The sequence below is a fragment of the Candidatus Kaistella beijingensis genome, from assembly GCF_020084865.1.
GTDB classification, from domain to species: domain Bacteria; phylum Bacteroidota; class Bacteroidia; order Flavobacteriales; family Weeksellaceae; genus Kaistella; species Kaistella beijingensis.
This window is the reverse complement of record NZ_CP071953.1, coordinates 57,672-115,342: the sequence shown is the minus strand read 5'-3', so window position 1 is coordinate 115,342 and position 57,671 is coordinate 57,672. Positions and strand designations below refer to the sequence as shown.

Sequence of the window (57,671 nt, the reverse complement as noted above, 5' to 3'; positions counted from 1 at the left end):
TAAAGAACTGATGAAAAAAAGAAGGATAAGTTTAAATTTCATGGTTTTAAAAATTTTTGCAATTTACAAATAAACGTCCCTTTTAAAGGGACGCTTATCAAACATTAACATTTAAAATATACAAACTACTATGGTAAAAGAACTTTGTCTATGGCATGAATAACACCGTTGCTGCACTGCACATCTGTAGCGATTACATTCGAGACTCTGTTATTGGCATCGGTAATTTTTACACCGCCCGTGGTGGTAATGTTGAAAGTACCACCCTGGAATGTAGTAACATTCATATTATTGGTAATATCAGTTGATAATACATTTGCACCGGCAACAACGTGATATTTTAGGACATTTTCTAAAGTTGATGTAGGCACTGCACCAAGATTAGGAAGGTTTAACTCTGTCAGCAGCGAAGTAAACGCTGCATTTGTAGGAGCAAAAACAGTAAATGGTGAGTTGGTGGTCCCACTTAATATAGCCACAAAATTAGGCATGTCACTTCTGGTAAGTGCGGTGACAAGAGAAGAAAAATTAGGGTTTGCTAATGCGTGAGTAACAACTGTTGGCAGACCAATTACTTTATCAACTTTGTGAATTACTCCATTGCTAGCATTAATGTCAGTTTTGGTAACGGTAGAAATTCCGTTGATTTTAACACCAGATGTTGTGTCAATGTACATACTTAAATTCTTTGCAGAAGAGGCATTACCTTTCGCTAAAGTAGAAACATAGCCTGTGGTTACCTGCGCTACCATTACTTTTGATGCGAGTACATGGTTTAAAAGAATTTCTTTTAGTGCTGCGGTAGGAACATCATTCAGGCTTGCAAAACCGTTATCGGTAAGAAATTGTGTAAAAGCTGCATTTGATGGTGCAAATACGGTAAAATTACCCGACGCACTTAAAGTAGAGGCTAATCCAGCTTTATCAATTGCGGCTTTCAGATTAGAAAGATCCGAGTCTGCTGAGGCAAGTTCATAAATACTTTTTGGTGTTTGCATATCGTCTCTGGTTTCTTCACAGGAAGTTAACAGTAGACCGAAGAAAAACAAAAGTGCTGAGAGCTTAAATAAATTTTTCATAATAATATATTTTTTGTTGTAGTAATAATTAGACAATTATAATACCAATTAATTAAAATTAGTATAGAAATATACTATTAAGTTTATTGATAAAATTTCAACAAAAAAACACCTCAAAATTGAGGTGCAAAGATTACTTAAGAAATTACTAAAGAAGTTTATCGTCAACTAGATTCGGCAACGTCACTTTCAAATTCGGCTCCACTTCCATCGCTCTTTTTATGGCGAAAATGGCACCTTCGTTTCTTGCCCAACTTCTGCGGGAAATTCCGTTGTTGACATCCCAGAACAGCATCGATTTTAATCTTCTGTCGGCATCGTCACTTCCGTCGAGGAGCATTCCGAAACCACCATTGATTACTTCTCCCCAACCAACGCCGCCACCATTGTGAATGGATACCCAGGTTGCGCCACGGAAACTGTCGCCAATCACATTGTGAATCGCCATATCAGCTGTAAATCTAGAGCCGTCATAAATATTGGAAGTTTCTCTATACGGCGAATCTGTTCCTGAAACATCGTGATGGTCGCGACCTAAAACAACCGGACCAATTTCACCGTTTTTAATGGCTTTATTAAAGGCTTCTGCGATTTTCATTCTACCTTCCGCATCGGCATATAAAATTCTTGCCTGTGAACCCACAACCAGATTGTTTTCCTGTGCACCTTTAATCCACTGAATATTGTCTTTCATTTGCTGCTGAATTTCCTCGGGAGAATTTTTAATTATTTCCTCTAAAACATTGCAGGCAATTTCGTCCGTTTTTTGTAAATCTTCCGATTTTCCGCTCGCACAGACCCAACGGAAAGGCCCGAAACCATAATCGAAACACATCGGTCCCATAATATCCTGAACATAAGAAGGATATCTAAACTCTCTTCCCAAAGTTGGATTTTCTGCCATTACATCGGCTCCGGCTCTTGATGCTTCCAGTAAGAAAGCATTTCCGTAATCGAAGAAATAGGTACCTTTTGCTGTGTGTTTATTGATGGCGGAAGCGTGTCTTCTCAGCGTTTCCTGAACTTTTTCTTTGAATAATTCAGGGTTTTCTGCCATCATTTTATTGGATTCCTCAAAGGTTTGTCCGACCGGATAATAACCGCCTGCCCAAGGATTGTGAAGCGAAGTTTGGTCTGAACCGATATCGATTCTTAAATTTTCTGCATCAAATTTTTCCCATATATCAACGACGTTGCCAAGGTAAGCTAAAGAAACCGCCTCCTCATTTTCCTGAGCTTTTCTCACTCTTTCTACCAAGTCATCCAGATTTTCGTGGATTTCGTTCACCCATTTCTGGTCGTGACGAATTTTAGTAATCTTTGGATTCACTTCTGCAATCACGGTAACGCAACCTGCAATATTTCCTGCTTTTGGCTGCGCTCCGGACATTCCTCCCAAACCGGAAGTCACGAATAATCCGCCTTTTGGCTCCTTATTTATTTTTCTGAAAGCATTCAAAACGGTAATCGTCGTTCCGTGAACAATTCCCTGCGGACCAATGTACATATAAGATCCAGCCGTCATTTGTCCGTACTGCGTCACGCCCAAAGCATTGAATTTTTCCCAATCATCCGGTTTAGAATAATTCGGAATCATCATTCCATTAGTCACAACCACTCTCGGTGCATCTTTGTGCGAAGGAAACAATCCCATCGGATGCCCGGAATACATTACCAAAGTTTGTTCGTCCGTCATTTCCGACAAATATTGCATTGTCAAAAGATATTGCGCCCAGTTGCTGAAAACGGCTCCGTTTCCACCGTAAGTTATCAATTCGTGGGGATGTTGTGCCACTGCATAATCCAAATTATTTTGAATCATCAGCATAATCGCCTTGGCTTGTTCAGATTTTCCCGGATATTCTGCAATGTCTCTCGCTTTCATCTCGTAATCCGGACGGAAACGGTACATGTAAATTCTTCCGAACTTCTCCAGTTCTTCCTTAAATTCCGGTAATAATTCCGCATGAAACTTTGGTTCGAAATAACGTAAAGCGTTTTTCAGAGCGAGTTTCTTCTCTTCATCCGTTAAGATTTCCTTACGTTTCGGCGCGTGATTGATGGCTGGGTTGTATGGTTTTGGCTGAGGTAATTCGTTGGGAATTCCCTGTTGAATTTGTTGTTGGAAAGTCATGCTTAAATTGAGATTTCTTATTTGAGATTTGAAATTTTGTGGTTTTAAAGATATTCAAATTAGAAAATCTATGCAAATATTAAAAGATATGGAATTTAACATTTATTGAGAATATTAGATTGCGTAAAATTATTGCTATCAGTTAAAATTTTAAAAACCCAATCTCCGAATCTTAATTCTCTTTAGCTTAATTTTCGAATTTTGTTCAGAACTATTCAATTTTAAAAGTGAACTTAAAGTCGAGAAACTAAGAAATGCCTTCTATGCTTGTTGGGTTATGTCGAAAATTATGGTTAATTGTATTTTATTTCCAGATGTTGCGTATCTATTAGCCAAAGGGAAAAATCCACTGCACATTTTTTCATCAAAAAAAACCTTACTTAAAAAGTAAGGCTGTTATTATTCAATCAGGTCTTCATTTGCTTCCTCGTGGTCATCTTCATTATCACTCAAACTGTAATATTCATTTTCTTCGTCGGGAATTTGGCTTGTAATCTGTTCAAAGTTGTCGTCATCTTCCGAACCAGGGATATCCAATCCATAAGGCATTTCGTCAACTACATTATTCGGGTTGGTAATAGGATTCCCATCCCCGTCCATCGGGATAGCTTCTTCTTTGTTAAAAATATCTTCTTTTGGATTATAATCCAATTCTTCTAAATTCTTTTCTAATTCTTTGTCTTTATCTTCTGTACTCATAATAGTGGATTTTAAAATTAATTTGTTAAGTCAAAAATGATTCCAATTCCAACTTATTTTTTAAACTTTCGTATTTGCACAAGTATGCAATTTTTCGAAATTCAAAAACGCAACGATATTTTTTGCATCTAATTTGGCCATTCCATTTCTTGCTTCGCTTTTTGAGGAGCCAATGTGTGGAATCACACCAATATTCGGAAGTAGTTGCAAAGAATTTGTAGCATCCATCGGCTCTTGACCATTAACGACTAAACCTTCGCCCCAGATTTTTCCTGATTTCAGAGCTTCATGCAAATCTTTCTCGTTATGAATACTGCATTTTTCTTCATTTTAAAATCTGCGTCAATTGGCATTAAGAAATCATTAAATTTTTCACAAAAACAGCTATATTTACCGGCAAAAAGGGTGAATCGTGTGCAACTCACGAACTGTCGCGCAACCGTAATTTAGAAATAAGAAGTCGGATCCCCAAAAACTTTCGCGATTTGAAGTAGAAAAAATTTCTATTCATTTCAAATATGAATTTTTAACCCCAGAGAAATGAATTACGAATCAAAAATTAAAGATTCCGAAACCCATGTTTTCAAAGTAGTTTTTCCGAACATTACCAATCATCACAACACCATGTTTGGTGGAACGGTGATGGAAATGATGGACGAAGTTGCGTTTATGACCGCCGCAAGATTTGCAAGAAAGTCCTTTGTGACGGTAAGTTGCGACCGAAGTGATTTTAAAAAACCAATTCCTGCAGATACGCTGGTTGAACTTATCGGTAAGGTAAAATATGTCGGCAACTCAAGTTTGAAAGTGAATGTAGAAGTTTTCGTTGAGGAAATGTATAAAGAAAAGAGAGAGAAAGCGGTTTCAGGCGATTTCACGCTGGTTGCTTTGGATGAAAATAAAAAACCGGTCAAGATTTTTAACAATTAAATACTGAATCAATTTGAAATAAAAATTCCACCTCAAAAGTGGATTTTTTTTGTTTCTGAAAATCTAAAAATCATTATCAAGATTTTGATTTTTATTGTTTTCCCAAGCGTCGTCATACGCTTTTTTCTGATTCTCCCAAGCTTTTGGCGGAACTGCATTTTCGGCATTTTCCGGCAGTCTGTCTCTGTTTTCAGGTGCTGATTTAGATTGGTTGTCTTCAGCAGATTCTAAAATTTCGGGAGCAACTTTTTTAGAATTTTCTTCGTTGTTATTTTCATTGTTTGGATTCATTGCGATCGATTTAAATATTGTCAATCGAGTTCAAATATTATTCCATAAAAAATAATCATATTGAGATTTTTCATTATTTTCAAACTCATCAATTATTTTTCATCAATATCAAAAACTTAAAGAAATATGGAGATAATTTCAACATTTTAATGCTAAATAAAACTCCTAACATGGTCACAATTTCTTAAAATTATTATTAAATTTGCCCTCATCGATATTATGGAAAAGAACACGAAAAAAGCTCCGGAACAGCCGGCTGTACAAAATAAAACCCTCTCTAAACCACGCATTTTTTTTGGAATTCTGTTTGTCTTGATTTCTGTAGTCATGACTTTTTCTTTCATTTCTTACTTAATGAACTGGAAAGCAGACCAAAGTCAAGCCGGAACAATGCTCGACAAAACCGTAAAATCTTCCAATATTTTTGGGAAAATCGGTGATTGGCTTGGAAATTTTTTCATCTTCGAAAGTTTAGGAATTGCGGCATTTATTGTAGCGTTTTTGTTCTTCGTTTTTGGAATGATGATCCTGAAAAAGAATTATTTCAAACCTTGGAAAACAATTGGTCATTCCCTGTTCTTTATTTGTTGGCTTCCGATTTTGATGGGTGCTATTACCAAAGGAGAAGGCGTTTTAAGTGGTGTTTACGGTTTTCAAATTATGGATTTTCTGAATTCTGTGATTGGAACGGTTGGACTTTGGATGGTTCTTTTGGTGAGTATCGCGCTGTATTTTATTCTTGAATTTAACTTAAATCCGAATAACGTAAAATCAAAATTGAATGAGCTCAACGAAAACACTTTAGGTCGCGTAAAATCAATGATGCCGAGTTCTTCTGAAAATTTTGAAGCCGATGAAGAGCTTGAAGAATTGGCAAACGACGGCAACGAAATTCCTAAAACCCAACCTTTAAATGTTGCTGCACAGACTTTAAACACGATTCCAAAAGATTTGCCGAAAGTCGAAATCTCCAACGATTTTGAAACCATAAAAACTCCGAATCAAACTTCTTTTGAAGATGATTTGCCGAATATTAAGGTTTCCGAATCTACAGGAAGTTCTGTTAGTTTAAGTCCAACTTCTTCTGCTGTTGTTGAAATTCCAACTCAAAAAGACGACATCAATTTCAAAGTGGAAGTCGCAAAAACAGTTGATATTTTGGATGATGCCGACCAAAAATCTCAAGAATTGGTTCAAAAACACGGACTTTATGATCATAAACTTGATTTGGCGAATTTTCAAATGCCGACAATCGATTTATTGAGAGATTACGGAAACGAAGAAATCTCCATCAACAAAGACGAACTCGAAGAAAATAAAAATAAAATCGTTGGATTACTGAAAAACTTCAACGTAGGAATTGCAGAAATCAAAGCGACGATTGGACCGACTGTAACTTTATACGAAATTGTTCCCGAAGCGGGAATTCGTGTTGCTTCGATTAAAAAATTGCAGGATGATATTGCCTTAAATCTTTCCGCTTTAGGAATCAGAATTATTGCACCGATGCCCGGAAAAGGTACGATTGGAATTGAAGTTCCAAGAAAAAATCCCTCCATGGTTTCGATGAGAAGTGTGATTGCTTCCCAAAAATTCCAAAATACGGATATGGATTTGCCGGTGGTTTTCGGGAAGACCATTTCCAATGAAATCTTTATGGCAGATTTGTCCAAAATGCCTCATTTATTGATGGCGGGTGCAACCGGACAAGGAAAATCGGTGGGTATTAATGCGATTTTAACTTCCCTACTCTACAAGAAACATCCGAGCGAATTGAAGTTTGTGATGGTGGATCCGAAAAAAGTGGAACTTTCTCTTTACTCAAAAATTGAAAGACACTATCTCGCCAAACTTCCCGATGGAGACGACGCAATCATCACCGACACTCACAAAGTAATCAACACGTTGAATTCACTTTGTGTCGAAATGGATACGCGTTACGATTTGTTGAAAAACGCTTTCTGTAAAAACTTAAAAGAATACAACAAGAAATTTTCCGAAAGAAAACTTAATCCTGAAAATGGTCATCGCTATTTACCCTACATCGTTTTGGTCGTGGACGAATTTGCGGATTTAATTATGACCGCAGGAAAAGAAGTAGAACTTCCTATTGCAAGATTGGCTCAATTAGCAAGAGCAGTTGGAATTCACTTAATCGTTGCGACTCAACGTCCTTCTGTGAATGTAATTACAGGTATGATTAAGGCGAATTTCCCGGCAAGAGCAGCGTTCCGTGTGATTTCGAGTGTAGATTCAAGAACGATTTTAGATTCTCCGGGAGCTGATCAGCTGATTGGAAAAGGTGATATGCTATACTTTAACGGAAATGAAATTTTAAGACTGCAATGCGCATTTGTGGATACTCCCGAAGTTGAAAAAATTGCAGAATTCATCGGTGAACAGAAAGGTTATGCAAGTGCATTCATGCTACCTGAATATTCAAGCGAGGAAACTACATCTTCTGCGGGAACTTTTGATCCAAACGAAAAAGACGCTCTATTTGAAGATGCAGCTAGAATTATTGTTTCCACTCAGCAAGGCTCCACTTCAATGCTTCAAAGACAGTTAAAATTAGGTTACAACAGAGCCGGAAGAATCATGGACCAGTTGGAAGGTAGTGGAATTGTAGGCGGCTTCAATGGGGCAAAAGCAAGGGAAGTGCTAATCAGTGATTTAAATTCTTTGGAACAGTTTTTGGAAGAATTGCGCAAATAAATTTAAACTTTAAACAACGGTTTAACTTTATGGCAAATTTTTAATCCAAAAAATAAAAAAGAATGAAATCGCCAAGATTAGTTTATACCCAAAATTATTGTGGAAAAAGGCGATTGAATATGACCCTTAAAAACAATAAATTCTACCTATGAAAAATATATTGAAGAAAGTTACTCTTGGAATCTTCGCCTTAGGAACGGCTGCAAGTTTTTCTGCGCAGAAAGTTGACGCTAAAGCAAAGTCGATTTTAGATGCGGTTTCTAGCAACTACAAAGCAAAAAACAACGTTTACTTTAAATTTGTTTACGGAACAGGAAACGGAAAGAACGTAACTAAAACAGAACCGGGAATTTTTTATTCAGCAAAAAACAAATACAAGCTGAAAATTATGGGAACAGAGCAGATTTTCGACGGAAGCAAAATTTATAACATTTCGGCTGAAGACCAAGAAGTTACCGTTGCAAAACCAACAGGAAACGAGCAAATGTTTTCCCCTTTAAATTATATCGAAGAATATAAAAAAGGCTACAACGTAAAATATGTTGGAAAAGTTCGTGTAAATGGTGTCAATACTGATTATATCAAACTTTCACCTACAAAAAACAACGGCATCAAGGAAGTAAATCTTTTTGTAAATACGGCGAAAAATCAATTGGTAAAATTGGAGCAGTTTTCAACGGATAATTCTGTATCAGTAATCGCAATCAGTGATTATCGGGAAAATCAAAATTTGAGTAACTCCATGTTTAGTTTTGACAAAGCGCAGTATAAAAATTATATTGTAACGGAATTATAAAATTTAATAATAAAATAGAAAAGTCACAGAGAGAAATCTTTTGTGACTTTTTTGTTAAATTTGACCCATGATAAAAAAACTCGACGGCTACGTCATCAAGACTTTTTTCGGTCCGTTTCTTTTTATTTTCAGCGTGCTGTTTTTCATTTTCGTGGTAAACATCATTTGGATTCGATTGGCGCAGTTCACCGGGAAAGGTTTGAGTTATTGGGAAATTTTGAAACTGCTTTCCTATCTCTCCGCGATTGTCGTACAGTTGGTTCTTCCGCTCACGGTTTTACTTGCAGCAATTATGACTTTCGGAGATTTTGGGGAACGGTATGAACTCGCCGCGATGAAAGCCGCCGGAATTTCTTTAACCAGGATTATGATGCCGCTTTTTGTGGTAACTGTTGGTTTTTCCGTTTTTCTATTTTTCTTTTCGAATAACGTCATACCCGATTTCCAGCGGAAGGCAAAAAATATGCTCTATAATATTGCAGCCACAAAACCCGCACTGAATTTTACACCTGGGCAATTTATTCAGCAAATTCCGGGTTACAGCGTGAAGTTTGATAAAATTTCTGGGGAAAACGGCGAGAATTTGGAAGGTGTTTTCATTCACAAAATGGCCAATTCTTTTGAAAGCCAACAATCCATCGTTGCAGAAAAGGGGAAATTTGTTCCAGCAACAAACCGAAATTATTTGAAGTTGGTTCTTTTCAACGGACATATTTTTGAGGACAATTTAAGCGAAGCGGACTACAACCAAAGACTTAGACAGCCAGATCAGGCAATCAAATTCGACACACTGGTTTCGCATTTTAACATTTCAGAAATCATCAATAAAGCTATTGAAGCTGAAAAAATCACCGATGATTATTCCTTTCAAAACTTTATTGAACTGAACACAACCATTGAACAAGCCAAAAAAGAGAACAGCAATATTATCGGAAACATGAATTCGGAACTCATCAACCAAACCAATACCTATGTAACCTATGTTGATAATACAAAACCGAAAAGTCCTGTTGTTGCTCCCCCAAAGTTCGGTAATCAAAAACAGGAGAAAAAGCAAGAAATGCTTTACTCCGCTTATAATAAAATTGATGGTCTAAAAGAGGCTGCACTTGGAAAAGACGAGCAGCTGAAAGGTTTACACGCTTATTATTCCCGAGTAATAATTTACCAGCAAAGAATTTTTGCCTATTCGGTAACCTGCTTGATTTTCTTTTTAATCGGCGCTAGTTTGGGCTCTATCATCAGAAAAGGCGGTTTAGGATTACCAGTTGTGATTGCTATTGTGGTTTTTATTATTTTCTATGTTCTAAATCTTTCCGTAGAAAATTTAGCTTGGGCAGGAAATATGGACCCTTATCTTGCAGCGTGGTTGCCGAATATGGTATTGTTTCCATTTGGCGCGTGGTTGACTTACAAAGCGTTGACCGATTCGCAGTTATTCGATATTGAAAAATACAAAGCCCTGTTCAAACCGATTTTACAGAGGTTTTCTAAAAATAAAGAACACGCAAGATATCGTTAATCGAAAATCTACAAAATGAAAAAAGTCTGCTGAAAATTTTTCGGCAGACTTTTTTAATTATTTTCCTGAATTTTACTTCAAATATTTTGTAATAGATTCGCTTGTTGGTTTTGTGGTACTGATAAAAGTTTCGATTAATTTACCGTTTTCGTCCAAAAGAAACTTGGTAAAATTCCAAAGAATGGTGGTGTTTTTCACGCCGTTTAAATCCTTTTCTGTTAAATATTTAAAAATTGGTGCAGTATCGTCACCTTTCACAGAAACTTTTGCAGCCATCGGAAAAGTGACGCCATAATTTTTTTGACAGAACGCCCCAATTTCAGCATTGCTTCCAGGTTCTTGCCCACCAAAATTGTTTGCGGGAAAACCTACAACCACTAATTTGTCTTTGTAATCCTTAGAAAGGGTTTCCAAATCAGCATATTGCGGCGTAAACCCACATTCTGAAGCGGTGTTCACGATGAGAATTTTTTTGCCCTTAAAATCTGCAAAGTTAATTTCCTTACCGTCGAGACTTTCAACCTTATAATCGTAAATTGTTTTCATTTGTTGGGTTTTATCTTGTGAGATTTCCTTTTTCTGTTGCGTGCAACTTTGTAGAAAAGCGCCGACTGACAAAAGCATGATGAATATTTTTTTCATTCTTAAAATTTTTAAAACTTAAATGTATTAGCCGGAAAAACTTTGTTGGTTTCAATTTTATTGATGATCATCACGTAATCGCTGTCTCTTTTTGGCGAAGATGACTCAATTCGATACGGCATTAAAAGTGAGCCAACCTGCTTATAATCAGCGTAAACCAAAGTTTCGTCTTTCTTGATTTCCTTCAAAAGCATATAAGTTTTGGTATCGAAATAATAAAGCGTTTTGTTGACATTTTTAGTCAGTTCCACTTTATGACAGTAAATTTCGCCAATTTTCTCTTTTCCTAAATATTTTGCCTCAAAACCTTTGCTTTCCCAATCTATGAAGTCGTTATCAAAACTTTCCGCCACATAATTTGGGTATTCCTGCACTTTGTTTGTCGCATAATTCATCGCGTAACCTTTTTTCCCGTCGAAACCTTCAATTGCGGTTTCTTTTTTATTGATGGTAATCACGGTTTTGGTTAAATTTGGTCGTTGTTGGAAAATTTTTATGGGATATTCGTCGTTCACTCCCAAAGTTACTTTCCCATATAAAACAACGGAATTCAAAAGTTTCCAATTCGTTAAACCGCCCGATAATTCTATGTTTTTGTCGATAATTTCTTTTGCAGTTTGAGCGTTGATGATTACACTAAAAATAACCGCAAACGCTAAAAATAATTTCTTCATTAAATCTTTTCTGTTTAATCGTCAAATATATACTTTTTGAAATAAATTGGATATCACTTCGCTCATTTTACGGAATTTCGTGACTCTAAAAAATCGAATCAAGAGTTCTTTAAAATCGCTCTTGCTTTCTCCAAATCGTCGGGAACATCGATTCCTACACCAACAAAATCGGTTTCAATCATTTTGATTTTCATGCCGTATTCCAAATAACGGATGCATTCAATTTTTTCTGCAATTTCTAATGGTTTTTGTGGAAGTTGTGCAAATTTCAGCAAAGCGTTCTTTCTAAAAGCATAAACGCCGATATGTTTAAAATATTCTGCCTCCACCGAAGTTTCTCGTGGATAAGGAATTACCGAACGGCTGAAATAAAGCGCGAAACCATCATTATCAGTAATTACTTTTACGTTGTTTGGATTTTCAACTTCTTCTTTTTCTTTTAATTTAATTTTTAAAGATGCTAAAGAAATTTCTTCATGAATATCGTCGTTAAAAACAGAAATCAATTGCTTTAATGGTTCCTTTTTCAAAAAAGGTTCATCACCTTGAACATTGATAACGATATCGCAATCGATATTTTGAACGGCTTCAGCAATTCGGTCGCTTCCTGTTTCGTGAGTTCCCGTCATCACAGCATTTCCACCAATTTTCTTGATCTCATCAAAAATAATTTCGGAATCTGTTGCCACGAAAACTTCATCAAACAATTCGGTTTCCACCACATTTTGGTACGTAGTTGCGATCACTGTTTTCTCACCCAAAATCTGCATCAGTTTCCCAGGAAACCTCGAAGCTTCATAACGACCGGGAATGACGGCGATTACTCTCATTTTTTGTATTTTTTTAGCAATTTTTCAAGTCGTTCATCGGGTTCATAATCTAAAACATCAATCAGCTTCACATTTTTAAATTCGGGATGAGTAGTATTGAAAATAACATTGTAATTATCGGGCAAGATCGAAGAAGGAACTTTCAAGCAAAGACTCCGCTGTTCGTCATACCAAGAATCTCCAATTTTTTGCAGTTGATCATAGCTTTCCATACTTCGCCAATCTTTCGGTAGATTTGAGGTGATAATTTGCTCAATATGCTCTTCAGGATGATAGATGACCATTATTTTGTAATCATTATTGAATCCGGTTCCTGTTCGATAAATAATATTTTCTAAAAGTGAAGTTGCAATATTTTCAGAAGCATAAAGAACCAATTTTCCCTTGCTGTTCCACCTTCCTTCAAATCCACTCACTGAAAGCGAATGAGCATATTTATAATGTGCAATCCTAAAAGCAAGCATTGCAAAAATTATAAAGGATAACCTTGTGCCATTCTTTCAAGGCGGTCGATAATCAAATCAACACCACCCGAAGTATTCAGAAAATCAATAGGTTTCTCATCCAAACCCCACATCGGTTTTTGCAGCCAATCATTAAACTCATCAATATTTCCCAAATATTCCTTTCCTAATTCGAAAAGCGAAATTAACTTTAGGAGATGCTCACTGTAATTGGCTTCCAACGATTTATTTTGGTCACGGTAATTACTGATGGTTCTTGGGGAAAGATTGATTACTGCCGCCAAAAATTTTTCAGGCATTTTGATGGATTCTGCAAATGTGTAGAAAACATTAGTATCAATACCTTCTTTTGCCTTCTTCACTAAAGCAAAATCATTCTGCGGAATAAAATGCGTGTAATATGTTCTTCCGTAAGCAACCGCAGGTTCTGAAACCCCCGCCGTTTTTTCAGATTGTTTCCAGGTTTTTGGTTGTTTTGATTTCATCTCAATTGCTTTCTACCACAAATATAGAATTTTTTCCAACGCAAAAACGAATTTTTTCACTTTATTTTAACTTTTCCAAAGCTTTTTCCAGTCTTGGCAACATTTTTTTGATTTCCTCTAAAGACAATCCACCTGCAGAAGCTCTGAACCAAGGCATATTTCGGGAATTTCCAAATGCCGAAAAAGGAACAAGAGCAACTCCCGCTTCTTCAATTAAATAATAAACCAAATCGGAAGAATCTTTGATATGTGTTCCATCAGGTTTTGACTTACCCAAATAATCGAGTTCTACCGTGAGATAAAGCGCTCCCATTGGTTTGATGCTTTCCACGGCGAAACCTCTCGATTTCATATCCTGAATTCCTTCGTGTAAAGTTTCAAGGCTGTCATAAATTTTATTTTTAAATTCATTCACAAAAGAATCCACATTCTCGGTTTGCTCCAAATATACGGAAACGGCTTCCTGTTCAGGTTTTGGCGCCCATGCTCCCACGTGAGTTAAAAGCGATTTCATTTTATCGATAATTTCTCGTGGACCAAAACTCCAACCAACTCTAACTCCTGTTGCTGCAAAACATTTTGAAGTACCGTCAACAAAAATCACATAGTCTTTCAGTTCAGGAAAAAGAGAAACCGGGTTGAAATGTTCTTCATCGAAAGTAAGCATCGCATAAATTTGGTCGTACATCAAATAAAGAGGTTTCTCATTTTCGCCACGTTTTTTGTTTTCTTCTAAAACCAATTTACAAACTTCGGTAAGTTGTTCTTTTGTAAACATCGTCCCAGTTGGGTTCAACGGAGAACAAAGCGCCAACAAAACCGCACCTTCCAAATGAGGTTTTAAATCTTCAGCTGTTGGTAGAAAATTGTTGGAACGCGAAGTTTCTACTTCAATTTTTTCGGCGTTGGTTAAGTATGCATAATGATTATTATTCCAAGACGGAATCGGATAAACTACCTTGTCCCCATCGTCCACAATAGTTTTGAAAGTGGCATAAATCAGCGGTCTAGAGCCACCTGCAATTAAAATTTCTTCGGCAGAATATTCGAGATTCCAACGATTTTTTAAGTCTTTGGAAACTGATTTTCGTAAGGATAAAAGTCCGTTTGCAGGCGGATAATTCGTTAGATTATTTTGATAGGCTTTTTGAATTTCCTCTTTGAGTTCGGCAGGAATCGGATAGATATTGGAGTTTAAATCACCAATCGTAAGATTAGCAATTTCAGCACCTTGAGCCTTTAAATCATTGACTTGATTGCCGATTTTGATGATTTCTGAACCAATTAAATTTTGGGCGAGTTTGGATATTTTCACGTTTACTTTTTATTTACGTTAAAGGCAAATTTAATGAAATTAAATGGTTTTCTATTCTGAAAAATTATAGGAAATAAATAAAATTCGTGCATTCTTGGCGGGAAAAACTTGCCACGAATGCACGAATAAATATTTTAGAATAATTGGAATTTCTAAAGATTCAAATCCGTTTTCACCTTGTCAATTTTTGCTCCCAGAGAAATCACTTTGTCTTTAAAATCTTGCTCTGAAGCAATTTGGTCTTTTACAGAAACGTAGAATTTTATTTTAGGCTCCGTTCCACTTGGGCGAACGCAAACTTTTGTTCCATCTTCCGTGTAATAAATCAAAACGTTGGATTTTGGAATTTCATCCATTACTGATTTTTTGTTTTCAGGAACGTTTAAAGAAGTTTGTTCTTGGAAATCTTTCAACTCAACCACTTTTGAGCCTGCAATTTCTTTCGGCGGATTTTCGCGGAAATCTTTCATCATCTGCTGAATTTCTTCCGCACCTGTTCTACCTTTTCTCACGACGTTGATCAATCCTTCATAATACATTCCCAAATCTTTGTAAATGTCGATCATATATTGGAACATCGAACTTCCATTGGCTTTACACCACGCTGCAATTTCACAAGCTAACAAAATGGAACCGCAAGAATCTTTATCACGCACGAAATCACCCGTCATAAATCCGAAAGATTCTTCACCACCGCAAACAAATTTTTCTTTGCCTTCATTATCGCGAATCATTTTTCCAATCCACTTGAAACCTGTTAAACCCACTTTGCAGTCAACGCCAAACTTTTTAGCGATATCATAGAAAACATCCGAGGTCACAATCGTAGAGCCTATAAATTCCTTTCCTGTGATTTTTCCCTGTTTTTTCCATTGGTCGAGAATGTAGTACGTCAAAATCGTGTTGGTTTGGTTTCCGTTGAGGAGTTGAATTTCGCCATCCAAATTTCTCACGGCAATTCCCAATCGGTCTCCATCGGGATCGGTTCCGATAACGATGTCGCCGTTTGTAATTCTTGCCAAATCAATCGCCATTTCCAACGCTGCGGGTTCTTCGGGATTCGGAGATTCCACGGTTGGGAAATTTCCGCTTGGAATCATTTGTTCCTTCACCAAATCAATTTTCTTGAAACCCGCTTTTCTCAACGCTTGAGGAACGGTCGTGTAAGTTGTTCCGTGAATCGAAGTGAAAACGATGTTCAAATTATCATAACCGATTTTGTCTTTCTGATAAAGCGAATTTTCAATACAGGCATCAATATAAACTTCGTCCTGTTCTTCACCAATCCACTCAATCAAATCATCGTTTCCATTAAACTTAATATCTTCAAATTTTACAGAATACACTTCTTTAATAATGGCATCATCATGTGGCGGAACAATTTGCGCTCCATCATTCCAATAAACCTTGTAACCGTTATATTCAGGCGGATTGTGGGAAGCGGTGAGTACAATTCCCGCATTACATTTTTTGTCTCTCACAGTGAAAGAAAGTTCAGGAGTCGGTCTGTGATTTTTGAAAAGCAAAACCTTTATTCCGTTTGCAGTCAAAACATCGGCACACATTTTTCCAAATTCTTTGGAGTTGTTTCGCACGTCATAGGCAATCGCAACCTTAATCTCTTGATTCGGAAACTGTTGATGAAGATAATTCGCCAAACCTTGAGTAGCCTGTCCCAAAGTGTATTTGTTGAGACGGTTCGTTCCAACTCCCATAATTCCGCGCATTCCGCCCGTTCCGAATTCCAGTTCACGGTAAAAAGAATCTTCCAGTTCATCAGATTCTGTATCAATCCAATGTTGAATTGTTTTTTTTGTTTCTTCGTCAAAAGTGTCTGTAAGCCAAAGTTTTGCTTTTTCTAAAGTGCTCATTTGTTATCTGGTTTGATTGAATTTGATATTGTTTGAGTTGATTTGAAATAGTTTAAAAGGTTCGAGCATCATCAAGCAATGTCAAACTTTCAAACCACTTCAAACTATTGAAGTTCTTTATTCTGTACGTTCGCTGTTTTATCAATTTTAAAGGCACGAATCGGATCGTTGTAATACACAAATTTCGCTGTGTTTTTAATATTTCCTTTCAAAGAATCTTGTACGTTTACCTCTGCATAGTTTGCATTTTTAGAATCTATGTTAAGGTTTTCAATGATCCAGTAAGGTGCGATTAAATTGGCGGTGTCAGCAATTTTGATAAAAGCAACTTTGGTTTTTCCCGTAAAATTGGCGCGGCTTGTATTCAGCATTTCCACTTCTGCTTTTCTCGAGTTTACCGACCCTATAAATTTAGCATTATTTTTTAAATTTAATTTGAAATTGTCGGTTTTTATTTCACTGGAAATGTTCATTTCTACCGAATCGGAAATTGAAATTTTTTCAAGGTTGTATTTGGAGTAAATGGTGACGTTGTAGAAATCCACACCTTGAGTTTCTCGACTTTCTATGATGTTTAAAGTTTTGTCTTTAACCTTGATTTTTAAATTGTTAAGAATATTTGGGTAGGTTTCCACATTCACAAAACTTTTCTCGCCATTTACGTAGAATACACGAAATTTGCCTTCTAAATTAATGTTGGTGAAATCTTCCACAGGGAAATCCTTGCTTTCTATTTTTCCTTTTGGGGAGATTTTGGAGCAGGAGAAAATTGTGAGTAAAAAAAGAAAATAAAGGAAGTTTTTCATCAAAATTTTTCGAGAATATGTAGGAATTCTACAGTTGAATTAGCTTTGTGATTTCTATTTTCTTTTTTATCCGCTCTAAACCTTTGGTAATCTGTGGTAGCTAAATCATATCTGCCATATTTAGAGAGAATATTTTTTATAGTTTCAGAAGCCATTAAACCTTCATTATTATAACTAAGGAAGATATATTTGAAATTGGCATTTTTAATAAGCTCTTCAAAAGAATTTACAACTTCACCCCTTTTACAATATAAAGATCTTTTATACTCCCTTAATCCTGTTTTACCTTTTGGCATAAAATCATCATATTTTGCAATGGTATTTAGTAAATGATAATTAGCCCCATATTCTCTAGCGTTATAAGGTGGATCAAGATAAAGAATATCTCCACTAATACTCTTTATTAATTGATTACTATCTTCATTAAAAACCGAATGTGAATTATCATTTATAGAAAAAAATGCAGGCTCCAAAATCATTTCTTTTTGAGCTGTTTTTTTGAGATGCTTCAAAAATGCACCATAAACGGAGGCAGTGTTAGCAACTTTATCCGCACTTTCTAAAAGAGATGCTAATAAAAAGAAATATAAATCTTCGTTAATATAATTATCTTTTTTCCAATTCTGTATTTTCTGTCTTATTGCATCTATTTTTTTTCCATTATTTTCGGAAAAATATTGTCTTTCAGATTTCCCGTTTTCTGAATATTCTTCGAAAATAAAACCTTCAATTCCTTTTAAAGAATTTAACTCCTCAATAAAAGAAAAATAATCTAAAGGTTCATGGTTTTCAATATAATTCCTATTTAGGACATAACTATAATATTCTAAATCGTTACTAATTATTTTTTTAACTTTTGTCTTAAAATTTCTGCCTACAATACCCGTTCCCGCGAATAAATCACAGAAAATTTTTTCAGATAGATCATTGCCAACAACATTCGTGACTGTATTTGAAATAAAATCTGAAAGTTTATACTTGGAGCCGATGTAATTCATTTCTATTCTCTTTTTTTATTTTTTTCAGAAATTATTTCTGATGGACTTACTTCGAAATATTTGGCTAAATCAACAATATTGCTTTTTATCGGATTAAATTTATCTGATAAAATATTGGATAACTGATTTTTAGAAATCCCCAAACATATTGCAAGTTGAGTGAAATTTTTAATTTCATTCTTCTTCATTAATTCCTTTAATTTTTCCTTATCTACCTGCAAAGTTAATTAAATTTTTATTTTATACAAATATTTTATGAACTTTTTTTTGATTTATTTTTTAAACAATTTTTTTCTAAACTCTATCGGATCATACCAAAAACAGCCTTCACAACCTAACTCGTGATCGTATAAAAGTTCACCTTCTATTACAGAATAATTATATCCCAGTTTTTTTGCATCAAATCTCTGATCTGTTTTCTTACAAACCTTACATGCCTGTCTTTTAGCATCATTTGCTGCTTTACTTAAAGGTTGAAAATCACTCAACACTTGAGTTTTTAGATTCATAACTCGTAAGTCGTTTTTACGACCATTTTTATGATCTACCTCAATTTCTTTATTTGTTTTGTGTGAAGTTCCCAGTATAACACAATTCTGTTTTATTATTACATTTCGAATATCAGTTCGGATTTGCTGTGTTCCTGCTTCTTTTATGTTAATACCATTTAATCTAACTCTATCAATTCTATTACCAGCTGAAATAGTTTTATCAAATTCTATAATATAGGCTTTTGCCAAAGTTCCATCGCTTCTTGCCCAATCCGCACCATTTCCAAATACAAGTCTCGAATATTCACCAATAAACTCTGAAACATCGACCCATCTCGAAAAACCTTTTTCATCAGGTTTAGCCAAATCCAAGAATAATTTATTTTTACTAATCATTTCAGTTTAAATTTTTTACATTTTAAAAAATCATTTTAGTCAATATAAATGATTATTCTATTAATTTGAAATTAACAAGTTTATTATCGGTATCTGTTTCGAAAATATAGACTTTCAAATTATCTAATTTACTTATATTTTCAGCTTTCAATTGCAATTTTGCTTGCTTAATCTCTTCAGACAAATTTTGATACCAATCACTTAAAATACCTAGATCTTTATCTTGAAAAGATAAATATTTAAAATACTTACCTCTTTTTTTTATAGGTAAAATGTTTGCCTCCCTAATTATTAGAATTGGAATTATTTTTTCATAATGCATTTTGTAGGCAGAAATCCACCTTGAATATTCTTTCAGCTGATTATAAATGCTTTTATCAAATACAAATTTATTTTTAAGTTCAATTAATAAACAAAATTGTTTTTCGGTTCCTAAAACTAAATCAAGTTTACGCTCACTAAATGAGCATATTACTTCATTTGAAATAAAGTTTATTTTTCCATTTTGCTGTGGCTCTAAAACAATATTAAGAAGGTCATTATTATTTCCCTCACTAGTAAATAAAATTCTTAAGTCTTCTTCAATTTTGATAATATTGGGGAAATTTCTAATTTTTCTATTTGTAATACCTTCATAAATTTTTTTTTCATTACGTTTTATTATTCCATCTTCATAATTATAATTACTGACATTTTCAAGAATTCTGTTTTCTTGCTCTATTATGTTTTCTAGTAACATAGATTCATAGCTATCTATAGATAAACAACCTCTATTAGCATTAAGTTTCTTGAAAATCCACCCCCATTGCATATTATAAATTGAATGATCTTTAATGAAATCTGGATTTTCCATTACATCCCATTCAGATTTGGCTTTTTCAAAAACTTTATATGGTTCAATTAAAACTCTATAAGTTAGATTCTTGCCTAATTCTTCATGTAAATATTGATTTTCTACTCCTTCATAAAATGGACTATCTTTAACTTTAAAAAAACCAAAAAAACCCTTATTCATCACGTAAAAACAAACATTATCACCCTTTCTAATTCCAGAGATATCTGCCAATGCACCCGATTGATGTGCTGATCCATCTTTACCTGTTCCAGCAAACATGTAATTTAAATGAATTTTAAAAGTTTTTTCATTAACAGTAAAAATATGTGTTGCCATTATTGCTTTTTAAAAACCAAAATATATTCGTGTTTGAAAATATAATAATCACTTTTCATCGCCCTATATTTCCAAATATTATTTGCACCAATCTTCCCGCGATTTCCTTCAATATTTTTTATAATAATTCCTTTTAGCAAAACATCAAAATTTTTCTTCACAAGATGCAACATATAAAAACTCAATGGCAGTATTTCCTTGTTTTTATAAGCATCGCCAATTACGATTGCAAAATACCTCTCTTTTTCCAAAAAATCATATGAAATTTGAATCGAGGTTTTCATTAAAGATAAAAATTCTTCCAATGTTTTTGCATTAGACAAATCCTTTTCGTTATTTGAAAATTTAATAATATCCCAATATGGAGGATGCAAAATTGCCAATTGAAATTTCTGCTTACCAAACTTTCCAAGACCAAAATTTAGATTTTCTGCAGACTGATTTCCATTTGTGGAATCATTTTCTGTGATGAAATATTTTGAAGAATCAGAATCCTCCATATTTTTATTAACATACTCAATAATCTCAGAATTAATGTCAAAACCAATATATTTCCTTTCTAAATTTTCGCACTCAAAAAGTGTTGTTCCGCTTCCCATAAAAGGTTCAAATACAATATCACCTTTTTTTGTAAACCGTTTTATTAATTGTTTCGGAATTTGTGGGATGAAATTTCCATGATAGTGATTTTTATGTTTTCCCGATTTTTCACGTTCATTATAAATCCAAAGACTATCAACATTGATGTCTTCTTCTTTCCATTTGTTGAAATCAATATCGTTAAATTTCATGACTTTTAAATAATTTCCTCAATATGATAATTCTTACTCTCCCTCGTTGTTCGAATAATCATTTCGCCCAAAAATCCTGCAATGAAAAGCAAAGTTCCCAAAATCATCATCGTCAAAGCGATAAAAAACCACGGATTGTTGGTAATTAAATGTCCATAAATTCCCTTAGAAACATCAATCAGTTTTGAAATCCCCAACCAAAGTGCGGATAGAAATCCGATAATGAACATCAAAGTTCCCACTGCGCCGAAAAAGTGCATCGGTCTTCCTCCGAAACGGCTTACAAACCAGAGCGTAACCAAATCCAGAAATCCGCGGACAAATCTTTCTGTCCCGAATTTTGAGGTTCCATAAGGTCTTGCTTGATGTTGCACCGGTTTTTCCGTAATTCTTCTGAAGCCTGCATTTGCCGCTAAAACGGGAATATATCGGTGCATGTCGCCATAAACATCGATGGATTTTACCACTTGTTTTTTGTACGCTTTTAAACCACAATTAAAGTCATGAAGTTCTACACCCGAAAGTTTTCTCGCCGCCGAATTGAACAATTTTGATGGCAAATTTTTCGTCATGACATTGTCAAAACGTTTCTTTTTCCAGCCTGAAACGATGTCATAATTTTCGTTTTTAACCATGGAATACAATTCGGGAATTTCTTCTGGAAAGTCCTGCAAATCTGCATCCATCGTAATTACGACTTCACCGTTGGCTTTTTCGAAAGCGGCGTGTAAAGCTTGCGATTTTCCGTAATTTCTAGAAAATTTAATTCCGTGAATTTGGGGGTGTTGAATTTTTAGATTCTCAATGATGCTCCATGACAAATCGGTGCTTCCGTCGTCAACAAACCAAATTTCATAAGAAAGGTGATTGGTTTTACAGACTTTATCGATTCTTGAAAAAAGTTCTTCAAGAGATTCTTCTTCGTTGAGAAGCGGAATGATGATGGAGAGGTTTAAATTGTTCAAAATGATTTTTTGGTTTTGTTGTTCAAATTTACAAATTATGATTTACTCTAAAGTTTTACTCCTGAAAAAACTTCCAAAAAATGTCGATAAAATAACGTAAAAAACCATAATCGCACCGAAATAATAAGTGAACTGTCGAAAGCTGAACATGTCTTTATCCTTAATCATTTCAGGGGAAAAGCTTTGAAGTCGGTTTTGATAATTTTTATCCAGTTCTGCTTTTTCTTCATCAGTTTTCGATGTCAGTTTCGCCTTCTGATATTCGTTGTTGAGCTCCGTTTTCTGTCTTTCGATGTATTGAAAATTGAGTAAATCTTTTGCATCTCTGTCTATAAAATTCAAGAAAGCAAAAATACTTAGAACGGATAGAATTCCACCAAGGAACATGGGCTTGAAAGCTCTCCCGAAAGCATCACGAAATCCCATCGGGATTCCCAATTTTTTAACAGAATTTACGGAAATAAAAGCTCCCGCCAAATAAACAGCAGGAAGTATGAACGCATTGACCAGAAGTGAATTATTGAAATAATCGGTGTTCATCCCGAAAAAATACATTACGAAAAAGAGCACCATCGTTACGATAAACAACACGAGACCAACAGCATAAACGTTTTTTTGCATAATTGATGATATTTTCTTGAATCTTAAATTTTGAATTTTAAATTTTTAAACTATCTTTGCAGCGGCAAGTCCTAAACAACCAGCTCCTGAAAATCCTCCAGGGTGGGAACGCAGCAAAGGTAATCGGTTGTAGCGGTGTGATTTAGGTAGCTTGCCATTTTTTGTTTCTTTATTTTTGCATTTCTGCTTTTAGTTCACTCACTGTTTTTACGTGGCTCCAGTTTTCTCCCGTTTTGATGCGGTGAATCTGCATTTCTGAAACCCCAAACTGATGCGCCAATTTCTTCATCGTCACTCCTTTTTTTCCCAATTTTGATTTGATGAAAAGTACGTCGTTTTCCGAGAGTTTGGTACTTCTTACATTCGGTTTTTTATCTTCGAATTGCTTTTTGAACTGGTTCAGAATGACTTTCGGATGTTTCATTTGGCGTTCGGTTAATTCTTCCTGAGTTGCCCATCCTAAATTTTCCACGTTATTATTTAACTTATCGAAATCGTGGTGGATTACAAACTTTCTAGACTCATCTAAAGGTTTTCCTATAAATAATTCCGCAACCGCTTTATGAACCAAAATCGCTACATATTTTGAAACTTTCTTTCTAAACTTTGTATTAAGTTTTGACCTTGTCTTAACGAGTTCAGCTCTTCTGTTCTTTAAATCATCTAGTTTATCGCGCAAGTTTTCGGATTTATTCTCAATAGGTGATTTTAATCCAAAGTTTTTAATTTCGGCATTAAGTTCTGCAATTTCTTTATCGAGTTCTTGAAGTTTTTCGGCATCTTTAGGTTTGAGTTCATCCGTAAATGTAGTTCTGAAAATGGGAAAACCGCCTTGTAACGAACCCTTAATAATACTTCCTTTTGGAGCAAGTCTAGAAAACGTCTTCATTCTACCCAAATTTGAAAACTCAATTCTAAAATCAGTTGGAAATCCCAAATTTAAAGGATACTCCTTCCAAATTTCTTTATTTTTCTTAATCATATTTTCTAAATTTTCAACAAAAATACAAAAAATAACGTGAGGTATTGGCGAAGTATCAATTAAATTTCAAACTCCTCTCCCAATTGCGGTAAAGCGAAATCGATATTCCTTTCTGCAAAAAGTTCTTTCGCTTCTTCGTGATTGATTTTAATTGGCGGAAAAGTGTCGAAATGACAACCGATCACTTTTTTTGTATTCAATAGTTCTGCAGCGGCAAAACTTGCTTTTCTTGCGCACATGGTGTAATGAGAACCAACTGGAAGTATTGCCAAATCGATATTTCCGAACAGTCTTGGAAAAATTTCCATATCTGCCATAATTCCCGTATCGCCCGCAAAATAAATATTTTTCCCTTGAAACCTGAACATGTAACCACAAGGTTCTCCACCATAAGTTCCATCTGGAAAACTTGAAGTGTGACTTGCAGGAACCATGGAAATCTTCAAATCATCAAATTTTGCAGAACCGCCGAAATTAATGTCGATAGAATTTGGATGCTTAAAATAACCGCAAATTTCGGGTTGTCCGATGAGTGTTGCTTCGGGATGTGTTTCTAAAAGTTCCTTCACGTCTGCAATATGGTCACCGTGTGCATGAGTAATCAACACATAATCAATTTTTTGCGAATTAATATCAAAACCTGATTTTTCTTTTTGAAAGTTATAAAAAGGATCAGAAAGTATATTTTTGCCGTTATATGTGAACAAAAAACAGTTTTGTCCCAGGAATTTTATTTTCATAACAATAGTTTTGTTTCAAGTTTAAGGTTTAAAGGTGCTTATTTCTAGTTTCAAATTTTTTATCATCACAGGTAAAAATCTGCCTTCAATTTTTGTAGATTCCAACATCAAAGTGCCAAAACCAAATTTTTCATAAAAAGAAACTGCGTTTGGGTCGGAATTAAGAACTACTCTATCATATTCTGTTTTCTTAATTTTCTTGAAAAAATCTTCCATCAAAATTCTTCCAAAACCTTTTCCGATATAGTCGGGTTTTATGAAGAAGTTGTCTAAACAAACTACTTTTGGTTCTTGCTCAAAAAAACTATAAAAACCGATGATGGTTTCATCTTTTTCGATGTGGTAAGTCTTGCTTTTTTTGATGTAGTGTTCCGTGATGGTCAAATCATTTTCCCAAAGCTTAATCAACTCTTCCGAGTACCCCCAAAAAGCTTTTGCTTTTTTTGCGATTTCCGTTAATTTTTCCGAGTCTGTTTTTTTAGACCGTATGATTTTCATGTCCATCATTTTGCAACATTCAATCTGCTTCAACCTAAAATTTATTTAAAAATAATTCAATCCAAAAGCCAATAAAACTGCCATCATCAAAGTTAAAATTCCTACTTGCTTTAAAAATGGGTCCAGTTCTCTTGGTTCTTTTACAGCCATTATTTTTCGTCTCAAAGCCGTCATTGGGAACAATAAAATCATCACGATAAACGGATAATATTTTCCGTCTTTAATGAAACCATTTACCCCTAAAAAGGTCAAAATTAAAATTAAAGGTAACATTAGTAAAACGATTTCATAAACCATCGCATATTTGAACCCTAATCTTAAAGCCAAAGTTTTCTTTCCGCTTAATTCGTCGCTTTCAATATCGCGCATATTGTTCAGGTTCAAAACCGCCGTACTTAGCATTCCAACCGCTGTTGCGGGAATTAAGATATCCCAATCAAATGTTTTTGTGAACAGAAAATAGCTTCCACAAACGGAAACCAAACCAAAAAACACAAATACGAAAATATCGCCCAAACCTAAATATCCATAAGGTTTTTTTCCGACAGTATAGCCAATTGCAGCCAAAATGCACGCAATTCCCAATCCCACAAAAGTCCAAAATTCTTTTATAAAATCGGGATAAAATGCAAGATATAAAAGTGCAACCGTTGCAATTAAAGAAAGAATGGCAAATAAAATCACGGCGTTCCGCATCTGATTTGCAGAAATTTTTCCGGAAGCAACGGCTCTTTGTTCAGCTTCGTTGCCTCTTAATTTATCGGTTCCCTTAATTCCGTCGCCGTAATCGTTGGCAAAGTTTGACAAAATTTGATAAAGCAAAGTCACCAAAATCGCCATCGCAAAAATCTTCCAATCCCAAGTTCCGCCGTTCTCTAAAATTCGCCATCTTGCGATGAACGAACCCATGATAATTCCACTCATGGAAAGTGGTAATGTGCGCAAACGTGCGGCTTGAATCCAATCCAACATAACTAAAATTTATAGAAAAGAGATTGAGAGACACGAGACACGAGACGAATAATGGTCTCCAACCTCAAATCTTAAAATCTCAAATCTCATTTAAGATATCCATTTATTTTCTCCGAAATCGGGTTTTCTTTTTTCCAGGAAAGCGTTTCTGCCTTCTTTGGCTTCGTCTGTCATATAAGCGAGACGTGTTGCTTCACCTGCAAAAACTTGTTGACCAACCATTCCGTCATCTGTTAAATTCATGGCAAATTTTAACATTCTGATGGACATTGGCGATTTTCCTAAAATTTCCTGTGCCCACTGAAAAGCGGTATCTTCTAAATCAGCATGAGGAATTACAGCATTAACCATTCCCATATCTTCTGCTTCTTTGGCGGAATAATTTCTACCTAAAAAGAAAATTTCACGGGCTTTTTTCTGTCCAACCATTTTTGCTAAGTATGCAGAACCATAACCACCGTCGAAGCTTGTGACATCTGCATCGGTTTGTTTGAAAATAGCGTGTTCTTCACTCGCCAAAGTCAAGTCGCAAACTACGTGAAGTGAATGTCCTCCTCCTACAGCCCAACCATTTACAACGGCAATTACAACTTTTGGCATGAAACGAATCAAACGCTGAACTTCCAAAATATTTAAGCGATGTCTTCCGTCATCACCAACATAACCTTGATGTCCACGAGCTTTTTGATCGCCGCCACTGCAAAAAGCGTGACCACCATCTTTCGGACTTGGTCCTTCTCCTGTCAAAAGAACGACTCCAACTGAAGGATCTTCTGAAACATGATAAAAAGCGTCGTATAATTCGGAAGTCGTTTTGGGGCGGAATGCGTTGCGAACTTCTGGTCTGTTAAAAGCGATTCTCGCAACGGCGCCGCATTTTTTGTAGGTGATGTCTTCGTATTCTTTTACGGTTTTCCAGTCGATCATTTTTGTAAAAAATTTTGTGTAAAGATAAAGAAAATAAGAGCCAAGACAAAAGTAAAAAAAGCCAAGTTGACTCTTTTAAAACAAAAATTCCACTTAATGGATATGCTAAAATCTCAAATCATAGTATCTCGTTGTCGTCTAAAGAATCGTCTTCTTCGAGAATATTTTGGGCGTTTTCAAAATCTCTTTCGCTCACCATTAAGTAGTAGTTTTGAGCAATCGGAAAAACTGCGACATTATTGACGTATTCGTTTTTGATGTAACTTGGGATTTCTCTTGAAGCGAGCTTTGATTTTGCGAGTTCGATTTCGTAGAGATATGATGATTGAATAAGGGAAACTAATTCTGACATTTTGTTCTTTTTATAAAGGTAGCGAAATTTTTTGGATCATTTGAAGAACGTTTATATAGGTGAAGATAATTGCAATAGATTACTAAATTCCCTCAAACAAATAATAAATTTAGGCTAAAGCCAAGTGGACTTGATTTTTAAAAGCGGGCTAAAGCCCGCCCCTATTGATACAGCTAATTTTTCCCAATATTGGTCACCTCAAAAGACAAACATCAACAAGTTTTTAGCCCCGGTTGCAGCATTTGTTTGAGCTCTTTTTCTGCGGCGGCTTCGCCGCCGCAGAAAAAAGCGAGTGCGGAAAACGGGACTGATTTCTAAAAGAAGACAAAAACTTCTTGCTCCAAAAAGAAACTTCCCGAAAAATTATTTCCGGGAAGTTTTTGTTATGCTTTAATCTTCAAAGATTTCTGTAATTCTCTAAACCTCAAATAAGAGACAACGGATAAAGTCACCATAAACACCAAACCGAGATAAACCCACAGCGGAACAGGAATCGGGTCACCTGCTGCGTAAGAATGCAGTCCGCTCAAATAATAATTTACCCCGAAATAGGTCATCACCACGCTCGAAATCGCAAATAATGCGGCAACGTGAAACGCCCATCTTCCGCGCAAACCGGGAACCAGTCGCATGTGGAGAACGAATGCATAAACCATCACGGAAATGAATGCCCAAGTTTCTTTCGGATCCCAACTCCAATATCTTCCCCAAGATTCGTTTGCCCAAATTCCGCCAAGAAATGTTCCGACAGTAAGTGCATAGAGTCCTATGGTTAAAGACATTTCTGAGACAATTGTCAGTTCTTTGACGGTATGGTCGTGATGAATTTTATAAACTTTTTTGTTGGCAAAAATATAGAAAAACAAAACAATCACCGCAATCACCATCGACAAGCCGAAGAATCCGTAACTCGCAGTAATAATCGCCACGTGAATGATGAGCCAATAAGATTTTAAAACAGGAACAAGAGGAGTAATTTGCGGATCAAGCGCAGAACCACCGTGTGCAAATCCCATCATAATCACTGCAACCATAAATCCTGCTGCAGGAATTAGTGCGTTTGAATTTCTGTACAGAACCAAACCTGCGGTAATTCCCACCCATGAAATGAAGATGATTGCTTCGTAACCGTTACTCCAAGGAGCGTGACCGGAAATATACCATCTTGCAACCAATCCTAAAAATTGTGCAAAATATCCGACCAAACCAATCATAATTAAAATTTTGATGGTTTTGTTGATGATTTTATTGGGTTTGAAAAGTTCGATAAATCCTAACAACAATAATAGTCCGCCAATTATTGTGTAGAAAATCAACAGATGAAAGTTGATATTTACTTTGTTCATGAACACTTCCAAATCAACTTTTGATTTTGGCGGAACAACATTTTTCCCCCAAGTTTGTTGATATTGCTCCAATTTCACCAGTTCAGCGTCTGCTTTGCTCCAATCGCCTGATTTTTGAGCTGCCAAAACTTCAGAAAAATAAGGACCCATTACCTTTTGAGATTCCATATCCGGTTCAAATTTTTGGTCTAGCCAAGAATGCCATGTTGAATTCGGATCGTTTTGGACGGGAACAATTCGCATAAACTGTCCGCTGAAAAATTCGTTGAAAGCCTGAACACGATCATTTACGGCGATAACTTCTTTGTCGTAATTGGTCTGTTCTGCCGGTTTTTTCCGGAAAGCTTCCTGATAATCGTCTTCTAAAACATAATGTAGATTTCCTTGTGCATCTGCAGGAAAAAGCGACATTAAAGTCGTATAACCGTCTTCGTTGGCTTTTGTTTTTTTAGCCAATTCATCTCCACCTTTTGTTCCAACTTTGATAATCGGCACCATAGTCCAGCTTGCAGTATCGGTATTGATGGAAAGAAACCACTGATTTGCAGTTAAGCTTTTTCCGTCGGTTCCTTTGAAGCTGTCTTTTTTGTAAAGTTTTCTTAAAACATCCAAAGCTTGCGTGTTCATCGGAACAATTCGCCCTTCATAGTTTTGCACCAACAAATAGGCAAATTTATCGGCGTGTTCTTTTGAGATTTTGTTTCTCGCAATGATTTCATCTGGCGAAATCGGTTTCGGAGAACGTAACGCCAGAGAGTTTTGTTCTTTCACGGGTTTCGTTTCCAATAGTAAAGCTGCGTCTGCATTTCCGTGGTCATGTCCGTCATTTGAAGAATGTTTTTGCTGTTTTCCTGAACCGTCGTCAGTTCCGTGCGTTTCAATTTTTTGTGCGTTGAAACTTAAACTTAAAAGAATCAACAAAACGGAAAGCGTTCTTTTTTTGTTCACATTTTTCAGCATTTTATTGAGTTTCCAAAAATGAGTTCCTTTCCAAAAGAAAACGATGAACATCGCTGTAAACAGGAAGAAATATCCAATATAGGTAATCAAAGTTCCCCAAAAATCGTGGTTTACAGAAAGTACCGTTCCTTGTCTGTCGGGATCAAAACTTGCCTGAAAAAATCGGTAACCGCCGTGATTTAAAACGTGGTTCATGTAAATTTTATAAGGCGTTTGTTTGCCTCTATCGATTATTTGAACGTGGCTTTCATACGCACTTGGTGACGAACTTCCCGGATAAGTCTCCATCACGAAATCATCTAATTTTAAAGAGAAAGGCGTGTTATAAACTTTCGGGCCGAAACCTAGAATAATGTTCATCCCATCCATAGAAATTTGTTTGAAAGCATTTGGATTTCCCTTTTCTACAGAAAGATTTACGAGTTGTTTCGTTTTTGGTCCCTGAACTTCAACCGTCAATTGGTCGGGAACATCCTTATCTTTTTTGCGGTCGCCTTCGTAAGCAATGAGTTTTCCTTTTTTCAAACCTTCTGGAACAACAAGACGCAAATCATTAATTGTATATAAGCTTCTCAAAGCCAATGGTTGGAATTCGTCTTTTTTTGTTGCACCTGTCGCTTGAGTTGCCATCGTCATGAATTCTGCATCAACAGGAGTTTTAATCATTAAATTTCCGTTGTCATCTTTAAATTCTACAGCGCCTTCAATGGGACGATTGTAAGTCACCAAAGTTCCGTTAACCGATTTGGATTCGCCGGATTTGATATAGATATTTTCTCTTCCTTTTTGTCCCGCAGAAACGACATGCAAGAATTCTTCACCCGATTGATCGGCTACCAAACTGTCTTTTTTTCTTTGGATAAAATCGGTTGCCTTTACAGAAATTTGTTTTCCGTGATAATCATAATTCGCCTTGAAATTTTTGTGAAGTGGCGACATCAAATACGGAACATCTTGATAATTAAGAACATCGCCTTTTTCTTCAATTTGAATTTTAAAGAAATTTTTATCCGTAATCACCGAGTTAGAAGTCTCTCCTTCACGAATGTGCATAATTCCTTCGTAGCTGATGTATCGTGTAATTGCACCACCAATAAAAATCAAAATAAACGAGAGGTGAAAAACCAAAACCGGCCATTTTTCTCTTCTCCACAGTCTGTATCTTGAAATATTTCCGATGAAATTCAGAATTAAAAGAAGCATTACGAACTCAAACCATTTCGCCTCATAAATTAAAGCTTTAGCGGTTGGTGTTCCGTAATCGTTTTCAAGAAAAGTGGCGTAACCCATTGCTGCTGCATAAACCAGGAGCAAAACCGCCATCGTTCGTGTAGAAATAAGAATATTCTGTAATTTTTTCATGAGATAATTTAATTTCGGACAAACTTGTCGGAATTATATTTTTGAATGATGTGCAAAAATACAATCTATAAATTGAAAAGACGAATTTGGTAGGTATTTTTTGTCAGGTGGGGTAATTCCCTCCTTTGGAGGGGTGGAATCTAAAATTCATAGAATTTTAGAAGACGGGAAGGTTATTCCCCTTCTTTGGATGGTGTCATTAACTTGTTAATGACGGGGTGGTAAAATATTTTCAATTCCAAAATTTTCTATGATAAAGATTTCTAAATCTTTCTTAACAAATTCCATATTATTTTTAATATCGGAATCAGTGGTTCGAAACTCTTTCTATCACAATTCCCGGATTAATCTCCAAAATTTTCTTCAAGAAAAGTTCCTCATTTTCGGGTGTGATGTACAAATCATTTTTAAATTTCGAAAAAATAATCAAACCTTTTGTACGCGTTCCATATTTGTGAATTCCGCTCCACAAGGTTTCTCCTTTTCGGATTTTGGTAATATTTCTGATTTCAGTTTTGTAAAGGTTTATGAAACAGTTGACTGTAAGAAAATGTCCATCAATACTGATTTTCAATCTATAAAAAATCAAAACACTTAACAATAAAATGGCAACACAAATTAAAAAAGGAGCAATAAATTCATTAAAATTATTTGTTTGAAAATAGCCAAATATTCCAATTCCAAACAAAAACAAATAAACGCTACCGAAAATCAGTTTGAAAGTAAGGTCGCTATTTTGAGATTTGAAAATCATGTAACCCAATTTTAATGATTCGTATCACCCAACATCGGCACAAATTTATACGCCCCGAATTCCTCTTTCTCAAATTCCTTGTCAGACTTTTTGGTGAAGCGATAGAGAATTTGTTCGTGAGTTGGTCCCATCGGAATGACCAATTTTCCACCAACTTTGAGTTGATGAAGCAATTCGGTCGGTAGAATTTCTGCGCCACAGGTCACCAAAATTTTGTCGAAAGGAGCAAAAGTCGGCAAACCCGCAAAACCATCCCCAAAACTTTGAAATTTTGGACGAAGATGAAGCTCCCGAAGCTTTTTATGGGCAAAATCGTGCAAGTCTTTTTGTCGTTCAACGGTATAGACCAAAGCATTCATAGCGACTAAAACTGCAGTTTGATAACCACTTCCGGTTCCGATTTCTAAGACTTTTTCTTTTTCTTTTAATCCTAAAAGTTCGGTTTGTTCCGCAACCGTTGAAGGGTGGGAAATCGTCTGCTTCGCCAAAATTGGAAAAGCGCGGTCTTCATAAGCGAAATCTTCAAAAATACTTTCCAGGAAAAGATGACGTGGAACCTCGTTCATTGCCTTTAGAACATTTTCATCAGAAATCCCGATTTTTTCACGGAGATATTCAACGAGGATTTTCCTTTTTCCTTTGTGTAAAAACGAGTCATTCATTGGAGGTTCGGGTTGCGAGATGCGAGTTTCGGGTTTTGAGATTGTATAAAAAACAAAACTACCATATAAAAGTGAAAATCGCAAAACTTAAATCAGTTGACCTCAAATTTCAAATCTGTTAAAATGAATCTCATATCTCGTATTACGACCTCGAAACTCGTATCCCGAATCTCGTACCAAATTATTATCTTTGAAAAAATTAAATTTCTATGCTCAAAGCAGGTTTAGTCGGTGCAGGACATTTGGGAAAAATCCATTTGAGATTGCTGAATCAGTCGGAAAAATATGAATTGGTAGGTTTTCACGATGCGGATGTTGAAAACGGAAAAAAACTTGAAGCCGAATTCGGTTACAAATATTATGCGAATTTTGATGATTTGTTGAACGAAATCGACATGCTCGATATTGTAACACCCACCGTTTATCATTACGATTATGCGATGAAGGCAATTGAAAATAGAAAACATTTCTTCATCGAAAAACCGGTTACCCAAACCTTGAAACAGGCAGAAGAAATCCTCTACAAATGCCGTGAACACGGGATCAAGGCGCAAGTTGGACACGTTGAAAGATACAATCCCGCCTTTATTGGCTCTAAAGATTTCATCAAAGACCCGATGTTTATAGAGATTCACCGTTTGGCGGAATTCAATCCGCGCGGAACGGATGTTTCCGTGGTTTTGGATTTGATGATCCACGATTTGGATATTTTGCTTTCCATCGTGAAATCAACAGTGAAAAACATTCACGCAAGCGGAGTTTCTGTGGTTTCGAAATCGCCCGATATTTGTAACGCAAGAATTGAGTTTGAAAACGGTTGTGTAGCGAATTTGACAACCTCAAGAATTTCGATGAAAGCCATGAGAAAGTCTCGATTTTTTCAGAAAGACGCCTATATTTCTGTCGATTTTTTAGAGAAAAAAGCGGAAGTTATCCGAATGAAACCAGCTCCGGAAAATCCAACTGATTTTGATATGATTATCGAAAATGCGGAAGGTGAAAAAAATCAGATTATTTTTGAATATCCCAACATTCAGCCAAATAACGCCATTTTAGATGAACTAGAAAGTTTTGCCGATGCCATTACCGAAAATAAAAATGTGGAAGTTTCCCTGGAAGACGGAACCGAAGCTTTAAAAGTGGCGCTTGAAATCGTGAAGTTGATTTCTTGAGCTGCATGATGGGTTTTTCAAGACGGATGTACATTTTTGCAAGTTGACAATTTCAGATTTAATTTAATGATTCGACCTATTTTTATAGTTTTTTTTCTTTTTTTTTCAAGTTTTGCTTTCTCCCAAAACAAATGGAACATCCGTTTTTACAATGAAACGGTAAATCGCAATATCATTATTTTCGCAGACAATGACGAGGAAATGCCGATGTCGGCTAAGTTTGACTTTAAGCTGTCGAACATGACTTCTTCGCTTCCGAGTAACCAAATTGTAGTGATTCCGGCGAAAGCGAAGAAATTTGAAATCGCAAAAATTACGGTGATCAAGCAAAATGCTGCAAATTCCTTTTCGTACACCAATACTTTCAATTTCGGAAATGCTTTGCAGAAAGATTATGACAAAGATTACATCTATGACCTGCCTTTTGAGAAAGGAAAAACGCAGTTGATTTACCAAGGCTACAACGGAAAATTCTCGCACCAAAATGCAAACGCGCTCGACTTTAACTTAAAAACCGGCGAAAAAATTTTTGCAGCAAGAGAAGGAAAAGTTGTTGCGGTGGTCGAAAACAATACGCAAAGCTGCGCCAATATTTCCTGCGCAAAATTCAACAACAAAATAGTGGTAATGCATCCCGACGGAACTTTTGCCGATTATGTTCACTTAAAATTGAACGGTGCGGAAGTAAAAATAGGCGATGAGGTAAAGAAAGGACAGTTTATAGGCTATAGCGGAAATACAGGATTTTCAAATGGTCCACATTTACATTTCGCCGTTTTTTTGAACAGAATTGATGGAAAAAGAGATTATCTGCCAACAAAATTTAAGACTTCTGAAAGTGATTCACTACTTTTGGAAGAAGGTAAAAGTTACACTAAAAATTACTAAACAAAAATGATTAAAAAAGTTTTCACTTTTCTACTCTTCACATTATCTTTATTGAGTTTTGCACAAAAATCTGCTCTAAAAAAAGAGTTAAAAAAAATCATTGATGGTAAAAACGCAACAGTGGCGGTTTCTGTACTTTCGTTGGATGATGCACACTTAAATTTGAACATCAATGGTGATAAAAAATTGCCGATGCAAAGTGTTTTTAAATTCCACATTGCATTGGCTGTACTGGATCGAGTGGATAAAGGCGAATTTAAATTGGACGGCAGAATTTTAATAGCAAGACCGTGGCTTTTGGAAAATACATGGAGCCCAATGCGCGAACAACTTCCGCCGAAAGGTAACGTAAAAACATTACTTTCCAGAATTATAAAATTTACTGTGGCAGACAGCGACAATAACGGTGCAGATATTTTAATAAGACTTATAGGTGGTACTCCGGAAGTTCAAAAATTTATGAACAGTAAAGATGTTAAAGATTTATCGATTAAATTTAATGAAGAAGAAATGCACAAAGTGAATGATTTTCAATATCAAAACTACACCACCACCAATTCAATGAACAACCTCCTTAAAAAATTCTATGACCAAAAAATCGTGTCGAAAACATCCACCGAATTTTTGATGAAAACGATGGAAGCAGCTTCTACAGGAAAAAACCGTTTAATTGCTCAACTTCCAGAAAACACCGTTGTTGCCCACAAAACAGGGACTTCCGCCACACAAAACGGAGTAACCGCAGCAACAAATGATGCAGGAATTGTAACTTTACCAAACGGGAAACATTACGCCATCTCGGTTTTTGTTTCCGACTCTAAAGAAGATGAAGCGACGAACGAAAAAATCATAGCCGATATTTCTAAAAAAGTTTGGGACTATTTTATCAAAAGAAAATAAATTACAAATAAAAATTAAGCTTGAAAAACAATTGACATGAAAAACATCGTCGTAATCGGAGCCGGAACCATGGGCAATGGAATTGCACACACCTTTGCACAAACAGGATTTAAAGTAAATTTAGTAGATGTTTCGGAGGAAGCTTTAGCAAAAGGCGTGAAAACCATCACCGCAAACCTCGACCGAATTATTGCCAAAGGAAGCCTCACTGAAGAACAGAAGACAGAAACTTTGAACAATATTTCCACCTTCACAAAGTTGGAAGATGCAGCAGGAAGCGCAGATTTGATCGTGGAAGCGGCTACCGAGAACATTGACTTGAAATTGAAAATTTTCAAACAGATGGACGACCTGGCTCCTGAAAACTGCATTTTGGCAACGAATACCTCATCAATTTCGATAACGAAAATCGCTTCTGTAACCAAACGTCCCGAAAAAGTAATCGGAATGCACTTTATGAATCCGGTTCCCATCATGAAACTGGTGGAAATTATCAAAGGTTATTCTACTTCCAAAGAAACCTTCGATGCGGTTTACGAAATGAGCAAAACTTTGGGAAAAGTTCCTGTTGAAGTGAACGATTATCCGGGATTTGTGGCGAACAGAATTCTAATGCCGATGATTAATGAAGCCATTGAAACTTTATACAACGGCGTTGCAGGAGTTGAGGAAATTGACACCGTGATGAAACTGGGAATGGCTCATCCTATGGGACCGCTTCAGTTGGCAGATTTCATTGGATTGGATGTTTGTTTGGCCATTCTAAATGTGATGTACGACGGCTTTAAAAATCCGAAATATGCACCGAATCCATTGTTGGTAAACATGGTAACTGCAGGAAAAATGGGCGTGAAATCAGGCGAAGGTTTTTATGATTACTCCGAAAGCAAAAAAGCAGAAAAAGTTTCGAAAATGTTTCTGAAGTAATATTTTTCCCAAAAAATTTCAACAAAATCCATGAGAAGAAGACTGCTTGAAAACCGCATTCAAATCACTTTAATTTTCATCACTTTGGTTATGATTATTTTGCGTTTTCTGCTCAACGAAAAAGGGAGAACAAACCCTGATTCAATTCGTTTTATGCGAACTTCGAACGCTTTGCCTGTGGTTGATAATACAACTACTCCACTTGGTTACCCTTTAATTCTAAAATTTTTTGCACTGATTGGAGTTGGTGAGTTTTGGGGCAGCAAAATCGTTGGAATATTGGCTTACTTTTTTATCGTTTGGTTCGCCTGGAAAAAGAAATTTTATCTGAAAGAAACCATTTTAATTGGCGGACTGTTCAGCTTTGTCTCGATCTATTCTTATACAATGAGCGAGGCGTTGATTCTGCCGTTCGTTTTTGTTTTCCTGTATGTAGGGAGACAAATCATGATTGAAGAAATTAAAGGTTTTAAAGCTTTCCTTTATTTAAGCCTGATACTGATCGCGTTGTACAACATTCGGTATTCTGCGTTGTTTTTTATTGGTGGAGTTTTGCTTTACGGAATTTTAAATTTCAAAAAACCTTTTGGGAAAACCTTTATTTATGCAGGTTGCACAGGATTGCTTTTTGTTGTTTTGTACAAATTTTTATTTATTGATTACTACAATGAACGGTATGTTGATCAGTTTTTAGAAATCGGTCTTCATCCTACTTCTAAACTTTTGGTGGAGCTTTTTCAGGGACTTTGCACCACCTTCAATCCATTTGTGCATATTGCAAAGCCAGATGGTGGCTTCATCAATTATGCAATTTTCGGGCTCGGATTTCTGAATATTTTGTTGATGGCATTTTTATTCATCAAAAACAAACTTTCAGAAACAGGTAAGTTTCTTGTTTTCAGTGGAGTTATTGGAATTATCTGCTCTTACTTTATACAGTATTTTTATTCTGTTAATGCAATTGATTATCGTCTTTTGGCGCCGTTCTCGTTTCCCATTTGGTTGGTTTATTTCAAGAAACTTTATCAGGTTTTCGGGAAATTAACCTACGGAATTACCGCTTTGTCTTTAATGACGGGGTTTGCTTTCACATGGCTTTCTAAAGGAAATTATCTGGAGAACAGAAGGCAGATTCAGCAATTTTTAAAACTCGAAAACCTCGAAAACAAGCCGCTAAAATTTTATATGGAAAGCGAAGAACAACTGGACCGTATACAAATCGCCGAACTGATAAGCACGGTAAATCCAGATATGACGGTAACTTTCAAACCAAAAGACACGCTGCAGAAAAATGTTTTAACCGAGTATAAAGTTTTACAAAAAATTAAAATCGACAAGAATAAATTCCAATAAAATTTTTATCTTTGAAGAAGTTATAATACATTAGAAAAATGAAACATCACGCGATGATATTTCCTTTAAGAATATTATTGAATAGCTGATGTTGAATCCGAACCCTAAAAAATTATTAAATAGATAACAGATGAAATTACCAAAGTTTTTACTAGCCGACAATTCAGATTTTCCTGAAGATTTATTTGTTGTTCATACCGAATATCCAAGATTTATCCTGAATGTAGAGGAGGAAGAAGTTGAGTGGTTGGATGATTTGGAAGGCGATGACGAAGAAACCATGGCCGACGAAGCAACCAAAGTTGTAGAAGCCGCCTTCAAATGGTGCGACGACGAACTCGCAAAATACGACGACGAAGACGACGACGAGCAATAGATAAGAAACAACATACCGCCCCAAAATAATATTTTGGGGCGGTTTTCTTTTAAGGTTATCCTCACAGAAAACTTTCGAACTTGTCTGGGAAACCAACAGTTTGCGGTTAAAAAACTCAAAATTGCGGTTCATAACCTCAAATTATACGTTCATCAGATATATTTTTCTGTATATAACCCCAAATTTTAGGTTCACCAACCGTAGAATTGCGGTTCATAACCCCAAATTTTGCGTTCACCAACCTATAGTTTCCGGCTTCCAACCCTAAATTTTATATCAGGTACCTAAACGGAGTTCTAAAAGACCGAAACCGACAGTTTTTTTTAGCTGATAAGGTCAAAAAAAATAATAGGGAATAAAATAGATCTCTGAAAAAAAAACCGTCTCACTTTTGGTTAGGAGACGGCTTCTTTTATTGCAATACCTCCGAAATTAGGCAGCCGGAACTTCTTGCGATTTTGCAGCAGTTTCGGAAATGACCTGTTCTCTATTTTTCTGTTCCTCCATAATTTTCGGAAGTTCAGGTTCAATGATTCCGTTCAGTTCCTCCACCGAAATATCGTTGGAATGCGGATCGTCAATTAAATTTTTCCAAGGTTTTTTCCCGCCCCATTTGTAGTCGCCGAAAACGATGACCGGTGTTCCGTGCGCTTTTACCGTTGCACCGCCTTTGTTCAAAACCCACGTATCGACCCAACCGTACATGAATTTTGCGTCATCCATCAACAACCTCAAACAGGAATGCGACGCCGGAAATCCCGGCAAATCATACTGATGCCACCCGATTCCCAAAGTATTGTGAACGTTCACGTTGAAAGGCAGTTTCCATTCGCTGTCCACGGTGGAAATGGCGAGTTCTTTCTTCCAGTTGGCGTGCATTAATCCGCGTTTGGTTTGCGCGTTTTTTTTTCCCATGCTTGTTGGTCCCCATTTAATGAGTTTCCCGTTTTCATAAACAGAATATGCCTGAATTGGATACGAGAAAAAAACGATTTTCTTCACGTCTTTCAATTTGTCCACATAAGTTGGAAACGGCGTGTACGACATTAAAGTATTGTCGATTTTATTGGGAATTGCGAGTGTGTCGGCTCTCCATTTATTTTTAGAATCGAGTCGGTTTAAAGCCAAAATCGTATAACGTTCTTCCTCCGAAAACTGTTTGTTGAAAGCAGCCATCGCAGAATCTCTTTTCTTTTTGGGAAAGATAAAAGCGGTGTAAGTACTATTAGTTTTTTGCGGAACTTCCTGTTGAATGGAATTTTGCTCCGCCACTTTTGTAGAATCTGAATTAGGATTAATGGTTTCTTTGATCACTTCCGAAACAGGATTTTCCTTTTTGCACTGAATAACGAAAGCAGCAAAAGCCGCCAATAAAAATAGTTGAAAAATTTGAGTTTTATTAATCTTCGGAACCAACATAATTTACTTTTATTAAATAAGAGGTTTACAAGAATAATACCATTGATGGGAGTTGTGGGGAATTAAAAAGAATGTTTGAGTATATTAAAAATAGATCAATTAAAAAAATTTTATTAAAATGATAGTGATTTGGAAAAATTACCTCCCATACAACTCCAAATACTTCTCCGCAGATTTCTCCCAGGAAAAATCATAATTCATGTTGGAGTGTACCAAAGAATCCATCAAACCATTCTCATGGTAAATGTTTAATCCCTAGTGAATTGCATTAAGTGTTTATAAATTTTAACGTTTAAAATCTTTAAACTGAAATATTCAAATAAAATTTCCCGTTTTGGGAATTTTGTATTATATTTGCTTAAAATTATTGGATTGCGAGTTATAGCAAAGAAAATATTACGGGGGTTTTGGGAAAAACATTCTGATTGTGAACAGCAACTTAAAGCGTGGTTCAAGGAAGTAAGTAAGGCAAAATGGAAAAATCCTAATGAAATAAAATCGGAATATCCAAGTGCAAGTATCCTTAACAATAACAGAATTTGCTTCAATATTAAGGGAAATAATTACAGACTAATTGTAAAAATTAATTACGAATATCAAATGGTTTGGATTCGATTTATTGGAACTCATGGTGAGTATGACAAAATTGATGCTAACGAAATTTAAAAAAATGAAAATCAAACCTATAAAAACCGAAAAAGACTACAATCAAGCATTAGAAAGACTTGAGGTAATTTTTGATGCAAAAAAAGGAACCAAAGAAGGTGATGAACTTGAAATTTTGGGAATTTTGATTGACAATTATGAAAATGAATTCTTTCCTATAAATTTACCCGACCCTATTGAAGCGATTAAATTCAGAATGGAGCAATTGGACTATTCTCAAAATGATTTGGCAACGGTGATTGGATTAAAAAGTAGAGCAAGTGAAATTTTGAACAAGAAAAGGAAACTGTCTTTAGAAATGATTAGGAATCTGCATGACAAGTTAAAAATTCCTACTGAAGTTTTAATTCAATCCTACTAAAATACTTTGTAAATAATAATTTCCGAGTTAATGTGAAATAAATCCTGGAAATATTTACCGTGTAGAAAATCTCCTATTTCTCGTACAACTCCAGATATTTCTCCGCCGATTTCTCCCAAGAAAAATCATAATTCATGTTGGAGTGTACCAAAGAATCCATCAAACCATTCTCATGGTAAATGTGTAGCGCACGATGCATCGCATGAACCGCATCTTCCGCAGTGGCGCTTCCAAAATTAATTCCGCTTCCGCCGGTGGAAATATCTTGTACCGTGTCGCGCAATCCACCGGTGTAACGCACAACGGGAACGGTTCCGTAACGCATTGCGTACATTTGGTTCAGTCCGCACGGTTCCACTCTTGAAGGCATCAAAAGGAAATCAGACGACGCATAAATTTTGTGGGAAAGATATTCCTTGTAACCCAAATCCAAAGCAAAGTTCGAGTAGCTGTAACTCAATTCGCTCAACTGATGTTCCACGTGTTTTTCACCGGAACCCAAAATCATGATGTTTAAGGCGCCATACGTTTGCTGAATGCTTTTCCACACGATTTCGGGAAGTAAATCTGCGCCTTTTTCAACCGCAAATCTTCCGATGAAACTGAAGAGCGGCAAATCGGGATTTAGACCGTATTCTTCGCAAAGTTCTTTTTTGTTTTTCCACTTTCCTTCGAGCGCATTTTTTTTACCAAAATTAAAGTCGAGGAAAGCGTCGGTTTCGGGATTCCAAACTTCGGTATCGATACCGTTGATAATTCCGTAAGCTTTTGAATGTTCCTGTTGAACAAGCGATTCAAGACCTTTTAAACTTTGGAAAAGTTCCTGCAAATAACCTTCGGAAACCGCATTGAAAGCGTGACAACATTTCAGCATCGTCGCCAAAGGATTGATGTATCCATCCCAATCCAAAAGTCCCACTTTATCTCCTCTAAACCACGGAAAATAATTCAGCATGTCCCATTTCATCTGACCTTGATATTCACCATTGTGAATGGTTCCGATGGTTTTCACGCCCTTCAAGAAACTAAATTCCGGGCAATTTTCAATCATAAACGGAACCAAACCGGTGTGATAATCGTGGCAATGAAGGACATCGGGACGAATTTTCATGGCAGTCAACCAATGCAAAACACCGTGTTGAAAAGCGAGAAACTGTTGACTTTCATCCCAATATCCATACGGATTATCTCGGTCGAGAAGTCCGGGAATTTTCACCAAATACAAATCGAAACCAAGCGTTTTACCTCTTTCCTTCATCACCTGAACTTGAAAAGCATGGTGACTTTGGTGAATCCAACCGTCGAAAACGATTTCAAAACTGTGGTCGTGCACGAAAGGTTTGTTGTACCACGGCATAATCACGCTTGCTTCTACTCCATCGATTTTGTTGAGATATTTTGGCAATGCTCCCACTACATCGGCAAGTCCACCGACTTTTGCGACAGGATAACATTCCATGGAAAGGTTGAAAATTTTCATCGTTTATTGAGTTACGAGTTACAAGTTTCGTGATACGACGTGTAAAACATGAACTTTGTTTTTGTCTTTTATATTTTAAATATAATCATTGTTTTTTTTCCTACTTCGCACTTCCGTCTTCGGACTTTCCACAATTTTCTTCATTTCTGCGGCGGCTTCATCGGTGGCTTTTTTCAAGCGAGAAGTTTTTGGAGCGGCAACTTTCTCGGAAACCTCTTTTTTCACTGTAGTTTTTCTAACCGGTTTTGGTTTATCTTTTAAAGTCAAAGATGCAATATCTTCTTTTGGCTGATTTAAAGTATCCTCAGGTTTTTTCCGAGCCGTTTTTGGTTTTGAAGCTTCGGTTATTTTTCCTGAAGTTTTTGCAACCGTCTTTTTAGCTGCTACTTTCTTTTGTATCACTTCTTCTTCTGAAGCGATTTTTTTCGTTGTCTTAGGTTTTGCCACAACTGCTTTTGGTTTGAAAACTTTTTTCTTCGCTGCTTTTTTCTGTTTTAAAATTACCCCCGAAAGTGGTGGAAGTTTTAAGATAATTGCGTTTGGGCGGTACATCCATTCATCATCTTCTTCGTCCACGATTTCTGCGGCAACTCCGCTTCCTGCATATTTTTCGTCATCAGAATTAAGAATGACTTCCCAATTGCTTCCTTCATCTACGCCAATTTTATAATCAAAAACTCTTGGAGTTAAGTTCAAAACCGTCATTAAAACATCATCTTCCTTTTTTCCTTTTCTTAAGTAAATATAGATGGAATTATTGCCGTCATTCGCTTCCACCCATTCCATTCCTTGGGGTTTAAAGTTGTTTTCATAAAGTGCGGGTTCGCTCGTATAAAGATGATTTAAATCTTTTACAAACTCCTGCATTCCTTTATGGACGGGATAATTCAATAAATGCCAATCGAGACTTCGGGTGAAATTCCATTCGTTGGTTTGTGCAAATTCATTCCCCATAAACAGAAGTTTCGCACCGGGATGCGTGAACATATACGTGTAAAGCGCACGAAGATTGGCAAATTTCTGCCATTCATCTCCCGGCATTTTGTAAATTAAGCTCGCTTTTCCGTGTACCACCTCATCGTGAGAAAGTGGCATCATATAATTTTCATTATACACGTACATTGAGCCAAAGGTCAATTTGTTGTGGTGGTATTTTCTGTTAATGGGGTCTTCTTTGAAATATTTCAGCGTGTCGTGCATCCATCCCATCATCCATTTCATTCCGAAACCAACCCCGCCGTCGTGAACGGGTTTTGTGAGCATGGGAAAGTCTGAACTTTCTTCCGCAATCGTCATGATATCGGGAAACTCTTTATAAACCGCTTTGTTGAATTCCTGTAAAAATTCTTTGGCTTCAAGATTCACGTTTCCACCAAATTTATTGGGTTCCCACTCTCCTTCATTTCTTGAATAATCGAGGTGAAGCATTGAAGTTACCGCATCAACACGAAGTCCGTCTGCATGATAACGGTCGAGCCAAAACATCGCATTGGAAATTAAAAACGATTTCACTTCAGGTCTTCCATAATTGAAAATGTGGGATTTCCAATCGGGATGAAAACCTTTTCTCGGGTCTTCATGTTCATAAAGGAAAGTTCCATCAAAGAAATGCAGACCATTCGCATCCCCCGGAAAATGGGAAGGAACCCAATCTAGAATGACACCAATGTTACTGTTGTGAAGTTCATTAATCAAATACATCAAATCTTGCGGTGAACCAAAACGCGAAGTTGCGGCAAAAAACCCCGTCACTTGATAACCCCAACTTGGATCGTAAGGATATTCCATCACCGGCATAAATTCGACGTGAGTAAAACCCATTTCTTTGACATAAGGAACTAATCTTTCCGCAATTTCTCTGTAATTAAAGAATTTTTGAGGATCATCTGTTCCGCGCATCCATGAACCGAGGTGCATTTCGTAAACCGACATTGGCGCGTCGAGGGAATTTTTTTTCCATCGTTCCGCCATCCATTTTTTGTCGTCCCATTCAAACCAAGTTGTTGAAATTAAGGAACCTGCCTGAATATTTTGTTCCCAACTCAAAGCGAAAGGATCACCTTTTTCAAGTAAAACTCCTTTGTTGGTTCTAATGCCGTATTTGTAAACATTTCCCCAATTCAAACCGGCAATAAATCCTTCCCAAATTCCGGAACCGTCCCATCTTGGATAGAGTTTGTGTGCTTCAGAATGCCATCCATTAAAATTCCCAATCACGGAAACTTCTTTTGCAAATGGTGCCCAAACCGCAAAGTAAACCCCTTCTAATCCATCAATTTCGGCGGAATGAGAGCCGAATTTATCGTAAAGTTTGTAATGTTTTCCCTCACGGAAAAGGTAGATATCGTGATCGGTAAACAAGGAGTATGGACGAACGTTTTGCATGACAATGGTTTATTGGATTTCGTAGGGGAAATATACGAATTAATCCTTATTTTCTGAAAAAATAGCACTAAATTTTAATTGCAAATACTGTGAGAAACTTTTCGTATTAAAAACAAAAAAAACGTTCCCGAAAGATTCAGGAACGCTTAATAATAATTCAGAAAAATTTATTTCTTAACAATTCTTTTTGAAACAGTGTTTCCTTCTTTATCGGTAATTTGAACTATGTAAGCACCTGCCGGCAATTTATGCATGTTGATTATACTACCATCAAATGCTACAGGAACAGCTTTACCATCCATTGCAAAAACTTTAACAGAAGCCGGAGTCATTCCTTTTACATTAAGCACATCAGAGGTTGGATTCGGATAAATTTCTACATTACTCGCTTTCACACCGTTTGACACTCCCATTACATGTTGAGAAATCTGCAATTGATAAGAGACAGTTTGCGGAGCAGCCCATGTAGAAATCACAAAGTAATAGGTTGTTCCAGCTGTAACAGGCATAGCGGTAATTACTCTAGGAGTAGACCCCGAGTTTGCAACACCAGCAACACATCCAGTTCCTATATTGCTGCAAGAAGTATAGACGAATATTCCAGACCAAGTTCCACCTGGAGTCATTGTAACATCAATAGCACCGTCTGATGTAGGGGTATAGGAATAGAAAACATCATTTCCGTTTAAATAATTGCTTGTACTTCCGCAACCTGTTGCACCAGGAGTTCCGTCAATATAATCGCCATAGTTAGATGTATTATCAGAAGTTGAATACGGCAATGACGAAATTTGAATAGGATTATTGCAGGCAAATCCTACAGGAGCCAATACTGATAATACACCGTTTACGTTGTTTGTACCGTCCCATGCTCCACCACCAGTAGCGTTATATCCGCCATAATAGTACGCTCCTCCGTTGTAGTTATATCTTGTTGCATAATAATACGTTCCAGGTGCAGCAATTGCTCCACCAATGTTCGCAGAGTATTCATCATTATTATTGGAAGGACCTGCAGCATTATAAGTTGCCGGAATCCAATTGGACCAAGTTGAAGGATCTGTATTAGAAGTGCTGTAACCAACCCACGCATTAATTCCAGCTCCCTGTCCAGCGGGTTCAGTAACTCCAGCTTTATAAACTTGACCATAGGCGTCAAAAGCAGCACCTACATTTGCAGTTCCATTCGGTGGCCATTGAAGATTTCCCCAATCAACCGTTTCTGCAGAAAAAGCTTGCTGAATACTAATGTTATCAAGGTAAATATACCAATCTCCTGCAAGTCTCACATGATTAAACCTCATCTGCACTGAAGTTCCTGTTGGTACTGTTCCTGCAGGAATTGTTGCCGTTTTAGTGGCACAACTTGTCGAAACAACGTGATTGCTGTCGTTGATCACTAACAAATCAACCCATGTTGTACCCCCATCAATTGTATATTGTAGCGTTGAAGAACCCCATCCTGCCGGTGTTGCCGTTCCCGGTGGAGTTGATGCTCCTGTAAAGTTAATGACTTTATAGTCAAAACTTACAACTATTTCTTTACCGTTGGAAGATGTAAATGACGGACTTGAAAATGTTCCAGTAGCACTAGAAGCATATAAATTATCCCGCAATGAATTTCCTGCACACGTATTGACGTTTGAAACCGCGGCTCCACCAGATTCTGTCCAACCAGTTGGTAAAGCTGTACTACCTTCAAAATTTACGATAGTGTTAATTTGTGCGGAAGCCCATGTAAGACTTGATAACATGAGAATCCCGAAGTAAAGTTTTTTCATAATAAATAGTATTTAATTGTTTTATAAAAATAGTAATTTTTTTTAAACAAGACCACTACCATTTTAAAAAATTAAAAATAATAATATTAAAACTTTAAAAAACATCCAACATCATCCTTAACAAATCAAACTTCAATGGTTAGAAATTAGATCTTTTTTAAAAAAAGGCCGAAAAGTAGAAACATCGGATGAAGCTAATAAAATAAATATTAATTTTACAATTCAAAAATTGAATGCTGAAGAAAATGAATTTCACAATCACCTCGCTGGAAGACGACAAAAGACCTGTTTACATCACCGGAAATTTCAATAAATGGGATCCCAGAGATTCGCAGTTCGAATTAAAAGAAATTGCCAAAAACACTTATTCTATAGACATTGATGACAAAACGCTTCCAGAAAACATAGAATATAAATTCACTCGAGGAGGTTGGGAGAATGTGGAAATAGACCGTTTTGGAAACATTACTCCCAACAGAAAAACAATCAAAGCAGAGAGTAAAACCACTGACACCGTTGAAAAATGGAGAATCAATTGGGGTCCTTTCAAGAAAGAATTTTTCCCGATTGTGGAAATTATCTCCGAAAAATTCTTTATTCCCCAACTCAACAGAACTCGCAAAATTTGGGCGTTACTACCATATAATTATCATAATACAGATAAAACATACCCGGTTCTCTATTTACAGGATGCGCAAAATCTCTTCAATGAAGGTTCTGCATATGGAAATTGGGAAATCGACAAAAAAATGTCAATCCTTGCTGAATATGGAAGAGGAGACGTCATCATTATAGCGATTGAAAACGGAAGTGAAGACCGGATTAAAGAATATGTTCTAGACTACAATTCCATCACCGAAAATGCGGAAGGTAAAAAGTATATCCGATTTCTTGCAGACACTCTGAAACCTTATGTAGATTCCGTTTACCGCACAAAACCTGAAAGGGAATTCACAGGAATTGGCGGCAGTTCTCTAGGAGGATTAATCAGCATTTACAGCGGTTTTCTTTATCCTGAAGTGTATTCCAAACTGATGATTTTCTCACCTTCACTTTGGGTAAATCCAGAGAATAATTTTCCGCAGATGAACTTTAAAAATCCTTACAACATTAAAGTTTATATGTACGGCGGTGAACAGGAAGGCTCACAAATGACCGAACGAATCGAGCGTTTTGAGAAAACTATGGAAGGTTGGGAAGATTCACACTCCCTCCAATTCGATTTCAAAATAAGCATCAATCCTGAAGGAAAACATCAGGAGTTTTTTTGGTCGCAAGAATTTCCTCGCGCAATGGAATGGCTGTATTACAACACCACGGAAGATCCAAAAGAATTGGCAAAAAAGGCAGAAATTATTCGCAGCGAGACAAGTGACATTTGATGAGAGATACGAGTTACAGGCTTCGTGATTCGTGATTCGAGCATTGCGAGGAAATGTCTTTCATCTACGAAAATAAATAACAACCTAAATTTTAGTCTTGAGGATTCCTCACTTCGTTTGGAATGACGACTTCTTGCAGCAGATAAATAATGGGGAATCGGCGCGGCTTCGCCGCGCCGATTCCATCAAAAAATTATGACAGGAAATGTAATTCCTGACGGAACCGAGGAATATGTTTCATAAAAAAAGGCTGTCTCAAAGGACAGGCTCTTTTTTAAGTATCTTCTTTTTTCTTATTCAGAAACTTCTGTTTTTGGTTCTTTTACCGCTAGTTCGTAAACGTTTCCGCGCATCAAATATTTGATTCTCTCTCTTGTGGTCACTGTATTTACTTCACCATTTTTTACGATGATGATTCGGTCACCCGGAGCAATATTTTGATCACCGATCCAATCTTCAGGAGCGACATCATTTTCCTTTTCCTTCATATCTTCCAAAATAATTTCCGCCATTTCCTGAAACTTTGGATCATCGGAATAAATAACTTGATATTCGGGATCTAATCCAACTCTGAACGTTTTTCTGTCGGCAATTAAATTTCCTGTTGTATTCGGCATCGGATTATCAGAACCATCCGTGAAACCTACTTCAATTAACTCACCGCCCTTTTCGCTGGCGTAATTTTCCGCATCGGCAAATGTTTCGAAATTCGTTACAACCGTGTAATCGTCATATGCAAATCTTTGCAATCTTTCTGTACTTTCCATAACTTTTATTTTTGTGATTAGTGATTTCTATTGGTCTTTTTTTTCTTCCATTTCCTCTTTAACTTCGTGCCATTCGTTGTCTTTCAATTTCGCTTCAATTTTTTCAGATTTTAAACTTTGTCTTAAATAGCCGAACAAACTCATGTAAACATTGGCGACAAAAACCAAGGCAAAGAACGAAACCAAATAACCGCGCCAATCTTCATAAAGCAATTTAAACTCAGTAATGAACAAAAAAATTGCTGTTACGTAATGGCTGAAACAATACTCGCAGGTAAAAAGGTAAAAGAATTTTCTTTCCAGCAACTTTCTGCATTCCTGCGATTTTTTCACGCAATATTCTCTTGGTTCTTTGAAGATTTCTTCGTGAGTTACCGTCCATGCCACACACGCAATCGGAATTGCAAGTACCAATAACGATAAGATTTGTTGAAGTAGAGGTTCCATTGTTTATTTTAAAATTCACGGACAAAAGTGATGCCACATAAAAAATATTGGTGCTTAATTTGTATATTTCGTCAGAAAAAAATATTAAAAAATGTCCCAGGAATGTTGCAGCCACGAACCGAAAACGCCTCAAAAACAACCTCAAGCAGACACGCACCAACATCAGGAAAACGATGAACATGACCACGACCATTCTCATGCTTCAGAGGGGAAATCAACTTTTCAGATGTTCTTTCCTGCAATAATTTCTTTTTCACTTTTATTGATAGGAATTTTTCTCGACCATTTTCTAAAACCTGCTTGGTTTGCGGGTTGGGTTAGATTTGTTTTTTACCTTTCTGCTTACATTCCCGTTGGTTTTCCTGTTATGAAAGAGGCATTTCACAGCATTCGTTATAGTGACTTTTTTTCTGAATTTTTATTGATGTCGATTGCAACAATTGGTGCTTTTGCCATTGGCGAATATCCGGAAGGAGTTGCGGTAATGCTTTTTTATTCAGTGGGTGAAGTTTTTCAGTCGATGGCGGTGCAAAAAGCCAAATCAAACATCAAAACTTTGCTCGACCAACGTCCGGATGAAGTGACTATTTTAGAAAATGAAATTCCCAAAACCATCAAAGCACAACATGCAGAAATTGGTCAAATCATCCAATTAAAACCCGGCGAAAAATTAGCTTTGGATGGAGAATTAATTTCAGAAAGTGCTTCTTTCAACACCGCTGCTTTAACAGGAGAAAGCAAACCTGATACGAAAAAAAGCGGCGACACAGTTTTGGCAGGAATGATTAATTTGAACACGGTTTCTTCGGTTAAAATCAATACCAAATTTCAGGATTCCAAACTTTCAAAAATTTTGGAAATGGTCCAGAACGCCACTTCCCAAAAAGCAAAAACCGAACTTTTCATCCGAAAATTTGCGAAAATTTATACGCCGGTTGTAGTTTTTCTCGCGATTGCAATTATGCTTCTACCCTACTTTTTTGTAGAAAATTATATTTTTCGCAACTGGTTGTATCGCGCTTTGATTTTTCTGGTGATTTCCTGTCCATGTGCTTTGGTAATATCGATTCCCCTTGGATATTTTGGTGGAATTGGGGCCGGAAGCAAAAACGGAATTCTATTTAAAGGAAGCAATTTTTTAGATATTTTGGCGAATGTTCAACATGTAGTGATGGACAAAACAGGAACCATGACGAAAGGTGTTTTCAAAGTACAGAAAGTTCATTTTCAGGATGGATTCAATAAAGAAGAGACCATGAAATACCTAAATCTTCTCGAAAGCAAATCCACACATCCGATTGCGACTGCAATAAATGAATTTGCGGGAGAAATTGATCATTCTATTTCTATTGAAAATGTGGAAGAAATTGCAGGACACGGTTTGAAAGGAACCATTCAAGGCAAAGAAATGATGGCAGGAAATTTCAAGCTGATGGAAAAATTTGGAGTTCAACACAACATCAATCATCAAAATGTTTCTGAAACTTTGATTGCTGTTGCCTATGACCGGAGATTTGTCGGTTATATCACCATTTCAGACCAAATAAAGGAAGATGCTGCTGAAACAATTTCTTTGTTAAGAAACATGAAAGTTAAAACCACGATGTTGAGCGGCGATAAAACCGCAGTTGTAAAAGAAGTTGCCGAAAATTTGGGAATTTCCAACTATTTTGGAGACTTACTTCCAGAAGATAAAGTGAATAAATTAAAGGAACTCAAATCCAAAAATGAAAGTGTCGCTTTCATCGGAGACGGCGTAAATGACGCGCCAGTTGTTGCTTTAAGCGATGTTGGAATTGCAATGGGCGGATTGGGAAGCGATGCCACGATTGAAACTGCAGATGTTGTGATTCAGGACGATAAACCTTCAAAAATTCCGGTCGCGATAAAAATCGGAAAGGAAACAAAAAAAATTGTTTGGCAAAATATTGTTTTGGCGTTTGGTGTAAAAGCCATTGTTTTAATTTTAGGAGCGGGAGGTTTGGCCACAATGTGGGAAGCGGTTTTTGCGGATGTTGGCGTTGCACTATTAGCAATTTTGAATGCGGTGAGAATTCAAAACATGAAGTTTGCGTAGGGAAACATCGCAATTTGTGCAAAATCCGCAGGATTTTACCAATGAATCCGTTTTGTCCAAAAATTGTAGATGCACGATTTATCGCTTGTTAAGCAAAGAACAATTCGTAAAAATATAAACCATTCCGTCAAAAATTCTGCGAATTTTCGCCACCCTAGACTGCTTCGTTCCTCGCAATGACTGGGGAATTGGCGTAGGTTTTTCATTTCCCTAAAATTCCGTATTTTTAGCAATCAATTTTAAAATTTTAATTCATGATAAAGAGAAGTTTTTTGCTTTCGGCAATCATTGTTCCGGCTGTAATGGCTTTTGCGCAGCAATACGGTGGAATGTGGATTCCCACGGAAGTAAACGAAAAGGAAATGAAAGCAATGGGACTGAAAATTCCTGCAAAACAATTATTCGATACGCAAAAAGCGAGTATTAAAGATGCCGTAGTTCAGTTTGACGGCGGTTGCACCGCGGAAATTATTTCTCCGAAAGGTTTGCTTTTAACCAACCATCATTGCGGTTATGACAATATTCAAAGTCATTCTACGGTAGAAAATGATCTGTTGACGAACGGTTTTTGGGCAAAAAACATGGGCGAAGAATTGCCAAATCCTGGAGTTACGGTAGATTTTATTGCTGACATAAAAGAAGTTACATCCTCCATTTTAGCGGGAACGCAAGGTTTGGAAAGCGCAGATTTAACCAAAAAAATCAATGAAAATATTGAGAATTACAAAAAATCTCAGAAAATTGAAAGCTATCAAACGATTTCTGTAAAACCGATGTATTACGGAAACAAATACTACGCGTACATTATAGAAACCTACAAAGATGTACGTTTGGTGGGAGCTCCGCCAAGTTCTATCGGGAAATATGGTTCGGATACCGATAATTGGGTTTTTCCACGCCACACAGGCGATTTTTCGATGTTTAGAATTTATGCCGACAAAAACAACAAACCTGCAGAATACAGCAAAGACAACATTCCTTATAAGCCGAAACATTTTCTTCCGGTTTCTATGAAGGAGAAAAAAGAGGGAGATTTTACATTTGTTTATGGATTTCCAGGGAGAACGCAGGAATATTTACCCGCAATTGCGGTAGAAAAAATCAGAACCGAGATTGATCCTGCAATGATTAGCGTTCGAGACATCGCGTTGAAAACTTTGGACGAAAAAATGCGTTCTGATGCTGCAACAAAGATAAAATATGCCTCAAAATATGCAAGCATCGCAAACTCTTGGAAAAAATGGAAAGGTGAAGTAGAAGGACTCACAAAATCTGATGCCGCAGGAAAAAAGCAAAAATATGAGCAGATGCTGATTTCAAAAAATCCTGCCGTGAAAACAACTTTGGATGAGCTGAACCGACTTTACAACGAACAAGCTCCTTATGCGTTGAACCGAGCTTATTATGGCGAAACCGTGAGAAACGCTGAAACTTTAACTCTTGCCAATAACTATTACAATTTTATCGCAGCTGTAGAAGCCGGAAAAATGGATGCAAAAACTTTGGAAGGTTTCAAAAACAGACTTTCGGGAGTTTACAAAGACTTTGATGCTGAATTGGATGCAAAAGTAACAGCAAAATTGCTTGCGCATTACGCCAACAAAGCTCCGAAACAGTTTTTACCAGCTGGTTTTGAGCAATATAAAAACGAGGCTCAAAATCTTCAAACCATCGAAAATTTATCCAAAAATTCTGTGATTACGGGAAGAGGTTCCATGAATGGAGCAACAACTTATTCGGACATTAATAAAGTTTTTGCTGACCAAAATGCGTTGGTTCAAAATTTAAAGAATGATCCTTTGATGAAGTTATTTTCCGCTCTCAGAGAAGGTTACATGACTTCTACCGATGGGAAAGTATCCTCTTTACAACAGCAAATTGACGCCAACCAGAAGAAATTTATGGCGCAACAAATGGAAACCGATAAAGACCGCAAATTTTTCCCTGATGCGAACTCAACTCTTCGTGTAACTTATGGAAAAGTTGCTGGTTCCAATCCGAGAGATGCTTTGTATTACGGTTATCAAACCCATTTAAGCGGTGTTATCGAAAAATATATTCCGGGAGATTACGAGTTTGATTTACCGAAAAAACTCATCGAACTTTACAACAAAAAAGATTACGGAATTTACAAAAATTCAAACGGTGATGTTCCGGTAAACTTTACGGCAACAAACCACACTACTGGTGGAAATTCTGGAAGTCCGGCTTTGGATGCGTATGGAAACTTGATCGGACTAAACTTCGATAGACAATGGGAAGGAACGATGAGCGACATTAACTACGACCCAAAATTCTCCAGAAATATTATGGTGGATACGAAGTATATTCTTTTCATCATTGATAAATTCGCCAATTCCAGATGGTTGATTGATGAAATGAAGGTGGTGAAGTAAAAGAGCCAAGAACAAAGATCCATGAAACAACAAAAATCCGCAGAATTTTCTGTGGATTTTTTTATTACTTTTGAATATGTCTTTCAAGCAGAACCTCATCACTTTTTCATCAAGATTTCAAGGGGACGATTTCGGAAAATCTTTTCCACTAAATCATTTCATCCCGGTTTACCACACCGTTTCTGATGAGCATTTGCCACATTTAAAGCACATTATACATTATAATAACATAAAAGATTTTGAAAAAGACCTCGATTTTACTTTAAAGCATTTTCAGTTTGTGAATTGGGATGAGTTTAAAGATTTTCAAACAGGAAATTTTAAACCAAAAAAGAAAATTGCGCTATTAACCTTCGATGACGGACTTAGGGAATTTTACGATGTGGTTGCTCCGATTTTAGAGCGAAAGGGGATTTATGCCATCAACTTTATCAATCCAAAATTCATCGATAATAAAGAGTTGATGTTTCGCTGTAAAGCAAGTTTAGTGGTTGATGTTTTAAATAACATAAGGAATCTAAACCCAGAAATTTATAAAATTCTGGAAACAGGCTTATCATCAAAAGAGGTTTTAAAACAAAAAATTAATGAAATCAGTTATAAAAACAGAAAGATTTTAGACCAAATTGCGGAGCTTTTAGAAATTGATTTTCAGGAATTTTTACAGCATCAGAAACCTTATATGGCTTTAGAGCAACTCAAAAAAATTTCACAAAAAGGATTTGGAATCTCCAATCACGGTTTTGACCACCCACTATATAAAGATTTGACCTTGCATCAACAAGTTGAAAACACCGACCAAGCAAGACATTATATCAAGCAAAATAATTTCATCCACGAAAGCTTTGCGTTTCCGTTTACCGATTTCGGCGTAAAACAAGAATTTTTCGACGAAGTTTTTAAGAATCAAAATCTATTTTGTAGTTTTGGTTGCGCAGGAATAAAATTTGACAGTTTTTCTAAAAACTTCCAAAGAATCCCGATGGAAAATGGCAAGGTTGCAGAACAGACCTTAAAGGAAGAAACCGCCTATTTCAATCTTAAAAAGCTGTTCAACAAAAATACAATTCGCAGGATATGATTACACTTCTATGTTTAAATAAAAAAGAACTGGAATCATTTGTGAACTCTGGTGAATACAGCACATTCGATTTTCTTCCGATTACGAAGCATCGAGCTTTGTCACAAATTAAAAATGAAAAAGCAGATGATGAAGACGTTTTGCTCACACTCGCTTTTGAAGGTGAAAAACTTGCAGGTTATTTAGGAACCTTCCCAGACAGATTAAAACAAGAAATAAAATTTGCTTGGTTGAGCACGCTGTATGTAAGTGAAAATTTTCGCGGAAAACGGATTGCACAGCAACTTTTAGAAAAAGTGTTTGAAAAATATGACGGGAAAATAGGCATCACGGAATTCACCAAAGAAGCAGAAAGCCTATACAATAAAACAAAACAATTCCATTACATCACCCCTAAAACCGGAAATCGATATTATTTCAAAAGTGACCTGGGCGAAATAGTTCCGAGGAAAAAAAAGAGTTTAATGCGATTTAAACCTATTTTTCAAATTGCAGATTTTGTGGCCAATTCTGTTATTTCTTTTAATAATCAATTTACAAAAACGCACCAAATCAGTTTTGAAATAAAGGATTTTGTGGATGAAGCAAGCTCTATATTTTTGGAACAGTTTGAAAAGCATAGAGCTTCCGAAGAGATTACTTGGATTATGAATAATCCTTGGGTTTTGGAGGGAAATAATGTAGAAAAAGATTATCTATTCTCTAGCTATGCGAAAGAATTCAAGTATTTTTGGGTGAAGATTTTTGACGAATATGGAAATATTGAAGCATGTTCCTTACTTAATCTGCGTGATGGACATTTGAAAATTTCCTATTTTTTTGGCAAAAGAAAGAACTTCGTATTTTTTCTACAAAACTTTATCAGAGATCATAGAGTAAAGGTCCTCACCTCTTATCAAACTGAATTAAACGAAAGTTTTAATAAGAAAAAGTTCCCAAAGATTCACCAAAAAGATTTAGAGAGACGTTACCTGTTTCATAAAAAATTGCTGGAAATCCTGCCGGAAGATTTTGAACCGATCTTTCAGGACGGAGATGGCGATCCTGTCTTCACCTAAAAAAGTTCCGGAAAAAAATTCCGGAACTTCAGCTTTCATGGGCACAGTTTTTTCTCAATTATTCATTTTGATCCTATGTAAATTGAGCTCTCATTGTTATGTTTCACATTACAAATATGCGTAATTATTTTCAATAACAAAACCGTCAAATCACCCATTTTTTTTGTTATTGATTAAAAATTTTAATCACAGTTACATTTTTTGCGGCGGTGCCTCTTCAAATCGTTGTCCCAAAACGGATAAAATTTTAGGGCAAGGTATAAATCTGCGGCATGAAGCTTTTTATGTTTAAACAGTAATGGAAGTGCATTTTCGCTCCCTATAATCAAAGGACCAATTCTGAAATAACCGCCAAATTGCAAATTTCGATATTCGTAAAGGGAAGTCGATACTCCGTAACCAATCACCGGTTTTTGCACGGAATAGGAAAGGTGCAAAATATTGCTTCTTTTCAAGGAATTTTCAAAAATTGGCACACGCTGAATCCAGTTTGCATTCATGTATCTATTTTCACCAACATTTTTGCTGAAGTTCAGATTAACGCTTGTCGGCAAGCCAACTGTAAAGTGATTTCCCTGAAAAGAGGCAGTAGGACTTCCATAAACTTCCTGACTTACTGTTTGTAGAATTTTCTGCGGCGTATCAAATTTTTTATTTTCAAAGGTTGAATTTTCTGTAAGCTGAATCGACTGACCAGTAAATCGGTGGTTTTCTCCCAGAAAATTCACAAATCCTACGTCAAGTATGTTAAAACTGATTTTTGAAATATAATCCTCTGAATTTTCATCCTTATTAACGAAAGTTAAGCCCAGGTCAACTCCTGCTCCATTTCCACGCCTTTTCAATTCATATTTGCTGGAGTCGAAATTGTAATTGGTGGCATAACTCGCTTCGATGTCGAAATTGTGAGCCGAAATTAAATCTTTGGAAACTCCGTCTGCATCAACAATTGTAGTTCTGGTCAATTCCATTTCAGCACTTTTGACCACCACTGCATCCAATCCCATCCCGTATTTCAAATTTCCACCAATAATCCACTGATAATTGGAATTTGGGAAAACTTCTGTCGCAAAATTAAATCCAAATTCTGCCCAATTCATGACATTTACTTTTACCGGCTTTAATTCATAAAACTCTGGTTCTTGGTAATTTTGATTACCAAAGCGCAAATAATTGTCTACCCGTACTGCAGCGGTTTGAGTTCGAAGTCTTGAAAATAAGCCAAAAGCAAAGCCTTTCTCCTTGATTTTGGTTTTGAGACTGAAAGAAGGTCCTAACACATCTGAGCTGAAATGATAAGTTGCAAAATTTTTGTTGTAAAAATCAAAAACATCGGGCGTGTTCTCACCTGTAATATTTTTTCTTGGACTTGCGGTTTGGATGGAGGCATTTCTTAAACCTAAAATACTTTCCTGAGAAATGTACCCATAATCGTTTTGAACAAAGACATTTTCTGCAATCAAATTCACATCCCACGGATTTGGATTGAGAAATGTTTGAGTTGGCGAAATTATCGCCGCGTTGATTCCGCTGTACTTATCATTGCTGAAAAGGTAGGATTCTTGCCCGAAAATTGTACTGGAAATCATAATCCCAATCACAATCGATATTTTTTTTTGATGCAATTTTCAGTCTTTAATAGATCAACAAAATTACTTCAATTTTATTTTTGAAAAATAAAAAAAGTGAAACCGAAATTTCACTTTTTAGTTATAGGGGATAATTTTTTTTAATAGCCAAAAATCTCTTCCAAGCTCACTTCCTGGAACGTTCCCATTTTATTGATCGAATCCATATCAAGGTTTTCATTTTTCCCGATGATGGCGGTATTGTATTTCAATGGCTTCACTTCCGTATTGTAGAAATTGGTTAACTCAGCTAAAGTCAGTTTTCCGATTTCTGCGTAAATGTCTTTTCTTAAATCGTAATCAACGCCTAATTTTTTAAGGTTTAACTGATTAAAAAAGATGTTGGTTCTGTTGATTCTCGCGGAAGCAATTTGTTTCAACGCAGAATATTTCGCATTGTCAAACTGCGCCGGAATTTGCGGAAGATTCGCCATCAATTCATCCATCGCATTTACCGCTTGTGGAAGCTTGTTGGCTTGAGTTCCGATATAGGTCGTCACATAATCGGGTTTGTTTAACTCGCCATTTGCGGCGTAAGAAACATAAGCAGAATAAGCCAAACTCTTACTCTCACGAATTTCCTGGAAAACGATTGATGACAAACCACGACCAAAATATTCGTTGAAAACATTGATTTTGCCAAAATTTTTAATGTCAACGTTATTTCCCTTGCCTACTTTGCTCATTTCGGTTTGCACCATGTCATAATTGGTGAAAAACACTTTTCCTTCTGTTGCAGGTTCAGGATAATTTTTCTTTGCAGGAACTTTCAAGGTTTCCTTTTCTACAAAAGATTTCGCGTAATTTTTAAACTTGTTGAAGTCTTTTCCGTAGAAGAAAATTTGGTAAGGCATTTTCAGCAAATACTGAATTTTCTTGGTCATTT

General features: G+C 36.3%; 55 protein-coding genes and 1 other RNA gene (2 of these 56 cut by a window edge). 18 read left to right on the top strand and 38 right to left on the bottom strand.

From position 1 onward, the window contains the following. The 5 genes from J4771_RS00500 to J4771_RS00480 form a co-directional block, all read right to left on the bottom strand. Positions 1-42, bottom strand: the 5' end (the start) of a protein-coding gene (locus J4771_RS00500) for a TonB-dependent receptor plug domain-containing protein (RefSeq protein WP_224135536.1). 2,346 nt of this gene lie to the left of the window's left edge; the window shows 42 of its 2,388 coding nt (coding positions 1-42); it begins with the start codon at positions 40-42; the stop codon falls past the left edge of the window. 86 nt (positions 43-128) lie between these two features. Continuing rightward, positions 129-1,079: a fasciclin domain-containing protein gene (locus J4771_RS00495; RefSeq protein WP_224135535.1), complete on the bottom strand. Its 951-nt coding sequence runs from the start codon at positions 1,077-1,079 to the stop codon at positions 129-131. Positions 1,080-1,227: 148 nt separating this feature from the next. After that, complete coding sequence (locus tag J4771_RS00490) at positions 1,228-3,213, bottom strand: urocanate hydratase (protein WP_224135534.1); 1,986 nt, start codon at positions 3,211-3,213, stop codon at positions 1,228-1,230. A 399-nt stretch (positions 3,214-3,612) separates the two neighbouring features. Beyond that, the gene (locus tag J4771_RS00485; RefSeq protein ID WP_224135533.1) at positions 3,613-3,912 is read right to left on the bottom strand and encodes a hypothetical protein; all 300 of its coding nucleotides are present in this window, start codon (positions 3,910-3,912) and stop codon (positions 3,613-3,615) included. 60 nt (positions 3,913-3,972) lie between these two features. Next, positions 3,973-4,206, bottom strand: a complete 234-nt coding sequence (locus J4771_RS00480; RefSeq protein WP_262900180.1) for a Rossmann-fold NAD(P)-binding domain-containing protein — start codon at positions 4,204-4,206, stop codon at positions 3,973-3,975. A gap of 246 nt (positions 4,207-4,452) precedes the next feature. Between J4771_RS00480 and J4771_RS00475 the strand changes: the two genes are divergently transcribed. Next, positions 4,453-4,842 carry an acyl-CoA thioesterase gene (locus tag J4771_RS00475; RefSeq protein WP_224135532.1) on the top strand — a complete coding sequence of 130 codons (390 nt, stop codon included), beginning with the start codon at positions 4,453-4,455 and terminating at the stop codon, positions 4,840-4,842. 63 nt (positions 4,843-4,905) lie between these two features. Here the strand turns inward: J4771_RS00475 and J4771_RS00470 are convergent, their stop codons facing one another. Next, a complete protein-coding gene (locus tag J4771_RS00470; protein ID WP_224135531.1) occupies positions 4,906-5,133 on the bottom strand; it encodes a hypothetical protein in 228 nt (75 codons plus the stop codon). A gap of 219 nt (positions 5,134-5,352) precedes the next feature. Between J4771_RS00470 and J4771_RS00465 the strand changes: the two genes are divergently transcribed. From J4771_RS00465 to J4771_RS00455, 3 genes are all read left to right on the top strand, one after another. Next, positions 5,353-7,848: an FtsK/SpoIIIE family DNA translocase gene (locus tag J4771_RS00465; RefSeq protein WP_224135530.1), complete on the top strand. Its 2,496-nt coding sequence runs from the start codon at positions 5,353-5,355 to the stop codon at positions 7,846-7,848. A gap of 148 nt (positions 7,849-7,996) precedes the next feature. Then, complete coding sequence (locus tag J4771_RS00460) at positions 7,997-8,644, top strand: LolA family protein (protein ID WP_224135529.1); 648 nt, start codon at positions 7,997-7,999, stop codon at positions 8,642-8,644. Positions 8,645-8,711: 67 nt separating this feature from the next. Then, on the top strand, positions 8,712-10,166 hold the full coding sequence (locus J4771_RS00455) for an LptF/LptG family permease (RefSeq protein ID WP_224135528.1): 1,455 nt from the start codon (positions 8,712-8,714) through the stop codon (positions 10,164-10,166). 72 nt (positions 10,167-10,238) lie between these two features. Here the strand turns inward: J4771_RS00455 and J4771_RS00450 are convergent, their stop codons facing one another. From J4771_RS00450 to J4771_RS00380, 15 genes are all read right to left on the bottom strand, one after another. Continuing rightward, positions 10,239-10,808, bottom strand: a complete 570-nt coding sequence (locus J4771_RS00450) for a glutathione peroxidase (protein WP_224135527.1) — start codon at positions 10,806-10,808, stop codon at positions 10,239-10,241. 11 nt (positions 10,809-10,819) lie between these two features. Further along, a complete protein-coding gene (locus J4771_RS00445; RefSeq protein ID WP_224135526.1) occupies positions 10,820-11,482 on the bottom strand; it encodes an outer membrane lipoprotein-sorting protein in 663 nt (220 codons plus the stop codon). 98 nt (positions 11,483-11,580) lie between these two features. Next, on the bottom strand, positions 11,581-12,312 hold the full coding sequence (kdsB, locus tag J4771_RS00440; RefSeq protein WP_224135525.1) for a 3-deoxy-manno-octulosonate cytidylyltransferase: 732 nt from the start codon (positions 12,310-12,312) through the stop codon (positions 11,581-11,583). Next, the gene (locus J4771_RS00435; RefSeq protein ID WP_224135524.1) at positions 12,309-12,776 is read right to left on the bottom strand and encodes an RES family NAD+ phosphorylase; all 468 of its coding nucleotides are present in this window, start codon (positions 12,774-12,776) and stop codon (positions 12,309-12,311) included. The genes kdsB and J4771_RS00435 overlap by 4 nt, the downstream gene beginning before the upstream one ends. 8 nt (positions 12,777-12,784) lie before the next feature. Continuing rightward, positions 12,785-13,261, bottom strand: coding sequence for a type II RES/Xre toxin-antitoxin system antitoxin (gene parS, locus J4771_RS00430; RefSeq protein ID WP_224135523.1), 477 nt, complete (start codon positions 13,259-13,261; stop codon positions 12,785-12,787). A 61-nt stretch (positions 13,262-13,322) separates the two neighbouring features. Next, positions 13,323-14,576: a pyridoxal phosphate-dependent aminotransferase gene (locus J4771_RS00425; RefSeq protein WP_224135522.1), complete on the bottom strand. Its 1,254-nt coding sequence runs from the start codon at positions 14,574-14,576 to the stop codon at positions 13,323-13,325. A gap of 152 nt (positions 14,577-14,728) precedes the next feature. Then, a complete protein-coding gene (locus J4771_RS00420; protein WP_224135521.1) occupies positions 14,729-16,447 on the bottom strand; it encodes a phospho-sugar mutase in 1,719 nt (572 codons plus the stop codon). 104 nt (positions 16,448-16,551) lie between these two features. After that, positions 16,552-17,253, bottom strand: a complete 702-nt coding sequence (locus J4771_RS00415; RefSeq protein ID WP_224135520.1) for a GIN domain-containing protein — start codon at positions 17,251-17,253, stop codon at positions 16,552-16,554. Continuing rightward, a complete protein-coding gene (locus tag J4771_RS00410) occupies positions 17,253-18,251 on the bottom strand; it encodes a DNA adenine methylase (RefSeq protein ID WP_224135519.1) in 999 nt (332 codons plus the stop codon). The genes J4771_RS00415 and J4771_RS00410 overlap by 1 nt, the downstream gene beginning before the upstream one ends. Positions 18,252-18,253: 2 nt before the next feature. Continuing rightward, positions 18,254-18,472, bottom strand: coding sequence for a helix-turn-helix domain-containing protein (locus J4771_RS00405; protein ID WP_224135518.1), 219 nt, complete (start codon positions 18,470-18,472; stop codon positions 18,254-18,256). Positions 18,473-18,523: 51 nt separating this feature from the next. Beyond that, a complete protein-coding gene (locus J4771_RS00400; RefSeq protein ID WP_224135517.1) occupies positions 18,524-19,138 on the bottom strand; it encodes a restriction endonuclease in 615 nt (204 codons plus the stop codon). A 52-nt stretch (positions 19,139-19,190) separates the two neighbouring features. Then, positions 19,191-20,309 (bottom strand): hypothetical protein, encoded by a 1,119-nt coding sequence (locus J4771_RS00395; protein WP_224135516.1) that lies wholly within the window; start codon positions 20,307-20,309, stop codon positions 19,191-19,193. Then, positions 20,309-21,100: a DNA methyltransferase gene (locus tag J4771_RS00390; RefSeq protein ID WP_224135515.1), complete on the bottom strand. Its 792-nt coding sequence runs from the start codon at positions 21,098-21,100 to the stop codon at positions 20,309-20,311. The genes J4771_RS00395 and J4771_RS00390 overlap by 1 nt, the downstream gene beginning before the upstream one ends. Before the next feature lie 5 nt (positions 21,101-21,105). Continuing rightward, positions 21,106-22,065: a glycosyltransferase family 2 protein gene (locus tag J4771_RS00385; protein WP_394369771.1), complete on the bottom strand. Its 960-nt coding sequence runs from the start codon at positions 22,063-22,065 to the stop codon at positions 21,106-21,108. Positions 22,066-22,107: 42 nt separating this feature from the next. Next, positions 22,108-22,686, bottom strand: coding sequence for a DUF4199 domain-containing protein (locus J4771_RS00380; protein WP_224135514.1), 579 nt, complete (start codon positions 22,684-22,686; stop codon positions 22,108-22,110). Between the two features lie 62 nt (positions 22,687-22,748). Here J4771_RS00380 and ffs point away from each other — a divergent pair. Further along, positions 22,749-22,846: signal recognition particle sRNA small type (gene ffs / locus J4771_RS00375), an RNA gene on the top strand. Positions 22,847-22,855: 9 nt separating this feature from the next. On the opposite strand, the gene J4771_RS00370 is transcribed toward ffs, so the two are convergent. The 9 genes from J4771_RS00370 to J4771_RS00330 all read right to left on the bottom strand — a co-directional run bounded on the left by J4771_RS00370 (position 22,856) and on the right by J4771_RS00330 (position 32,241). Then, positions 22,856-23,668 (bottom strand): HNH endonuclease, encoded by an 813-nt coding sequence (locus J4771_RS00370; RefSeq protein ID WP_224135513.1) that lies wholly within the window; start codon positions 23,666-23,668, stop codon positions 22,856-22,858. A gap of 59 nt (positions 23,669-23,727) precedes the next feature. Beyond that, positions 23,728-24,408, bottom strand: coding sequence for a metal-dependent hydrolase (locus tag J4771_RS00365; protein WP_224135512.1), 681 nt, complete (start codon positions 24,406-24,408; stop codon positions 23,728-23,730). A 21-nt stretch (positions 24,409-24,429) separates the two neighbouring features. Beyond that, positions 24,430-24,906, bottom strand: a complete 477-nt coding sequence (locus tag J4771_RS00360) for a GNAT family N-acetyltransferase (protein ID WP_224135511.1) — start codon at positions 24,904-24,906, stop codon at positions 24,430-24,432. 45 nt (positions 24,907-24,951) lie between these two features. Then, positions 24,952-25,878: a 1,4-dihydroxy-2-naphthoate octaprenyltransferase gene (menA, locus tag J4771_RS00355; protein ID WP_224135510.1), complete on the bottom strand. Its 927-nt coding sequence runs from the start codon at positions 25,876-25,878 to the stop codon at positions 24,952-24,954. Positions 25,879-25,968: 90 nt separating this feature from the next. Continuing rightward, on the bottom strand, positions 25,969-26,805 hold the full coding sequence (locus J4771_RS00350; protein WP_224135509.1) for a 1,4-dihydroxy-2-naphthoyl-CoA synthase: 837 nt from the start codon (positions 26,803-26,805) through the stop codon (positions 25,969-25,971). A 118-nt stretch (positions 26,806-26,923) separates the two neighbouring features. Continuing rightward, on the bottom strand, positions 26,924-27,157 hold the full coding sequence (locus J4771_RS00345; protein ID WP_224135508.1) for a putative signal transducing protein: 234 nt from the start codon (positions 27,155-27,157) through the stop codon (positions 26,924-26,926). 383 nt (positions 27,158-27,540) lie between these two features. Then, a complete protein-coding gene (ccsA, locus tag J4771_RS00340; RefSeq protein ID WP_224135507.1) occupies positions 27,541-30,825 on the bottom strand; it encodes a cytochrome c biogenesis protein CcsA in 3,285 nt (1,094 codons plus the stop codon). Between the two features lie 307 nt (positions 30,826-31,132). Beyond that, the gene (locus tag J4771_RS00335) at positions 31,133-31,579 is read right to left on the bottom strand and encodes a PH domain-containing protein (protein ID WP_224135506.1); all 447 of its coding nucleotides are present in this window, start codon (positions 31,577-31,579) and stop codon (positions 31,133-31,135) included. A gap of 11 nt (positions 31,580-31,590) precedes the next feature. Further along, positions 31,591-32,241, bottom strand: a complete 651-nt coding sequence (locus J4771_RS00330; RefSeq protein WP_224135505.1) for a protein-L-isoaspartate(D-aspartate) O-methyltransferase — start codon at positions 32,239-32,241, stop codon at positions 31,591-31,593. 209 nt (positions 32,242-32,450) lie between these two features. Here J4771_RS00330 and J4771_RS00325 point away from each other — a divergent pair, with 209 nt between their 5' ends. The 6 genes from J4771_RS00325 (at position 32,451) to J4771_RS00295 (ending at position 37,857) form a co-directional block, all read left to right on the top strand. Continuing rightward, positions 32,451-33,413 (top strand): Gfo/Idh/MocA family protein, encoded by a 963-nt coding sequence (locus J4771_RS00325; protein WP_224135504.1) that lies wholly within the window; start codon positions 32,451-32,453, stop codon positions 33,411-33,413. A gap of 66 nt (positions 33,414-33,479) precedes the next feature. After that, positions 33,480-34,301, top strand: a complete 822-nt coding sequence (locus J4771_RS00320) for a M23 family metallopeptidase (RefSeq protein WP_317196356.1) — start codon at positions 33,480-33,482, stop codon at positions 34,299-34,301. 6 nt (positions 34,302-34,307) lie between these two features. Beyond that, the gene (bla, locus tag J4771_RS00310) at positions 34,308-35,201 is read left to right on the top strand and encodes a class A beta-lactamase, subclass A2 (RefSeq protein ID WP_224135503.1); all 894 of its coding nucleotides are present in this window, start codon (positions 34,308-34,310) and stop codon (positions 35,199-35,201) included. Positions 35,202-35,237: 36 nt separating this feature from the next. Next, complete coding sequence (locus J4771_RS00305) at positions 35,238-36,128, top strand: 3-hydroxybutyryl-CoA dehydrogenase (protein WP_224135502.1); 891 nt, start codon at positions 35,238-35,240, stop codon at positions 36,126-36,128. A gap of 30 nt (positions 36,129-36,158) precedes the next feature. After that, entirely contained in the window at positions 36,159-37,481 is a 1,323-nt protein-coding gene (locus tag J4771_RS00300; protein ID WP_224135501.1) for a hypothetical protein, read from the top strand. A gap of 130 nt (positions 37,482-37,611) precedes the next feature. Further along, positions 37,612-37,857 carry a hypothetical protein gene (locus J4771_RS00295; RefSeq protein ID WP_224135500.1) on the top strand — a complete coding sequence of 82 codons (246 nt, stop codon included), beginning with the start codon at positions 37,612-37,614 and terminating at the stop codon, positions 37,855-37,857. 432 nt (positions 37,858-38,289) lie between these two features. Here the strand turns inward: J4771_RS00295 and J4771_RS00290 are convergent, their stop codons facing one another. Next, positions 38,290-39,276 (bottom strand): L,D-transpeptidase, encoded by a 987-nt coding sequence (locus tag J4771_RS00290; protein ID WP_224135499.1) that lies wholly within the window; start codon positions 39,274-39,276, stop codon positions 38,290-38,292. 372 nt (positions 39,277-39,648) lie between these two features. On the opposite strand from J4771_RS00290, the gene J4771_RS00285 reads away from it, so the two are divergent. Continuing rightward, complete coding sequence (locus J4771_RS00285; RefSeq protein ID WP_224135498.1) at positions 39,649-39,942, top strand: type II toxin-antitoxin system HigB family toxin; 294 nt, start codon at positions 39,649-39,651, stop codon at positions 39,940-39,942. Between the two features lie 4 nt (positions 39,943-39,946). Next, positions 39,947-40,303: a helix-turn-helix domain-containing protein gene (locus J4771_RS00280; protein ID WP_224135497.1), complete on the top strand. Its 357-nt coding sequence runs from the start codon at positions 39,947-39,949 to the stop codon at positions 40,301-40,303. Between the two features lie 73 nt (positions 40,304-40,376). Here J4771_RS00280 and J4771_RS00275 read toward each other — a convergent pair whose 3' ends face one another. From J4771_RS00275 to J4771_RS00265, 3 genes are all read right to left on the bottom strand, one after another. Further along, positions 40,377-41,783 (bottom strand): glycogen synthase, encoded by a 1,407-nt coding sequence (locus J4771_RS00275; protein WP_224135496.1) that lies wholly within the window; start codon positions 41,781-41,783, stop codon positions 40,377-40,379. A gap of 75 nt (positions 41,784-41,858) precedes the next feature. Further along, positions 41,859-44,168, bottom strand: a complete 2,310-nt coding sequence (gene glgB / locus J4771_RS00270) for a 1,4-alpha-glucan branching protein GlgB (RefSeq protein ID WP_317196355.1) — start codon at positions 44,166-44,168, stop codon at positions 41,859-41,861. A gap of 167 nt (positions 44,169-44,335) precedes the next feature. Continuing rightward, complete coding sequence (locus J4771_RS00265; protein ID WP_224135495.1) at positions 44,336-45,949, bottom strand: T9SS type A sorting domain-containing protein; 1,614 nt, start codon at positions 45,947-45,949, stop codon at positions 44,336-44,338. Positions 45,950-46,194: 245 nt separating this feature from the next. Here J4771_RS00265 and J4771_RS00260 point away from each other — a divergent pair, with 245 nt between their 5' ends. After that, positions 46,195-47,331 carry an alpha/beta hydrolase gene (locus J4771_RS00260; protein WP_224135494.1) on the top strand — a complete coding sequence of 379 codons (1,137 nt, stop codon included), beginning with the start codon at positions 46,195-46,197 and terminating at the stop codon, positions 47,329-47,331. A 293-nt stretch (positions 47,332-47,624) separates the two neighbouring features. Here J4771_RS00260 and J4771_RS00255 read toward each other — a convergent pair whose 3' ends face one another. Beyond that, entirely contained in the window at positions 47,625-48,098 is a 474-nt protein-coding gene (locus tag J4771_RS00255; RefSeq protein WP_224135493.1) for a hypothetical protein, read from the bottom strand. A 27-nt stretch (positions 48,099-48,125) separates the two neighbouring features. After that, complete coding sequence (locus J4771_RS00250) at positions 48,126-48,545, bottom strand: hypothetical protein (protein ID WP_224135492.1); 420 nt, start codon at positions 48,543-48,545, stop codon at positions 48,126-48,128. Between the two features lie 91 nt (positions 48,546-48,636). Between J4771_RS00250 and J4771_RS00245 the strand changes: the two genes are divergently transcribed. The 4 genes from J4771_RS00245 to J4771_RS00230 all read left to right on the top strand — a co-directional run bounded on the left by J4771_RS00245 (position 48,637) and on the right by J4771_RS00230 (position 55,157). After that, entirely contained in the window at positions 48,637-50,622 is a 1,986-nt protein-coding gene (locus J4771_RS00245; RefSeq protein WP_224135491.1) for a heavy metal translocating P-type ATPase, read from the top strand. 254 nt (positions 50,623-50,876) lie between these two features. Next, positions 50,877-53,018: a S46 family peptidase gene (locus J4771_RS00240; RefSeq protein WP_224135490.1), complete on the top strand. Its 2,142-nt coding sequence runs from the start codon at positions 50,877-50,879 to the stop codon at positions 53,016-53,018. Between the two features lie 76 nt (positions 53,019-53,094). After that, positions 53,095-54,099 (top strand): polysaccharide deacetylase family protein, encoded by a 1,005-nt coding sequence (locus J4771_RS00235; RefSeq protein WP_224135489.1) that lies wholly within the window; start codon positions 53,095-53,097, stop codon positions 54,097-54,099. Beyond that, a complete protein-coding gene (locus J4771_RS00230; protein ID WP_224135488.1) occupies positions 54,096-55,157 on the top strand; it encodes a GNAT family N-acetyltransferase in 1,062 nt (353 codons plus the stop codon). Before J4771_RS00235 ends, J4771_RS00230 begins: the two co-directional genes overlap by 4 nt. 182 nt (positions 55,158-55,339) lie before the next feature. Here J4771_RS00230 and J4771_RS00225 read toward each other — a convergent pair whose 3' ends face one another. Together J4771_RS00225 and J4771_RS00220 are read right to left on the bottom strand one after the other, a co-directional pair. After that, positions 55,340-56,746, bottom strand: coding sequence for a hypothetical protein (locus J4771_RS00225; protein ID WP_224135487.1), 1,407 nt, complete (start codon positions 56,744-56,746; stop codon positions 55,340-55,342). A 140-nt stretch (positions 56,747-56,886) separates the two neighbouring features. After that, positions 56,887-57,671, bottom strand: the final stretch of a protein-coding gene (locus tag J4771_RS00220; RefSeq protein WP_224135486.1) for a M16 family metallopeptidase. It continues 2,131 nt past the right edge of the window; 785 of the gene's 2,916 nt are visible here — the last part of the coding sequence; the start codon falls outside the window, past its right edge; it ends in the stop codon at positions 56,887-56,889.

Bases quoted from the DNA above. Each gene is read 5' to 3' on its own strand.
- J4771_RS00495 (WP_224135535.1), bottom strand. From the start codon at position 1,079: ATGAAAAATTTATTTAAGCTCTCAGCACTTTTGTTTTTCTTCGGTCTA.
- J4771_RS00490 (WP_224135534.1), bottom strand. From the start codon at position 3,213: ATGACTTTCCAACAACAAATTCAACAGGGAATTCCCAACGAATTACCT.
- J4771_RS00485 (WP_224135533.1), bottom strand. From the start codon at position 3,912: ATGAGTACAGAAGATAAAGACAAAGAATTAGAAAAGAATTTAGAAGAA.
- J4771_RS00475 (WP_224135532.1), top strand. From the start codon at position 4,453: ATGAATTACGAATCAAAAATTAAAGATTCCGAAACCCATGTTTTCAAA.
- J4771_RS00470 (WP_224135531.1), bottom strand. From the start codon at position 5,133: ATGAATCCAAACAATGAAAATAACAACGAAGAAAATTCTAAAAAAGTT.
- J4771_RS00465 (WP_224135530.1), top strand. From the start codon at position 5,353: ATGGAAAAGAACACGAAAAAAGCTCCGGAACAGCCGGCTGTACAAAAT.
- J4771_RS00460 (WP_224135529.1), top strand. From the start codon at position 7,997: ATGAAAAATATATTGAAGAAAGTTACTCTTGGAATCTTCGCCTTAGGA.
- J4771_RS00455 (WP_224135528.1), top strand. From the start codon at position 8,712: ATGATAAAAAAACTCGACGGCTACGTCATCAAGACTTTTTTCGGTCCG.
- J4771_RS00450 (WP_224135527.1), bottom strand. From the start codon at position 10,808: ATGAAAAAAATATTCATCATGCTTTTGTCAGTCGGCGCTTTTCTACAA.
- J4771_RS00445 (WP_224135526.1), bottom strand. From the start codon at position 11,482: ATGAAGAAATTATTTTTAGCGTTTGCGGTTATTTTTAGTGTAATCATC.
- kdsB (WP_224135525.1), bottom strand. From the start codon at position 12,312: ATGAGAGTAATCGCCGTCATTCCCGGTCGTTATGAAGCTTCGAGGTTT.
- J4771_RS00435 (WP_224135524.1), bottom strand. From the start codon at position 12,776: ATGCTTGCTTTTAGGATTGCACATTATAAATATGCTCATTCGCTTTCA.
- parS (WP_224135523.1), bottom strand. From the start codon at position 13,261: ATGAAATCAAAACAACCAAAAACCTGGAAACAATCTGAAAAAACGGCG.
- J4771_RS00420 (WP_224135521.1), bottom strand. From the start codon at position 16,447: ATGAGCACTTTAGAAAAAGCAAAACTTTGGCTTACAGACACTTTTGAC.
- J4771_RS00415 (WP_224135520.1), bottom strand. From the start codon at position 17,253: ATGAAAAACTTCCTTTATTTTCTTTTTTTACTCACAATTTTCTCCTGC.
- J4771_RS00410 (WP_224135519.1), bottom strand. From the start codon at position 18,251: ATGAATTACATCGGCTCCAAGTATAAACTTTCAGATTTTATTTCAAAT.
- J4771_RS00400 (WP_224135517.1), bottom strand. From the start codon at position 19,138: ATGATTAGTAAAAATAAATTATTCTTGGATTTGGCTAAACCTGATGAA.
- J4771_RS00395 (WP_224135516.1), bottom strand. From the start codon at position 20,309: ATGGCAACACATATTTTTACTGTTAATGAAAAAACTTTTAAAATTCAT.
- J4771_RS00390 (WP_224135515.1), bottom strand. From the start codon at position 21,100: ATGAAATTTAACGATATTGATTTCAACAAATGGAAAGAAGAAGACATC.
- J4771_RS00380 (WP_224135514.1), bottom strand. From the start codon at position 22,686: ATGCAAAAAAACGTTTATGCTGTTGGTCTCGTGTTGTTTATCGTAACG.
- J4771_RS00370 (WP_224135513.1), bottom strand. From the start codon at position 23,668: ATGATTAAGAAAAATAAAGAAATTTGGAAGGAGTATCCTTTAAATTTG.
- J4771_RS00365 (WP_224135512.1), bottom strand. From the start codon at position 24,408: ATGAAAATAAAATTCCTGGGACAAAACTGTTTTTTGTTCACATATAAC.
- J4771_RS00360 (WP_224135511.1), bottom strand. From the start codon at position 24,906: ATGAAAATCATACGGTCTAAAAAAACAGACTCGGAAAAATTAACGGAA.
- menA (WP_224135510.1), bottom strand. From the start codon at position 25,878: ATGTTGGATTGGATTCAAGCCGCACGTTTGCGCACATTACCACTTTCC.
- J4771_RS00350 (WP_224135509.1), bottom strand. From the start codon at position 26,805: ATGATCGACTGGAAAACCGTAAAAGAATACGAAGACATCACCTACAAA.
- J4771_RS00345 (WP_224135508.1), bottom strand. From the start codon at position 27,157: ATGTCAGAATTAGTTTCCCTTATTCAATCATCATATCTCTACGAAATC.
- ccsA (WP_224135507.1), bottom strand. From the start codon at position 30,825: ATGAAAAAATTACAGAATATTCTTATTTCTACACGAACGATGGCGGTT.
- J4771_RS00335 (WP_224135506.1), bottom strand. From the start codon at position 31,579: ATGATTTTCAAATCTCAAAATAGCGACCTTACTTTCAAACTGATTTTC.
- J4771_RS00330 (WP_224135505.1), bottom strand. From the start codon at position 32,241: ATGAATGACTCGTTTTTACACAAAGGAAAAAGGAAAATCCTCGTTGAA.
- J4771_RS00325 (WP_224135504.1), top strand. From the start codon at position 32,451: ATGCTCAAAGCAGGTTTAGTCGGTGCAGGACATTTGGGAAAAATCCAT.
- J4771_RS00320 (WP_317196356.1), top strand. From the start codon at position 33,480: ATGATTCGACCTATTTTTATAGTTTTTTTTCTTTTTTTTTCAAGTTTT.
- bla (WP_224135503.1), top strand. From the start codon at position 34,308: ATGATTAAAAAAGTTTTCACTTTTCTACTCTTCACATTATCTTTATTG.
- J4771_RS00305 (WP_224135502.1), top strand. From the start codon at position 35,238: ATGAAAAACATCGTCGTAATCGGAGCCGGAACCATGGGCAATGGAATT.
- J4771_RS00300 (WP_224135501.1), top strand. From the start codon at position 36,159: ATGAGAAGAAGACTGCTTGAAAACCGCATTCAAATCACTTTAATTTTC.
- J4771_RS00295 (WP_224135500.1), top strand. From the start codon at position 37,612: ATGAAATTACCAAAGTTTTTACTAGCCGACAATTCAGATTTTCCTGAA.
- J4771_RS00290 (WP_224135499.1), bottom strand. From the start codon at position 39,276: ATGTTGGTTCCGAAGATTAATAAAACTCAAATTTTTCAACTATTTTTA.
- J4771_RS00280 (WP_224135497.1), top strand. From the start codon at position 39,947: ATGAAAATCAAACCTATAAAAACCGAAAAAGACTACAATCAAGCATTA.
- J4771_RS00275 (WP_224135496.1), bottom strand. From the start codon at position 41,783: ATGAAAATTTTCAACCTTTCCATGGAATGTTATCCTGTCGCAAAAGTC.
- glgB (WP_317196355.1), bottom strand. From the start codon at position 44,168: ATGCAAAACGTTCGTCCATACTCCTTGTTTACCGATCACGATATCTAC.
- J4771_RS00265 (WP_224135495.1), bottom strand. From the start codon at position 45,949: ATGAAAAAACTTTACTTCGGGATTCTCATGTTATCAAGTCTTACATGG.
- J4771_RS00260 (WP_224135494.1), top strand. From the start codon at position 46,195: ATGAATTTCACAATCACCTCGCTGGAAGACGACAAAAGACCTGTTTAC.
- J4771_RS00255 (WP_224135493.1), bottom strand. From the start codon at position 48,098: ATGGAAAGTACAGAAAGATTGCAAAGATTTGCATATGACGATTACACG.
- J4771_RS00250 (WP_224135492.1), bottom strand. From the start codon at position 48,545: ATGGAACCTCTACTTCAACAAATCTTATCGTTATTGGTACTTGCAATT.
- J4771_RS00245 (WP_224135491.1), top strand. From the start codon at position 48,637: ATGTCCCAGGAATGTTGCAGCCACGAACCGAAAACGCCTCAAAAACAA.
- J4771_RS00240 (WP_224135490.1), top strand. From the start codon at position 50,877: ATGATAAAGAGAAGTTTTTTGCTTTCGGCAATCATTGTTCCGGCTGTA.
- J4771_RS00235 (WP_224135489.1), top strand. From the start codon at position 53,095: ATGTCTTTCAAGCAGAACCTCATCACTTTTTCATCAAGATTTCAAGGG.
- J4771_RS00230 (WP_224135488.1), top strand. From the start codon at position 54,096: ATGATTACACTTCTATGTTTAAATAAAAAAGAACTGGAATCATTTGTG.
- J4771_RS00225 (WP_224135487.1), bottom strand. From the start codon at position 56,746: ATGATTTCCAGTACAATTTTCGGGCAAGAATCCTACCTTTTCAGCAAT.